53 protein-coding genes and 1 pseudogene (1 of these 54 only partly in view) are annotated in these 57,074 nt (G+C 62.7%); 34 read left to right on the plus strand and 20 right to left on the minus strand.

Annotated features, from left to right (window positions below; genetic code table 11):
- Positions 1-67: 67 nt before the first annotated feature.
- Both ACSFC5_RS07755 and ACSFC5_RS07760 read left to right on the plus strand, forming a co-directional pair.
- Positions 68-421: a HalOD1 output domain-containing protein gene (locus ACSFC5_RS07755; RefSeq protein WP_440764642.1), complete on the plus strand. Its 354-nt coding sequence runs from the start codon at positions 68-70 to the stop codon at positions 419-421.
- A gap of 201 nt (positions 422-622) precedes the next feature.
- Positions 623-937 (plus strand): MTH1187 family thiamine-binding protein, encoded by a 315-nt coding sequence (locus tag ACSFC5_RS07760; protein WP_440764643.1) that lies wholly within the window; start codon positions 623-625, stop codon positions 935-937.
- Between the two features lie 92 nt (positions 938-1,029).
- On the opposite strand, the gene ACSFC5_RS07765 is transcribed toward ACSFC5_RS07760, so the two are convergent.
- Both ACSFC5_RS07765 and ACSFC5_RS07770 read right to left on the minus strand, forming a co-directional pair.
- Entirely contained in the window at positions 1,030-1,473 is a 444-nt protein-coding gene (locus tag ACSFC5_RS07765; protein ID WP_440764644.1) for a universal stress protein, read from the minus strand.
- A gap of 417 nt (positions 1,474-1,890) precedes the next feature.
- On the minus strand, positions 1,891-2,313 hold the full coding sequence (locus ACSFC5_RS07770) for a universal stress protein (RefSeq protein ID WP_440764645.1): 423 nt from the start codon (positions 2,311-2,313) through the stop codon (positions 1,891-1,893).
- 248 nt (positions 2,314-2,561) lie between these two features.
- On the opposite strand from ACSFC5_RS07770, the gene ACSFC5_RS07775 reads away from it, so the two are divergent.
- The 6 genes from ACSFC5_RS07775 (at position 2,562) to ACSFC5_RS07800 (ending at position 6,073) form a co-directional block, all read left to right on the plus strand.
- Complete coding sequence (locus ACSFC5_RS07775) at positions 2,562-2,702, plus strand: hypothetical protein (RefSeq protein ID WP_440764646.1); 141 nt, start codon at positions 2,562-2,564, stop codon at positions 2,700-2,702.
- Positions 2,703-2,826: 124 nt separating this feature from the next.
- Positions 2,827-3,036 (plus strand): heavy-metal-associated domain-containing protein, encoded by a 210-nt coding sequence (locus tag ACSFC5_RS07780; RefSeq protein WP_440764647.1) that lies wholly within the window; start codon positions 2,827-2,829, stop codon positions 3,034-3,036.
- Between the two features lie 308 nt (positions 3,037-3,344).
- Positions 3,345-4,277 carry a methenyltetrahydromethanopterin cyclohydrolase gene (gene mch / locus ACSFC5_RS07785; RefSeq protein ID WP_440764648.1) on the plus strand — a complete coding sequence of 311 codons (933 nt, stop codon included), beginning with the start codon at positions 3,345-3,347 and terminating at the stop codon, positions 4,275-4,277.
- 2 nt (positions 4,278-4,279) lie between these two features.
- Positions 4,280-4,813 (plus strand): double winged helix-containing putative transcriptional regulator, encoded by a 534-nt coding sequence (locus ACSFC5_RS07790; protein ID WP_440764649.1) that lies wholly within the window; start codon positions 4,280-4,282, stop codon positions 4,811-4,813.
- A 62-nt stretch (positions 4,814-4,875) separates the two neighbouring features.
- Positions 4,876-5,574 (plus strand): HAD family hydrolase, encoded by a 699-nt coding sequence (locus ACSFC5_RS07795; RefSeq protein WP_440764650.1) that lies wholly within the window; start codon positions 4,876-4,878, stop codon positions 5,572-5,574.
- 103 nt (positions 5,575-5,677) lie between these two features.
- Positions 5,678-6,073, plus strand: a complete 396-nt coding sequence (locus ACSFC5_RS07800; protein WP_440764651.1) for a hypothetical protein — start codon at positions 5,678-5,680, stop codon at positions 6,071-6,073.
- 19 nt (positions 6,074-6,092) lie between these two features.
- Here the strand turns inward: ACSFC5_RS07800 and ACSFC5_RS07805 are convergent, their stop codons facing one another.
- Entirely contained in the window at positions 6,093-7,697 is a 1,605-nt protein-coding gene (locus ACSFC5_RS07805) for a GTPBP1 family GTP-binding protein (protein WP_440764652.1), read from the minus strand.
- A gap of 150 nt (positions 7,698-7,847) precedes the next feature.
- The gene (locus tag ACSFC5_RS07810; RefSeq protein WP_440764653.1) at positions 7,848-8,336 is read right to left on the minus strand and encodes a cupredoxin domain-containing protein; all 489 of its coding nucleotides are present in this window, start codon (positions 8,334-8,336) and stop codon (positions 7,848-7,850) included.
- A gap of 138 nt (positions 8,337-8,474) precedes the next feature.
- On the opposite strand from ACSFC5_RS07810, the gene ACSFC5_RS07815 reads away from it, so the two are divergent.
- Together ACSFC5_RS07815 and ACSFC5_RS07820 are read left to right on the plus strand one after the other, a co-directional pair.
- Entirely contained in the window at positions 8,475-8,654 is a 180-nt protein-coding gene (locus tag ACSFC5_RS07815) for a hypothetical protein (protein WP_440764654.1), read from the plus strand.
- Positions 8,655-8,660: 6 nt separating this feature from the next.
- Positions 8,661-8,927, plus strand: coding sequence for a hypothetical protein (locus ACSFC5_RS07820; protein ID WP_440764655.1), 267 nt, complete (start codon positions 8,661-8,663; stop codon positions 8,925-8,927).
- Positions 8,928-9,123: 196 nt separating this feature from the next.
- Here ACSFC5_RS07820 and ACSFC5_RS07825 read toward each other — a convergent pair whose 3' ends face one another.
- A complete protein-coding gene (locus ACSFC5_RS07825) occupies positions 9,124-10,203 on the minus strand; it encodes a hypothetical protein (protein ID WP_440764656.1) in 1,080 nt (359 codons plus the stop codon).
- A gap of 435 nt (positions 10,204-10,638) precedes the next feature.
- On the opposite strand from ACSFC5_RS07825, the gene ACSFC5_RS07830 reads away from it, so the two are divergent.
- On the plus strand, positions 10,639-11,043 hold the full coding sequence (locus ACSFC5_RS07830; protein WP_440764657.1) for a hypothetical protein: 405 nt from the start codon (positions 10,639-10,641) through the stop codon (positions 11,041-11,043).
- Between the two features lie 133 nt (positions 11,044-11,176).
- On the opposite strand, the gene pyrF is transcribed toward ACSFC5_RS07830, so the two are convergent.
- Positions 11,177-11,974: an orotidine-5'-phosphate decarboxylase gene (gene pyrF, locus ACSFC5_RS07835; protein WP_440764658.1), complete on the minus strand. Its 798-nt coding sequence runs from the start codon at positions 11,972-11,974 to the stop codon at positions 11,177-11,179.
- 249 nt (positions 11,975-12,223) lie between these two features.
- Here pyrF and ACSFC5_RS07840 point away from each other — a divergent pair, with 249 nt between their 5' ends.
- The gene (locus ACSFC5_RS07840) at positions 12,224-12,508 is read left to right on the plus strand and encodes a hypothetical protein (protein ID WP_440764659.1); all 285 of its coding nucleotides are present in this window, start codon (positions 12,224-12,226) and stop codon (positions 12,506-12,508) included.
- 83 nt (positions 12,509-12,591) lie between these two features.
- Here the strand turns inward: ACSFC5_RS07840 and ACSFC5_RS07845 are convergent, their stop codons facing one another.
- Together ACSFC5_RS07845 and ACSFC5_RS07850 are read right to left on the minus strand one after the other, a co-directional pair.
- The gene (locus ACSFC5_RS07845) at positions 12,592-13,011 is read right to left on the minus strand and encodes a VOC family protein (protein WP_440764660.1); all 420 of its coding nucleotides are present in this window, start codon (positions 13,009-13,011) and stop codon (positions 12,592-12,594) included.
- Between the two features lie 76 nt (positions 13,012-13,087).
- The gene (locus tag ACSFC5_RS07850; protein ID WP_440765032.1) at positions 13,088-14,953 is read right to left on the minus strand and encodes a polysaccharide deacetylase family protein; all 1,866 of its coding nucleotides are present in this window, start codon (positions 14,951-14,953) and stop codon (positions 13,088-13,090) included.
- Between the two features lie 275 nt (positions 14,954-15,228).
- Between ACSFC5_RS07850 and ACSFC5_RS07855 the strand changes: the two genes are divergently transcribed.
- On the plus strand, positions 15,229-16,881 hold the full coding sequence (locus ACSFC5_RS07855; RefSeq protein ID WP_440764661.1) for an alkaline phosphatase family protein: 1,653 nt from the start codon (positions 15,229-15,231) through the stop codon (positions 16,879-16,881).
- Positions 16,882-17,008: 127 nt separating this feature from the next.
- On the plus strand, positions 17,009-18,742 hold the full coding sequence (locus ACSFC5_RS07860) for a carbamoyltransferase family protein (RefSeq protein WP_440764662.1): 1,734 nt from the start codon (positions 17,009-17,011) through the stop codon (positions 18,740-18,742).
- A gap of 436 nt (positions 18,743-19,178) precedes the next feature.
- Here the strand turns inward: ACSFC5_RS07860 and ACSFC5_RS07865 are convergent.
- A pseudogene (locus ACSFC5_RS07865) lies at positions 19,179-20,228 on the minus strand (RNA-guided endonuclease TnpB family protein).
- A 169-nt stretch (positions 20,229-20,397) separates the two neighbouring features.
- On the opposite strand from ACSFC5_RS07865, the gene ACSFC5_RS07870 reads away from it, so the two are divergent.
- Positions 20,398-20,766, plus strand: a complete 369-nt coding sequence (locus ACSFC5_RS07870; protein WP_440764663.1) for a methylglyoxal synthase — start codon at positions 20,398-20,400, stop codon at positions 20,764-20,766.
- 86 nt (positions 20,767-20,852) lie between these two features.
- Here the strand turns inward: ACSFC5_RS07870 and ACSFC5_RS07875 are convergent, their stop codons facing one another.
- Positions 20,853-21,347 (minus strand): universal stress protein, encoded by a 495-nt coding sequence (locus tag ACSFC5_RS07875; protein ID WP_440764664.1) that lies wholly within the window; start codon positions 21,345-21,347, stop codon positions 20,853-20,855.
- Positions 21,348-21,574: 227 nt separating this feature from the next.
- On the opposite strand from ACSFC5_RS07875, the gene ACSFC5_RS07880 reads away from it, so the two are divergent.
- From ACSFC5_RS07880 to ACSFC5_RS07900, 5 genes are all read left to right on the plus strand, one after another.
- The gene (locus ACSFC5_RS07880; protein ID WP_440764665.1) at positions 21,575-23,311 is read left to right on the plus strand and encodes a cation:proton antiporter; all 1,737 of its coding nucleotides are present in this window, start codon (positions 21,575-21,577) and stop codon (positions 23,309-23,311) included.
- The gene (locus tag ACSFC5_RS07885) at positions 23,304-24,977 is read left to right on the plus strand and encodes a cation:proton antiporter domain-containing protein (RefSeq protein WP_440764666.1); all 1,674 of its coding nucleotides are present in this window, start codon (positions 23,304-23,306) and stop codon (positions 24,975-24,977) included. The genes ACSFC5_RS07880 and ACSFC5_RS07885 overlap by 8 nt, the downstream gene beginning before the upstream one ends.
- A 90-nt stretch (positions 24,978-25,067) precedes the next feature.
- Positions 25,068-25,562 carry a cation:proton antiporter regulatory subunit gene (locus ACSFC5_RS07890; protein WP_440764667.1) on the plus strand — a complete coding sequence of 165 codons (495 nt, stop codon included), beginning with the start codon at positions 25,068-25,070 and terminating at the stop codon, positions 25,560-25,562.
- Between the two features lie 35 nt (positions 25,563-25,597).
- Complete coding sequence (locus ACSFC5_RS07895; RefSeq protein ID WP_440764668.1) at positions 25,598-26,878, plus strand: cation:proton antiporter; 1,281 nt, start codon at positions 25,598-25,600, stop codon at positions 26,876-26,878.
- A gap of 87 nt (positions 26,879-26,965) precedes the next feature.
- Positions 26,966-27,637, plus strand: a complete 672-nt coding sequence (locus ACSFC5_RS07900; RefSeq protein ID WP_440764669.1) for an HAD family hydrolase — start codon at positions 26,966-26,968, stop codon at positions 27,635-27,637.
- A 105-nt stretch (positions 27,638-27,742) separates the two neighbouring features.
- Here ACSFC5_RS07900 and ACSFC5_RS07905 read toward each other — a convergent pair whose 3' ends face one another.
- The gene (locus tag ACSFC5_RS07905) at positions 27,743-29,233 is read right to left on the minus strand and encodes an oligosaccharide flippase family protein (protein WP_440764670.1); all 1,491 of its coding nucleotides are present in this window, start codon (positions 29,231-29,233) and stop codon (positions 27,743-27,745) included.
- Positions 29,234-29,619: 386 nt separating this feature from the next.
- Between ACSFC5_RS07905 and ACSFC5_RS07910 the strand changes: the two genes are divergently transcribed.
- From ACSFC5_RS07910 to ACSFC5_RS07920, 3 genes are all read left to right on the plus strand, one after another.
- Positions 29,620-31,026, plus strand: a complete 1,407-nt coding sequence (locus ACSFC5_RS07910; RefSeq protein WP_440764671.1) for a sulfatase-like hydrolase/transferase — start codon at positions 29,620-29,622, stop codon at positions 31,024-31,026.
- A gap of 250 nt (positions 31,027-31,276) precedes the next feature.
- Positions 31,277-32,254, plus strand: a complete 978-nt coding sequence (locus tag ACSFC5_RS07915) for an alkaline phosphatase family protein (protein ID WP_440764672.1) — start codon at positions 31,277-31,279, stop codon at positions 32,252-32,254.
- Between the two features lie 198 nt (positions 32,255-32,452).
- Positions 32,453-34,846: a hypothetical protein gene (locus ACSFC5_RS07920; protein ID WP_440764673.1), complete on the plus strand. Its 2,394-nt coding sequence runs from the start codon at positions 32,453-32,455 to the stop codon at positions 34,844-34,846.
- Between the two features lie 154 nt (positions 34,847-35,000).
- On the opposite strand, the gene ACSFC5_RS07925 is transcribed toward ACSFC5_RS07920, so the two are convergent.
- From ACSFC5_RS07925 to ACSFC5_RS07935, 3 genes are all read right to left on the minus strand, one after another.
- Positions 35,001-35,378 carry a DUF7993 family protein gene (locus tag ACSFC5_RS07925; protein ID WP_440764674.1) on the minus strand — a complete coding sequence of 126 codons (378 nt, stop codon included), beginning with the start codon at positions 35,376-35,378 and terminating at the stop codon, positions 35,001-35,003.
- Between the two features lie 149 nt (positions 35,379-35,527).
- On the minus strand, positions 35,528-35,998 hold the full coding sequence (locus ACSFC5_RS07930; protein WP_440764675.1) for a DUF2240 family protein: 471 nt from the start codon (positions 35,996-35,998) through the stop codon (positions 35,528-35,530).
- 151 nt (positions 35,999-36,149) lie between these two features.
- Positions 36,150-36,785 (minus strand): ribonuclease H family protein, encoded by a 636-nt coding sequence (locus ACSFC5_RS07935; RefSeq protein ID WP_440764676.1) that lies wholly within the window; start codon positions 36,783-36,785, stop codon positions 36,150-36,152.
- 179 nt (positions 36,786-36,964) lie between these two features.
- Between ACSFC5_RS07935 and ACSFC5_RS07940 the strand changes: the two genes are divergently transcribed.
- The 7 genes from ACSFC5_RS07940 to ACSFC5_RS07970 all read left to right on the plus strand — a co-directional run bounded on the left by ACSFC5_RS07940 (position 36,965) and on the right by ACSFC5_RS07970 (position 44,869).
- Complete coding sequence (locus ACSFC5_RS07940; protein ID WP_440764677.1) at positions 36,965-38,572, plus strand: ABC transporter substrate-binding protein; 1,608 nt, start codon at positions 36,965-36,967, stop codon at positions 38,570-38,572.
- Positions 38,573-38,659: 87 nt separating this feature from the next.
- On the plus strand, positions 38,660-39,649 hold the full coding sequence (locus ACSFC5_RS07945; RefSeq protein WP_440764678.1) for an ABC transporter permease: 990 nt from the start codon (positions 38,660-38,662) through the stop codon (positions 39,647-39,649).
- On the plus strand, positions 39,646-40,641 hold the full coding sequence (locus ACSFC5_RS07950) for an ABC transporter permease (RefSeq protein ID WP_440764679.1): 996 nt from the start codon (positions 39,646-39,648) through the stop codon (positions 40,639-40,641). The genes ACSFC5_RS07945 and ACSFC5_RS07950 overlap by 4 nt, the downstream gene beginning before the upstream one ends.
- Positions 40,638-41,915, plus strand: a complete 1,278-nt coding sequence (locus ACSFC5_RS07955) for an ABC transporter ATP-binding protein (protein ID WP_440764680.1) — start codon at positions 40,638-40,640, stop codon at positions 41,913-41,915. The genes ACSFC5_RS07950 and ACSFC5_RS07955 overlap by 4 nt, the downstream gene beginning before the upstream one ends.
- The gene (locus ACSFC5_RS07960) at positions 41,912-43,228 is read left to right on the plus strand and encodes an ABC transporter ATP-binding protein (protein WP_440764681.1); all 1,317 of its coding nucleotides are present in this window, start codon (positions 41,912-41,914) and stop codon (positions 43,226-43,228) included. Before ACSFC5_RS07955 ends, ACSFC5_RS07960 begins: the two co-directional genes overlap by 4 nt.
- Positions 43,229-43,406: 178 nt before the next feature.
- Positions 43,407-43,772: a DUF7344 domain-containing protein gene (locus tag ACSFC5_RS07965; protein WP_440764682.1), complete on the plus strand. Its 366-nt coding sequence runs from the start codon at positions 43,407-43,409 to the stop codon at positions 43,770-43,772.
- A gap of 170 nt (positions 43,773-43,942) precedes the next feature.
- Positions 43,943-44,869, plus strand: a complete 927-nt coding sequence (locus tag ACSFC5_RS07970) for a DMT family transporter (protein WP_440764683.1) — start codon at positions 43,943-43,945, stop codon at positions 44,867-44,869.
- 40 nt (positions 44,870-44,909) lie between these two features.
- Here ACSFC5_RS07970 and ACSFC5_RS07975 read toward each other — a convergent pair whose 3' ends face one another.
- Positions 44,910-45,251: a DUF8028 family protein gene (locus ACSFC5_RS07975; RefSeq protein ID WP_440764684.1), complete on the minus strand. Its 342-nt coding sequence runs from the start codon at positions 45,249-45,251 to the stop codon at positions 44,910-44,912.
- 344 nt (positions 45,252-45,595) lie between these two features.
- Complete coding sequence (locus ACSFC5_RS07980; protein ID WP_440764685.1) at positions 45,596-47,827, minus strand: CDC48 family AAA ATPase; 2,232 nt, start codon at positions 47,825-47,827, stop codon at positions 45,596-45,598.
- Positions 47,828-48,061: 234 nt separating this feature from the next.
- Between ACSFC5_RS07980 and larC the strand changes: the two genes are divergently transcribed.
- Both larC and ACSFC5_RS07990 read left to right on the plus strand, forming a co-directional pair.
- Positions 48,062-49,495 (plus strand): nickel pincer cofactor biosynthesis protein LarC, encoded by a 1,434-nt coding sequence (gene larC / locus ACSFC5_RS07985; RefSeq protein WP_440764686.1) that lies wholly within the window; start codon positions 48,062-48,064, stop codon positions 49,493-49,495.
- A gap of 248 nt (positions 49,496-49,743) precedes the next feature.
- On the plus strand, positions 49,744-50,094 hold the full coding sequence (locus tag ACSFC5_RS07990; RefSeq protein WP_440764687.1) for a hypothetical protein: 351 nt from the start codon (positions 49,744-49,746) through the stop codon (positions 50,092-50,094).
- Between the two features lie 218 nt (positions 50,095-50,312).
- Here the strand turns inward: ACSFC5_RS07990 and ACSFC5_RS07995 are convergent, their stop codons facing one another.
- From ACSFC5_RS07995 to ACSFC5_RS08010, 4 genes are all read right to left on the minus strand, one after another.
- Positions 50,313-50,807, minus strand: a complete 495-nt coding sequence (locus tag ACSFC5_RS07995; protein ID WP_440764688.1) for a hypothetical protein — start codon at positions 50,805-50,807, stop codon at positions 50,313-50,315.
- A gap of 621 nt (positions 50,808-51,428) precedes the next feature.
- The gene (locus ACSFC5_RS08000) at positions 51,429-51,908 is read right to left on the minus strand and encodes a hypothetical protein (RefSeq protein WP_440764689.1); all 480 of its coding nucleotides are present in this window, start codon (positions 51,906-51,908) and stop codon (positions 51,429-51,431) included.
- 978 nt (positions 51,909-52,886) lie between these two features.
- Positions 52,887-53,318, minus strand: a complete 432-nt coding sequence (locus ACSFC5_RS08005; RefSeq protein ID WP_440764690.1) for a hypothetical protein — start codon at positions 53,316-53,318, stop codon at positions 52,887-52,889.
- Between the two features lie 1,528 nt (positions 53,319-54,846).
- Positions 54,847-55,257, minus strand: a complete 411-nt coding sequence (locus tag ACSFC5_RS08010; protein ID WP_440764691.1) for a hypothetical protein — start codon at positions 55,255-55,257, stop codon at positions 54,847-54,849.
- 733 nt (positions 55,258-55,990) lie between these two features.
- Here ACSFC5_RS08010 and ACSFC5_RS08015 point away from each other — a divergent pair.
- Together ACSFC5_RS08015 and ACSFC5_RS08020 are read left to right on the plus strand one after the other, a co-directional pair.
- Positions 55,991-56,494 carry a hypothetical protein gene (locus ACSFC5_RS08015; protein ID WP_440764692.1) on the plus strand — a complete coding sequence of 168 codons (504 nt, stop codon included), beginning with the start codon at positions 55,991-55,993 and terminating at the stop codon, positions 56,492-56,494.
- A 370-nt stretch (positions 56,495-56,864) separates the two neighbouring features.
- A protein-coding gene (locus ACSFC5_RS08020) for a DUF4330 family protein (RefSeq protein WP_440764693.1) crosses the window boundary here: on the plus strand, positions 56,865-57,074 show its beginning. It continues 618 nt past the right edge of the window; only the first 210 of its 828 coding nucleotides appear in the window; the start codon lies at positions 56,865-56,867; the stop codon falls past the right edge of the window.

Here is a 57,074-nt window from a genome sequence, read left to right on the forward strand (position 1 = left end):
GCCTGCGATTGGCTTTTATACCGTGGCTTGCTACGGGGCAATAGACAATTGAACTCGTGATTTAGCAATGCAAACTGAACTCCCTACCGCCGACGACGCGAACGACCTCCAGTACGACCCGACCAACGACCGCTACGTCTTCCACCACGACTTCGACAGCACCGCGACGATCACCACGACGATTGTCCACGCCATCGCACAGATCGCGGACACCGACGTCTCCCAGGGCGAGTTCTCTCTCTACGACAGTGTCGATCCGGACGCGCTCGATCGCATCTTCAGCAAGAAGGCCGACGGCACCGAACGCTCCGGCGGCCACATCGCCTTCACCGCGCTCGAGCACGAGGTGTACGTCTACGCGAACGGCGACGTCATCGTCTACCCGCCGACGGAGACGAGCCGTCCCGGCCAGTCCAACTGAACCCGGCTCCTGTCCGTCCCCGCCGCTCTCTACTCCCCGTTTTTCGACGCTCGAGAGCCGTCGCTTCGGCGCTCCGCGAGCTATCGAACCGCCAGAGTCGGTAGCGCCTGAGAGCGCCGGAGCTGAAATTCGTCGCAGAGGTCGACGACTCGAAATCCGCATGGAACGGGTTTAGGAGCCTTCGCGTCGTCAGCAAACTCGATGACGGTAATCGCACTCCTGAGCGTCGCACCGGTGGTCGAAGACAGCATGTCCAGCGAGATCGCAAAGGCCGTCGACGCGCTCGAGGCGTACGACGTCGAGTACGAGACGAATCCGATGGGGACGGTGATCGAGACTGACGACATCGGCGAACTCTTCGCGGCCGCACAGGCGGCCCACGAAGCGGTCGACCACGATCGCGTCAGCACCGTGTTGAAGATCGACGACAAACGGAACCGAGACACGAACGCGGCGGCGAAAGTCGAGGCCGTCGAGGAGCATCTCGGCCGAGCAGCGAGAAACAAAGACGAGTAGGGGAGTACGCGTGGGAGGGATCTCGCGTTTGAGCGCGGCGACAAACGCTCAATTCAGGCGGCGAGCAGCGCCGTGGAGACGAGTGACCGACTTCAGGCAGGGACGACTTTTACCGGCCGATCGGTGTCGAGGATGACGGATTGGGCGACGCTGCCGAACAGGACTTTCCCGACCGGCGACTGTCGGCGGGCACCGACGACGAGTTCGTCGACGTCTAACTGGTTGGCGACGTCGACGATGGCCGCGGCGGGGTTGCCAGTTGCCGTGTGAATGGTGGTGTCGACATCGGCTTCAGCTAGTTCGTCGACGGCTAGCGAGAGCGTCTCGATCAGATCGTCGAGTTCCTCGACCGAGAGATCGGAGCGAATCTTCCCGATCTCCACGTCCTCGTCGCTGTCGGCGAACTCGAGTTCCTTCCTGACGTGCAGCAGTTCGACGGCGACGTCGTCGGCTGCGTTCGGGAGATCGAGAACGGCCTCGATCTGCGCGCTCACTCGATCTGGTTGTTCGTCGACCGGGACGAGTACTGTGTACATGATCGAAAGAACAGTCCAATCACATATCAAACCACCCATTAAAACACGTGCGTTGGAAAACCGGGACACGTCGGGTCCGCCGTCGCTCGTAACGATCCAGTCTGTGCCGCCGTCGAATTGATCTGCGAACGAACGGTCGAGAACGGAGTCGATCGGCTCGAGTCCGGGCACTCGAGGCTCCGCGGACGCTATTCGTTCAGATGCTCGACGACGTGCTCGTAGGTTGCGTCGGTGTGACACTCGAGGGTCGCGTCGAGATCGTCGGTCCGGAGTGCCGTGTGGATAACTTCCGTACCGGCGCTTTCGAATCTGCGACCAAAATAGTTGCTTCCTCGAGAGCGGCCGCTGTAGTGGATGTGGTGAGCACTCCTCGAGCCGGTTCGCGGGGGTCTGAGAACGCCGGAAACCAACCGATGCTCACCGAATGACGGTCACGGGGACGGGCGACCGCCTGACGACGGTTTCGGCGATGCTCCCGAGCAGGATTCGGGTCGCACCGGATCGTCCGTGGCTCCCCATGACGACGTGATCGACGCCGTGTTCGTCGACGTAGTCGTTGATCGCCCTCGCCGGGACGCCTTCCACCAGCGCCGTTTCGATTTCGACGCCGTGTTCACGGCTCGTCTGACGGGCGCGCTCGAGTAACTCCTCACCTCGCGCTTCCACCTGTTCCAGGAGTTCCGGCGTGTATGCGTACCCCTCGTCGTACAGGTGATACTGACGGAGGTTGAGCACGTGGACGACGGTCAGTTGCTCCTCGGGATATTCGCGGAGCGCGTACTCGAGAGCCAACGTCGACGGGGGCGAGTCGTCGAACGGGACGAGGATGTGACGAGTCATGATAGCAATACGCACTGGGCGAGCAAATCGTCGTCGGTCGAGTTGTGGTGCGCACCGCATGTCGCGGCGACGAAGAGCGCCAACGAGTGCTCGAGCGCGTGACGGACGATCGAACGCTCGGGAGGCGGTCGGGCCGAACGCCTGATAAACGACCGGGCGAGTCACCGGCGAATCACCGCCGACGACGCCGCTCGATCGGCCAAATCGCGTGAAAAAGTGGTATGTGTTATCGTGACGTAGTTCGAGACATGAACTCCGAATGCCCCGATTGCGGGTGGTTCGGCGACGCGAACGAACTGAATTGGATGATCGTCGACGGAAACGCCAGTGTCGGTGGCGAACGCGTCTGTCCCGACTGCCGGAGTTCGAGCGTGCTTCTGTTGGCGTGAGCGACGACGAGTTTCGACGGAAGCGCACGACGATCGATACCGGACTGGTGAGCACGGCACGACCGCCCGTGGTGGTGAGAGTCAGGAGCGGAACGCTCAACAGACCCGCGGAAGTAGCAGTCGTATGGAGCGTACGACCCTGACGGTCGACGGAATGGCCTGCGACGGCTGCGAAGCAACCGTGACGGAAGCCCTCGAGTCGCTCAAGGGCGTCGTTTCCGCGACGGCCGATCACGAAACGGCAGCGGTACGGATCGAGTACGACGAGGGAGCGGTCGACGAAGCGACGTTCGGATCGACGATCGAAAACGCCGGCTACGCGGTCCCGTCCTGAACGGGTTTCGTCCGAATCTGCTTCAATCGGGTCGATTTTGCCTGCAGTTCGAACGCTCTCCGTAGCACAGCACGCTACAATTGCCGCTGTTCGTAGCGAGAAGACACCGTCGACGAGTCGAGCGCCGACTAGCACGTTGACCTCGAGAAAGGCCAACAACGTGCCGTAGAGCGCGAAGAACGCCCCACGAAGGACGAAGACTGGCACTCGGTTGAGATCGAACTGGGAGTTCACTCAGATGGTCGCGAGCGCCCGATCGTCGCGTGCGAAACTGCAAGAGGTTTCAGGACGGACGCAGAAGCAGTTCTATGGAAAGTCTCAACCGGATGGCGATCGAGTTGGTCGACGAGGCCCTCGAGTACGCCGAGGAGCTGAATATCGGCGGCTACGACCTCGAGAACGAAGCGAGCGTCCTCGACTTCGGTCTCGAGTTCGACGGCGGGATCGAGGCCGGACTGTTGCTAACGGAGATCCAGACGGCGGGGATGGCGACGCCGAGTCACCGACTCGGCGAGCTCGGTGGGGCACCGATCCCGTTCGTCGAACTCTCAACCGATCAGCCGGCCCTGTCGCTGCTCTGCTCGCAGAAGGCGGGTTGGGAAGTGATGACCGAGGACTTCGAGGGGCTTGGAAGCGGCCCCGCTCGAGCGCTCGTCGCCGAGGAGGAGGAGTTCCACCGCGTCGGCTACACGGACGCCTTCGATCTGACGGCGCTGGCCGTCGAAACCGACCAGGATCCGACCGAATCCGCGGCCGAACACGTCGCGGACCTCGCCGAGGTCGAGACCAGCGGCGTCTTCCTGCTGGCCTATCCGACCGCGAGCCTGGTCGGGAGCGTCACGAACGCCGCCCGAACGGCCGAACTGGCGACCTTCCGCCTCTCCGAACTGGGCTACGATCCGCTGGATATCGTCTCGGCGACGGGCCGAGCGCCGGTCGCCCCCGTCGCCGCGGACGAACGAACGGCGATCGCTCGCACGAACGACGCCATCGCCTACGGCGGGACGGCCCACCTCACGGTTCGTGAAGATGCCGACGTCTTCGAGGACGTGCCGTCGACGGCTGCCGAGGGTCACGGTCGACCGTTCGGCGAAATCTTCGACGACCTCGAGTGGGAGTTCTCGGAGGTCCCATCGGATCTCTTCGCGCCCGCGAAAGTAACTATTGACGTACTCGGCGGGCCGACGTACGTTCACGGCGAGACGGATGAAGCGTTACTCGTCGAGTCGTTCGGTCTGTAGCCGTGCAGTTCAAACCGGTTCCCGAACCGCCGAGTGATATCGAGGCTATCGGGCCGATTTTCGAGGCCGTTCCCCCGGAAGCCGGCGCCGTCGACGACTGTTGTCAGCATCTCGTCGCGGAGACGCACCTCGAGAGCCGAAGCGAGGCCGAGACCTGGCTCGTCTTCCTGCGGGCGCTCGAACTCGTGACCGAGGAGTCGGCAGGCTATCGTCGGCGTTCGGACGCGGAGGGCGTGACTGACGGCGCGTCGCCGGAGTCGAAACGACTCCAGCGGGCGTTTCGCGACCGCGTCTACGGGGTGGATTCGGTGCTCGAGATTCTCGAGCAGGCCGATGATCCGCTCACCGACGGCGAGACGTTCACCGCTGTTCGTGGCGATCTCACCGCGTCCGGTCGCGACGGCGATGCCGGTCGACTCGAGTCGCGCCGGGCCGAGCGGATTCGACGGCTTCTCGAGTGGGGCGTTCTGTTCGGGCTGATCGAGCGCGCTGGCGCTGATCGGTATCGATCGTCGACCGAACGGGAGGCTCAGTAGCTCCGGGTCGACCGAACCACGAGCCGGGTGATTTTTCGTATCAACAGCCGTATCCGACAGCCATGGCCGAACGCGACTCCGGGCGTGTCGAAATCGAGGCGGTCTGTTTCGATCTTGACGATACCCTCTGTCGGTACAACCAGCGCGGAGTGGACGTCCTCGACCAGGCGTTCCAGAAGGCGGGTCTCAGCCCGCTTTGGACGGTCGAGGACTACTACGGACGCTACCGAGACTATCTCGAGGCCAGTACGGACGCCGACGATCTCCGCCGCCGGTGTTTCGCCGACCTCGCTCTCGACGCTGGCCACGGTCGGGAGGCGGGCCACGCCGTCGCCGAGACGTTCAGCGAGGTTCGCGATCAGGAAGCCGTCGAACTCCTGCCGGGAGCCCGCGACGTTCTCGACGCGCTGGCCGCGGAGTACCGCCTCGGACTGATCACCAACGGTGCTCCCGGAATGCAGCGGACAAAACTCGAGGCGACCGGGCTCGACGATCGGTTCGAAACGGTCGTCTATGCCGGCTACGACACCGCCCCAAAGCCGGCTGCCGAGCCGTTCGAACGGGCGCTCGAGGACCTCGGCTCGAGCACCGACCGAACAGTGTACGTCGGGAACTCGCTCTCTTCGGACGTGGCCGGTGCTCGAGCGGCGGGCCTCGTCTCGGTGTGGATCCCGGCCACTGATGCCGTCACGGAACCGGCGGAGCCAGCACCGACGTACCGTCTCGAGGCGCTGCGAGAGCTTTCGACGCCGCCGTGGTGAGTGGGGCTAGACGGTGATCGCGGGGCGAAGCGAACCGTTCGCGCCACCGAGTGCGTTCGGCGTCGATCGGCCGACTTTAGGTCGCTCGTTTCGACGTGGGACCATGACCGACCGCGCGCTCAACTTTCGGGAGATCGTGGCGTCGATACGCAACGACGAGGAATCGGCTACCGAATCGACCATGATCGTCAACGCGACCGGAACCGATCCGGTCGACGTCTGTCAGGCGGTGTATCGCCGCCTCGAGGAGCACACCGACCACGCCGACTGCGAGTTCTACATGAGCCTCAACACGCGCCGCGAGATGGAACGCGGGCTCGTAAAACGCGGTCCCGAGGCCGCGTCGCTCGAGTTCCTCGAGCGACAGATCCGAACCGACGTCTCGATGCCCGACGAGACGGTGCTGTTCATGGAACCCGACGCAGTCACACTCGGCGGCACGATCACCGGCTCGTCGCCGATCGGGGTGGGAACGATCTCGAGCGCCGAATCGGCGTGAAAACGGGAGCGCGGAACTCTCAGTCCATCGGGTGGACTTCGGTCACCGTCCCGACGCCCTTGCTCCGCCCCTCGCGGAAGACGAATTTCTGACCCTCTTCGACGAGGTATGGGCGGAACTTAAATCGAACCGTGGTTTCGCCGGTGTCGCCCGGCAAGAGGCGGCCGTCGTCGGGGTGGAACGCGGCGGCTTCGCCGATCGTCTCGAGGTGGACGACGGGTTCGTAGCCGTCGCCGATCCGGGTGGGATGGTTGAGCACCATCACTTCGGCTTCGAACTCCCGAACCGGTTTCGGATCGGCGTCGCGGGGCAGAAGAACCATTCCACGTTCGATGGCGCTCTCCTTGACGCCTTTCAGCGCGATGCCGACGATGCGGCCGGCTTGCGCCTTGTCGACGCGGTGGTAGTGCATCTCGATCGAGCGGACCTCGACCTCCTGGAATCGGCCGTCGGGCATCGGTCCCAGCAGGAGTTCGTCGCCGGCCTCGACCTCGCCGGACATCACCGTCCCCGAGGCGACCGCGCCGACGCCGGTCACCGAGTAGCTCCGATCGACGTACATTCGGAACTCGCCGGTATCCTGGGAGGTCTTCGGTAACCGATCGAAGAGTTCGTCCAGCGTCTCGAGCCCCTCCATCGTGACCGCGCTCGTTTCGACGATCGGGACGACGCGGTCGCTGATCTCGTCGATTGCGGCGTCGACGCCGTGGCGAGCGACCCGCAGCGGCGACTTCTCGACTTCCCGCAGGAGTCGCTCGACCTCGCGTTCGACCTCCTCGACGCGCTCGTCGTCGACGGCGTCGGTCTTGGTGATCGCGACGATGGTCGGTAGTTCCGTCGCGAGTAAAACGCCGAGATGTTCGCGCGTGGTCCGAGTCGGGCCGTCGTCCGCGGCGACGACCAGCAGGCCGTAGTCGAGTTTCTGCCCGACGAGCCCCCGGATCGTCGTTCGGAGCCACGGCTCGTGACCGACGGTGTCGACGAAGGAGACGAGTCGGTCGGCCTCTTCGACGACTGCTGCTCGGTCCGCCTTGCGGTTCGGGTTACCCACTCGTACCGGGCCACCGTCGTCGTCGAAGCCGTAGACGGCGTAAGAGAGGTCCGCGGAGAGTCCGCGCTCGACCTCGTGGGGCTGGACGTCGAGATAGGCGCGCGTGGCACCGTCGCCGTCATCCGGTTTCCCGGTCACGAGCGAGCCGACCAGCGTGCTCTTCCCGTGGTCGACGTGGCCCGCCGTGCCGACGACAACGTGTTCGTCGTCCGTCTCGAGGACGCCGCCTTCGCGAATCATTGCGATCCCCACGAGTCCGCCATTCATACCCCACGTCTGGACGTCATCGATGTGTGCGTCGGCCTCCTCGGCCAGCAAGGAGAGGACGTCCATCGTCTCGGAGAAGGTGTCGGGATCGATGCCCGCGAGTCCGCCGTCGTCCGTCACGCCGACGACGTACGTCGCTTCGCCGTCTCCGGAGAGAATTCGGTGCCGGAGTTGCGCGGCCAAACTCTCTCGGCGTCCACCCTCGAGGTGAACGTCACGTGACAGTCGTTCCTTGAACTCGACGTTGCCACCGTCCTGTTCACCACGGTCCAGGGCTCGCTCGAGGAGAGCCCGGTCACGGCTCATGTAGACCGGTAGCTGCTCACATGGCAAAAACCTTCCCGTGGGTTGTTAACATAGTTCATGGCAGTTCCGAATAGCAAAATTCCTGCAGAACGTCGAACGGTCCCTGATCCTTCCGCAGAAGGCGCAAAATTCCGACCTCCCCGTCGGATCTCACTCCTCGACGTGAATGTAGCCGAGCATTCGGCGCGGGTGCGGTTCGCAGAGATATTCGTGCATGTTGGTGTTCGCCTCGAACTCAAGCGTCGCCGTGTCGCCGCGAGTGCGCACGTCGGACGTCCGGAGACCGCTGACGACCCGGTTGTTCTCGTTTCTGATCGCGAGGTTGTGGTTGACGCCGTCGCCGTTCTCCCACGTCAACTCATACTCGTTGCCGTCGAACAGGAGCAGCGTCGGGTTTCGAATGCCCTCGATGAGATTCGGTTCGACACCTTCCCAGCCGCCGGTATACCCCGTCAGCCGAATCTCGTCGACGGACTCCCAGTTGTCCGGATCGAGGGGCTGTTGCCACTTGTTGTCATCGTCGTCGCCATCGTCGCCACCGTCGTCGCTGCTGCCGGTACAGCCCGCGATACCTGCCGTGAGTGCGACGCCGGAAACGGCGAGCGCTCGACGGCGACTTATAGAGGTGCGATCGATCATACGCGTGCAGTGGGACGTGACCATGATAAATCCCGGCGTGAATGCACCGGTCGTTGCCGTCGCCGGACGGATTGCCGCCATCGCGGTACTGGATCGTTCCAGCCCCGGTTTCAAGTCGATCCGGACCGTACGATCGGTATGAGCGCCAGTGGTCTCTGTCAGATCTGTGAGTCGCGGCCGGCCCAGGAGCGGTGTGCGAACTGCGGCACACTCGCGTGCGACGTTCACTTCGAGGACCCGCAGGAACTGTGCGTCGAGTGTGCCACACAGGCGGATCCGAGCCGCCAGTCGGACGACGTCGACATCCACCGGTTCTGATTCACCGTGACGTCTTTCCGCGATTTACTCGGCGAGTCATTGGCCGTTGGCGAACAGTTCTGTCTCCGTCTCGAGGAACGAGACGGAACGCTCGTCGCCGACCATCCGAACGACTCGAGTCCGATGGATATCGCCGTCGTCGAGGGGCTGCATCGGCTCGAGGAACGAACCCCAGCGGAGCCCGTGACAGTCAAAGTCCTCGGGCGCGTCGTTGACGGCCGGATCGCAGCGCAGATCATCGACGTGGAAGGCGAGGCTAAGTCGTCCTCATGACAGCGACTATTGGTCGGAGAAAACGATCGCTCCCAACTCCGCCGTCTATCGCGTGCGTCTTCGTCGCATGAAGAAGTTCGCAAGCGTTCGGCGTTGCTTTCGAGTCTATGATTTAACTGAATGAACGAAATCGGCTGATCAACTCCGAGACTGACTTCAGTAACCCAAGAATGGGAGTTGGGAGAACGGACGCGGATTACTGATACCTCTTCGACCGACTCGTTCCACGTCCGGGGGTATCACTGCGTCCTGGGACCTCACGGTAGCGCTCGCTGTACGGGTCGTCCATTTCTGCTTCGCTCTTTTCGGTCACTTCGAACTCGTCCATTGAAAGTGGAGACTTCGTGACGAGATAGTCTACGGAAACCTCGCTATCAGCGCTCTGCGCTGTAACCGGTGCATCGCGGACATCCTTGATTCCGTACTCTTTCCACACTTCATCTGATAATTCTTCCGGGTGTGCTGTCGCCGCCGAACTAGTTGAGAACTCCGGCTCATCACCGGTACTGAAGAAATCCACCGTACCCTCTAATTCACGCCATAGGGTTGCACCCGCGCTATCGTGGTGAGAGAACCCCATTTCGATATCAACACTCGGGCTATAATAGCTACTTTCGAGCTCTACTCTATGGAAAAAGCCGCATTGACCCCACGGCCGCGGGGACGTTAAGCTGGTAGCCATGTCTCCGTATTCGAATCCCCCTGCGAAGAGGTCGAAACCGTCAGGACGGTGTCCCATCGATTCCCTGAGCGCCTCATCGACTGCCAGAAACCACGAGGCGCCTACATGAATCGTCCCGATCGCGGCTTCCATTAGTGGCTGTGCCCAGCTCGGAATGAACTCGTCCTCGTCATCACATGGGTACTGTCCATGCCTGTTTCCCTGTGTAGAGGGCTGAAGGTCACCCTGAGACGTCTCGAGTCGGTAGCGTTGTCCGTAAATTTCGCCGCCGAGCCAAGTGGTAGTCGAACCCGCACCCCCGGAGACCGAAAATATGTGAACGTACGCTCCTTTGTCCGAGGACCAGTACGATTGTTTCCAGTGAACAGAAACTGATCCGTCCCGTTCATAATCGGCCCCGTCGGGGAGATTCACGTCCTCGGTAACTATTTCCTCCTGGGGGCAGTTAGACGTACAGTTCCAACTGCTAGCCGTGCTCAAATCAGCAGTTGCCATACCCGGAACGGTGACTGAACTAGCCCCGAGCGAGGCCATTACTTTCCGTCGACTAGCTAGTAACGAATTCGAACTTCTACTGTTATCCTTTTCAGACATTGTATTTATCCTATATACTACACTATAGTTAAATCTTTCCAAAGATAAATTATTTTATATATCAATGCTGAATATGACTATCAAGTTAACTTATATAACGATCCCCTCTCGCGAATTTCCCGCCCATTCTAATAGGATACTGAGAGTTTTAGTAACCCAATATGATGCTTCTCAGCATAATAGATATCCAAAACCGACGAGAGTCGATTCACAGGTTCGATGTCTTCCGCTGTCTCGAGGGTTCCCGAACCACCATGCGTTAGCTACCCTTCGGTGACATTCAAAGCGCTCAACACAGGTCGGGAGTAGAACGAGTTTGTTTGCCCCCTTCAGAATTTGTTGATTGAATAGCGAATTGGGCGAGGTTCCGAATGGGGAAATCCGAACATGGGCCAAAACCCAGACTTTTTTATCCTGTTTCTCGTAGTGATTACTATGACCTTCACTCGGCGGCGATTTGCTGCTGGCAGCACTATCCTTCTGCTTGGCATCGCCGGTTGTAACGGTTCCACCGACGGTGACCCGCTCCAAGAGCTACAGCTCGAGTTGTCGAATCTAACGGATACGTCTCACACGTTCCATTTCGTGCTTGAATCGGACGACGGTCTCGGCCGGTGGCACGATTTCGAACTCGATGTCGATGCTCACCGCGAGGTCGTTATCGAGCCCGAATCGGACCGCGAATGGGTAGGATATCAGGCAGTTGCGAGCGATAAACGGGCGTCCGGATCGCTACTCGGACAGGGAGACGAACAGACGTGCCTGCAACTCAACTGCCGGATCACAGACGACGAGATTTCGTCGACGATGTCGACGGATCGACCGCTGTGCGAGTCGTAATCGGGCCGGTTCCGAGTACTTGTATTATCACCAACTGTACACGTCGTGCGACAGAGTGACGCCGAACCTCTGGTATCAGTCTGATCGTCGGGGACCGACCGAGTCCTCGCCTCCTTTCTCCGGGTCGGGATTGCTACCGGTACCGATTCAGCCGCTTTTGCAGCCGCTTTGCGGCCTGACCGCTCGCGTTCGCGAATTGCTCGCCGTCGGCTTCTCCCGCGAAAATGATCCCCCGCGAGGAGTTGACCAGCCCGACGCCGTTCGCGAGGCCGTACTCGACGGCCGCCTCGGCGTCGCCGCCTTGCGCCCCGATGCCGGGGACGAGGAAGGGGAGGTCGGGTACCTGTTCGCGCAACTCCTCGAGTTCTTCGGGCTTCGTCGCGCCGACGACGAGCCCCACGTTGTCGTTCTCGTTCCAGAGGTCGGCCAGCGCGGCCACGCGCTCGTAGAGCGGTTCGCCGGTCTCGAGTTCGAGGTCCTGTAGGTCCGCGCCGCCGGGGTTCGAGGTCCGACAGAGGATGAATACGCCGGACTCCTCGTCCGCCAGGAACGGTTGCAGGGAGTCCCGTCCCATGTAGGGGTTGACCGTGATCGCGTCCGCGGTGTCGAGCAGCTGGGCGTACTGGCGGGTGGTGTTGCCGATATCGGCCCGCTTTGCGTCCAGCAGGACGGGGACATTCTTCCCGTGCGCGTACGCGATCGTCTCTCTGAGGGCGCGCCAGCCGTCGGGATCCTCGTAGAACGCGGCGTTGGGCTTGTAGACCGCCGCGTGTTCGTGGGTCGCGTCGATGATTCGCCGGTTGAACGCCCAGCGGGGAAGGTCGTGCTCCTGTAAGTGGTCCGGAATCCGCGATGGATCGGGATCGAGACCGACGCTGACGACGCTGTCGACCGTCCGAATGCGGTCGTGCAGCCGATCGAAGAAGTTCATACCTCCGAGTGGTTCTGCGGCGGTCGAAAAGGTTGCTATCCGCATTGGTGGTTTTTAACGGATACTTTCGGCAAGACACACCTGCTAACGGACCTCATATGGGTCCCCTGATACCGTCCAACTGGGCGGGTTGCGGTGGTACTCGCGTGAAAACGGCGCGCGTCGTTCGCAGTTTTGCGAGTCGGTTCCGACCGACCTCCAAATACTTTAGACATCAGGTACTTCGGTACTATAATCGTCGGCTACAGTATGGCTATTCGAACCAACGAGAAATCTAACTCGCGTCTCGGGCGACTTCGAGATCGGATCCGTTCGACGCTGTTTGCCGGAGAGAACGCGACGGCGGACGACGCCGTCGATCACGGGTCGGCAGCTGAACAGCGGCCGACGAACCCGGACGCCCCCGGCAACCTCTTTCACTGCTCGACCTGTGGAAACGTCTACATCGACTCCGAGAAGAACAGCTGTACGAGCTGTGACGAGGCCGTCGAGCAGGTATCCTCGACGGTCGAGTCCTCGACCCTCCGTCCGTAGCGTCGGACGCGACCGACGACCGCCCGTTCCGTTCGGACCGCGATTTTCTCGATTCGATCCCGCCCTCGAGCGTGGCGGCCGGATCAGGCTTCGAGTACTTCGATCAGATTCCCCTCCGGATCGCGGAGGAAGACGATCGACGTCCCGCTGGCCGTCGTCCGCGGCTCGCTGATCGTCGTCACGTCGTCGGGAAGGCCAGCGTAGAACGAGTCGAGATCGGCGACGGAGAGCCCGACGTGTGTCGCACCGGGCTGGTTGAGCCCCGACGCCGGCGAGTCGCTCGCTTCGGGCTCGTACTCGATCAGTTCGATTCGGATGCCGTCCGCCTCGAGGTGGGCGAACTCGCCGCGGGCGTCGTCGACGCCGACGGCGTCCGAGAACGCCTCGCCCTCGACGCTGAACCGATCGGCGACGTCGAGACCGAGCACGTCGCGATAGAACGGCAGCGTTTCTTCGAGGTCGCTAACGGTGATACCGACGTGATGTGCGCTGAGAGTCGTCATTAGCTGGACCGTACCGGCCCGCAGGAAAAACGGTTCCGGCTGGCCGATCGCTTCGCTCACCGCTCGAAACTGCTGCTCACGGGTTGCCGATGTCGAGCGTCCAGTTGCCATCGGCCTCGACGTCGATCCAGGAAACGCCGCTCGCGCCGGCCGATCTCGAGGCGTCGAACTCGCCCCGCTGGTTGACGAGCTGTTCCCAGCTGCCGTCGGCGCCGTAGCCGTCGACGACGAACGCTCCGTCGCCGTCGTGAGTCACGGAGAGAGCGAGACCGTCGTCGGCCCACAGCGGACCGACGAATCCGGATCCCGATCCGGACGCCTCGATCGGCGGCTCCTCGAGGTCGTCGCCGTGAACGGCGGGCTGCTCCAGGTCGATCGACCACGGGCCGTCCGCGTCGACGACGAGCCGGTACGTTCCGCCGCCGACGGGGGCCATCGAGTCGCCGTCCGTGACTCCAGCCGTGGTGCTGAGCCGTTCGTTGGGGAGATCGCCATCGACCGGCGTCAGCTCCACGGCGAACGTGCCGTCGCCGTCGTGAGTGAACTGTGCCGTGACGATTCCCTCGTCGAGCGCGAACGCGTCGGATTCGTCCGTTCCGTCTCCCTCGAACGAGTGGGATCTCCCTGCCTCGAGGATCGTCCCGTCCGGTTTTCCGCCGCTTTCGTCTCCAGTCCCGCGGTCAATATCGTCCATCCCGTCGACGATATCGGAGGGCGTGATCACGTCGAGATCGCGATTCTCGAGGTGATCGAGCAGGTGTTCGAAGTCCTCGATCGACATACTGTTGCTGCCACCGTCCCCTTCGACGATCCGGGGGATCCGAATCACGGTGAGTTGCCGGTACTGATCGCAGAGGTTGATGTGGCGCCGGACGCCGTTGTGAAGCGCGGGCCCCCAGATCACCGGGGTCATATGGATCCCGGTCGGCGGCGCGCCGGTCGTACAGCTTCCGAACAGGAAGCCGGACTCGTGGTACTCTCGGACGATCTCGTGGGTTTCCGGCGTCATGCGACGCCAGTCCGGGGCGAAGAAGTGCCGCGAGCCGTCCTCGAAGCCGCGGTCCGCGAGCGAATCACGGGTGCTCTCCACGACCGTTCGCTGCCGCTCCGCGGGCTGTTCGGTGAGGTCGCTCTCTCCCCGCGGGTACGAACAGACGTCCCAGCCGCGGTCCCGAAGCTCGTGTAACTCGTCGATCCCCATCCGCCCCTGTCCGCCGATGCGCCCGGGATCGACCGGGACCGCGGCGGCCCAGCCCCGTTCCTCGAGCAGTTCGGCTGCGATATCGTAGTGCGAATCGTGTCCGCCGTAGCACGCGAGGATCGCCTTGCCGTTGTCGACCGCCTCGGTTCGTCGGAGGTCGTCGACCAGCATCCGGGTCGGGCCGTCGTCGGGTCCGACCGCGATCACGTTCAATCGGGTGACGGTCGACAGATCCGGCTCGCCTTCCGGCTTGTGTTCGTAGCCGCAGTCGAGTCGGAACCAGCCGTCGTAGCCGTTGGGAACCGCTCGAACGGTGTTCAGCCGTTCGTCGCGATTCGGGGCGTAAAACTCCACGACGATCTGGGTCGCGGATTCCGGTTTGACGGCGATCGAGGTGTCCCACCCCTCGAGGTCGAGTTCGTCGGAGAGGCCGATGGTTATCCCGGCCGTCCGCTCGTCGCTCTCGACGACGGCCGCCTGGGAGCCGGTTCGCGCTTCGTCCGGAGCGGCCTCGAGCCGACCGTTCCGGACGCCCCACCGATCGAGATCCTCGAAATCGTCGATGACCTCGCCGGAGTCGATCGCGGGCCACGTCGACCCGGTTCCGTTCGTTTCGCCGCCGCCGTCCTCGGATTCGTCGTCGGTTCCGTCGCCGGAGAGGAAGTCGAGACAGCCGGCGAGCGCGGTCGACCCTGCAGCGAACGTCGCCAGTGCGTGACGTCGTGAGAGATCGTGGTCCATGGTCACCGTTGCTACGAGCGGTCACCCTTTGGTGATGGAGCCGTTAAGCGAGGTTTCGTCGAGCGGGATTTTCCGGGGCCGCGTTCGCACCGCTGTGAGGGCGTTTATAGAGGTGTTAAACGCTCTCTCGGCCGGTGAACGGTCGCCGTACCGTCGGGAGAACGGCGCTCGCTCGCGTCCCTCGGTATTGGTGTGAAACCGAACGTCCGACGGTGGGCTGCTAATTTTACTCGATATTAATAATCACCCCCCGACGATGATGCTCGCGTATCTTGATGGAACGGAACACGGGGACCACGGGAACGGATCGCAATCGGATGGACGCACTACTCATCGGAATCGACGCCGGCTGTCCCTCGGTGTTTGACCGGCTGGCGGACGAAGACGTGATTCCGAACCTACAGTCGCTGCTCGATGCGGGCACCAGCGGACCGCTCGAGTCCCAGATTCCGCCGTGGACGCCGAGCGCGTGGCCGTCGCTATTCACCGGCGTCAACCCCGGGAAACACGGCGTCTTCGGCTTCACCGGGTTCGACGGCTACGATTTCCACGTCGTGAAAGGGAGCGACGTTCGCGCACACCGGCTTTGGACGCTACTCGACCGACACGACCGCTCGAGCGTGGTCGTCAACGTCCCGGTCACCCACCCGCCGGACGAAATCGACGGCGCGATCGTCCCCGGATTCATCGGCCCGGAGGAACCGCCGTGTCACCCCGAGGGGATCCTCGACGACATTCGCGAGGAGATCGGGGCGTACCGCGTCTATCCCAGCTACTCGAGGGGCGACGAATCGCTATCGGACGCCGAGAAGATGGACGAGTACTGCAGGCTCGTCGAGATGCGCGGCGAGGCGTTCCAGTACTTGAGCGGGCGCTTCGAACCCGACTTCGGCTTCCTCCAGTTTCAGAAGACGGACACCGTCTTCCACGAGTTCGACGGCGATTGGGAGAAGGTCAAACAGGTCTACGCCGCGGCCGACGAACAGATCGGGGCGGTTCTCGAGGCGTGCAACCCCCGCCAGGTGTTCGTCGCGAGTGATCACGGCATGGGGCGCTACGAGAAGCCCGAGTTCCGGGTCAACGCTTTCCTCGAGGACGCCGGCTACCTCGAGACGACTCTCGGTGGAAAGGGGATGCCCACGTGGAACGTGATGCGAGACGACCTGCGGGACGGCGAACAGGCAGACGAGTGGGAGCCGAACGCCGTGGAGCGACTCGCCGCGGCGATGGCGAGCGTCGGACTGACGGCGCACCGAATCGGTCGCGTGCTGGACCGACTCGGCCTCGCGGAGTTTGCGAAAGCGCACGCTCCGGACGGCGTCGTCCGAACCGGAAACGAGCAGGTCGACTTCCCGAACTCGAAAGCGTACGTCCGCGCGCGGACCGAACTCGGCGTTCGACTGAACGTCGAGGGTCGCGAGCCGAACGGGCAGGTGTCGGAGGAGGAGTACGACGAGGTCAGAGCGGCGCTCATCCGGGATCTCGAGTCGGTGACCGCCCCCGACGGCGAGCCCGTGTTCCAGACGGTCGCCCCTCGAGAGGAGTTCTTCGAGGGGCCGTACACCGATCGAGCGGTCGATATCGTCACGATCCCCGCCGACTTCCAGCACTTCCTCTCGGCGCAACCGGCCGACGAGTACTTCGCCGGGACGACGGAACCCTGGAACCACAAACTCGACGGAATCTTCGTCGCCAGCGGGGAGGGGATCGACGCCTCGCAGGCGGTCGAGGACGCCCACCTGTTCGACGTCGCCCCGACGATTCTCTCCGCGCTCGACGTCCCCTACAGCGACCGAATGGACGGTCGCGTGCTCCCCGTTGTCGAGCCGACCGAGTCCACGAGCTATCCGGAGTACACGGCGTCGAAGCGAACGACAGTGGATTCCGCGGTCGAGGGCCGACTCGAGGACCTCGGCTACGTCGAGTAACGACCATGATACCCGAAACAGTCTCTCACCCCACGACACCGAAAGTAGTCTCCCGCCGTTCGACCCTCCCGATGAGTCACCACTCACACAGTCGACCACACTGCCGATCACGCGGACGAACCAACACATGAGCTACACCCTGTCATTCAAGCCGGCGATCGACCTCTACGGCCAGCACGATCCGAGCGCGGCGCTGTTCAAGGACGGTGAGCTCCGGTTTGCGGTCGAGGAAGAGCGCCTGACGCGGGACAAACACGCGGTCGACACCTTCCCCGAGCGGGCGATCCGCGCCTGTCTCGAGCACGAGGGGATCGACCTCGCCGACCTCGAGAAGGTCGTCCTTCCCTACGATCCGACGCTCCGGCGGAAAATCCTCCCTCACTACCTGAAAAACACCGCCCAGCTCGACGGGACGCTTCGGAAAGTCACGCACCTCCGGAACGTCGCCAGAGACCAGTTCGTGGCGCAGTTCGCGCCGACCCGAATCGTCGAATCCCGACTGCAGCAGATCGGGACATCGGTGCCGCCGATCGAGTGTCGCTCCCACCACGAGTGTCACGCCGTAAGCGCGTTTCACCCGTCGACGTTCGACGAAGCGCTGGTCGTGACCATCGACGCGAAAGGGGAGTACGATTCGACCGTGGTCTGGCGCGCCACACCCGACGGACTCACGCGCGTGCGCACGTACGAACACCCAAATAGCTGGGGGCTGTTCTACGCCGCGATCACGAACTACCTCGGCTATCGGATGTTCAACGGCGAGGGGAAGGTGATGGGGCTCGCCCCCTACGGCGAGGACAACCCCGAGATCGAGCGTCGGCTGCGGGAGACGATCGACACCGGCGTCGACTACGACGTGACGGCGCTCACTGGTCGCTGGGGGACGGAACACGGCGTGGCCGCCCTCGAGGAGCTGTTCGGTCGGCCGCGGTCGACCGACACCGACGAGTTCGACCAGTTCGAGAAGGACCTCGCACACACCGCACAGAAACTGCTCGAGGAGTCCGTCATGGAGATCGTCGGGGCGTACGTCGACCGCGTCGGGACCGGGAACGTCGGACTGGCCGGCGGCGTCGCCCTCAACTGTAAACTGAACAAGGCGGTCAGGGAGCACCCGGCCGTCGACGAGGTATTCGTCCAGCCCGTTGCTCACGACGCCGGGCTCGCACTCGGCGGCGGCTGGATCGATCGTCGTCCGGCCGACGTCGATCCGATGACGACCGTCTACTCGGGCCGCGAGTACGCAACCGACGAGATTCGGGCGCTCCTCGAGACGAACAAGATCGAGTACGCCGAACCGGACAACCTCGAGCGGCGGGTCGCCGAACGCATCGCGGACGGTGCGCTCGTCGGCTGGTTTCAGGGGCGATCCGAGCTCGGCCCGCGAGCGCTCGGCAACCGAAGCATTCTCGCGGATCCGCGGACCGAGGCGTCCCGCGACCGGGTAAATCGGTTCGTCAAACACCGCGAGGAGTGGCGGCCGTTCGCGCCGTCGATGATCGAATCGGCCGCCGAGGAGTTCCTGGAGAACTCGACGACCAGCCCGTTCATGATCGACACGTTCGACGTGCGCTCGGATCGCCGAGATGACCTCCGAGCGGTGGTTCACCCGGCGGACGACACGACGCGAGCACAGACCGTTCGCAAGGACCAGAACCCGCGGTACTACCGGCTGCTCCGCGAGTTCGAGGACGTGACGGGCGTGCCGATCCTCCTCAACACCTCGTTCAACGACCACGGCGAACCGATCGTCGACACGCCGACCGAGGCGCTGAAGGACTTTTTCGGGATGGGGCTCGACGTGCTCGTCCTGGAAGACTGTGTCGTGGAGAAAGCCGGCTCGAGTGACGCGCCGCCGTGACGAGGCTCGACTCCGCGCGACGTCGCGTCAGAACGGTACGTCGTCCCACCGCCGTCGCGACCCATCGTCTCACGGCGACCCGTTTGTGGATTGATATCCTCCCGCGCCTAAAGACGTCCCCAGAACGTTCCACGTTCTGGTGTGCGAACGAGACGCGTCGCGTCTCGTTAACGCGGGAATCCACGAAGTGGATATTCAGGTTGCGCGTTTCCTCGGGGCTCAAGTACGCTTTCGCGTGACCCTTCGACGGTCGCAGTCCAGTTGTGACCAAGGACGTGCTTTCCAGCGCGTGTAGCTCTGTCAATGGGGCCTTCCTCCCCGCATACAGCGAGCGTCAACAGCGTGGGACAACGTCCCACGAGCAATCGGGCAGAGCCCGATGACGACGGCTGGCTATTCAACCAGCGAGGTAGCACGGTTCGCGTCAGCCGAACTGCTACGCCGTGCATGATTCACCCTCTCGTTGTGCAATATTCTCCGAAGCGTTCAGGTCAGCGTGCCGTCCACGACCACACTCCGAACACAAAAAGTGGTCGCCATCACGGGTTCCCAACGAACCGCACGCCGAACACTCCTGACTGGTGTGGTACGGATCGACCTTTTCAACGCGGATACCAGTGCGTTTGGCCTTGTACGTGATGAACTGTTGGAGTTGGTGGAAATGCCACGAGTGGACGCCCGACCACGAACTGTTTTCGCGGATACCTTCGAGTTCTTCCATCCGAATGACGGGGTTCTTGAACTGTTCCGCGAACGTGATAAGGCGATGGGAGAGTTTGTGGTTTAAGTCCTTAATCCGGCGCTGTTCTTTGTCACCCACACGGTTGCGTGCGCGAAGCGCACCCGCTTCCGAAAGCGAATCGCGTAGGGAACGATATTTGCGTCGAACGTATTTCGCCTCATCACCCGACACCAGCATCGACTCGTCCTCTCCATAGGCCGTTGCAGCAAGGATCTGTCGTTCACCAATATCGACACCGATGGGTGTCTCACCCGATGTGTCGGCGTCGTACTCAATGTTAAACGTACAGAACCAATCGTCACCGCGACGATAGACCTATAGGCGGGTCTTCTTTGCGTCTCCCTTGACCAGTCGGTCTACAGGGTCGGCAATATCGTCGTACACTTCTATCGGAGTGTACCACCATCGGGAGACGCACGGAAAGCCGATGACGACCGTGCCATTGTTGGTCGTGTCGATTTCCCAATTCTGGTTGTTGACGGCGAACGGCTGACTCTCTCGGTACCGAACCTCTCCATCCTTGTTGTGGTCGGATTTCGCCTCTCGGATGGCTTGGTTCTGGATGGCCGAGTAGAGGTCGTTATCGATGCTGGCTGTGGTCACGGACTTGCCGAAGTCGCCGTTCTCCCACCCGTCGATGCAGAACTGCTTGGTGTCACGGTAGAGTCTAGTGGCCTGTTGCCACTCTTTCCGCCGTGAGAGGGATGGATTGTGGAACTTCGCGGTGACTGTCACCGTGACCATTACAAATGTAATTAGATATAATTTATTAAGTATTTGTTGAAATACCAGGCTATGCTATCGACGGTAGTTTACGTCATTAAGTGACGGCGCGTATCCACAGCCTAAAGACCGTGGCATTGCGCCTGCTCAACCTGTAACGTTATCCCGTCGCCGGGTGACCATTCGCCGTATGACCCGCGTCGCGCTCATCGCTCACGACGAAATGAAACCGGAACTGATCGAATTCGCGCAGGCTCACGAAACCCAGTTGCGAGAATACGACCTGATCGCGACCGGAACGACCGGCAAGCGACTGATGGAGGCGACCGACCTCGAGATCGAGCGCAAGGAGTCGGGACCGCTCGGGGGCGATCTGATGATCGGCTCGGAGGTCGCCGAAGGACTCCTCGACGGGATCGTCTTCCTCCGGGATCCGCTGCGCGCCCAGCCCCACGAGCCCGACATCTCGGCGCTGTTGCGGATCTGTGACGTGCACGACACGGCGCTGGCGACCAACCTCGCCTCGGCGGAGTTCCTGATCGAAGGGCTCGCGGACTGATACGGTTTGCTGTACCGATGTACCGGTGGGACCGCGATCCGTCCTGCGGTCCCACCGGAAATGACTCACAGCAGACAGTATGACGCCTACTCACCCGCGTCGCACAGGAGGATGTCCGGCCGAACGACGACGACGTCCGCGGGCGCTTCGTTGAGTATGTACTTCGACACCGTGCCGAGGAGTGTCTCCGAGACGTCGGAAGCGCCGGTCGACCCGATGACGATCAGGCCGATATCGTGGTCGTCGTCGTACTCCTCGATCGTCGTCCGCGGCACGCCCGACGTAACCGTCTCCTCGGCCTCGACGCCGACCTCGGTCGCTCGATCGACGAGCGATTCGAGGATGTCCTCGCCCGTCTGCAACGCTTCCGTGATCGTTTCCTCGAACCCCTTCTGTGTCGGTTCGTCTCGCGTCCGCTCCCCGACGTAGAGGACGTGTACCGCAGCGCCGACGTCACGAAGACCCGTCCCGTCGTCGCGATGATTCGGCTCACCTCGGTCGGCGCGAAGGGCTCGAGGTTCGCCGAACCGATCATCGTCTCTTCGCCCATCGTCATCGCCTCGGTGAAGCCGAGGTTTCAATCGATTTCCCCGTTCTCGCCGCTCACGACTGATCGCTCCGGGTCGATTGTCGACGGGTCACCGGACCGTCACCCCCATTATGGAACAAATTACGCGTTTGATCCGAAAAGTTGCCGACCTTACAACAGAAATGCTAGAAAAAGTGGCCATCACTTCGAACGACGGCGGACACAGAAGACAACGTATAAGAACGGGATACGCAAAGGACCAGTTGAACTGACTCCCCGATGAGTGAAATCGCACTCGCGACCGACTTCGCTATTATCATCGTCGTCGCGACGATCGTCGGCATCGTCGCCCGCCAGACGGGCCAGCCGACGATCATCGCCTACATCCTGACGGGGCTGATCCTCGGGCCGGTGATGTTCGACATCGTCACCGAAGACGGCCTCGTCGAGAGCATGGCCGAACTCGGCCTCGGCTTCCTCCTGTTCTTGCTCGGGATGAAGATGCGCTTCGACGACATTCGGGAAATTCTGCGGCCGATTATCAACATCGCGGTCTGGCAGACGATTCTCCAGACGGCGCTCGCCCTCGCCGTCGCGTGGGCGCTCGGCTTCGAACCCACCGAGATCGTCATCATCGCGCTCGCGACCGTCTTCGGCGCGACGCCGATTATCGTCAAGATCCTCACCGACAAGGACGAGATCACCTCGCTCCCGGGTAAGATCGACGTCGGCGTGCTCATCGTCCAGGACATCTACCTCGTCGTCGTCCTCGCGCTGCTCGGCGCCGACGAACTCGGCAGCGCGAGCGAGATCGCGACCACCCTCGGCGTTATCGCCGTGATGATGACGTTCATCGCGCTGTTCTCGATTCTCTCCTCGCGCTACCTGCTCCCGAAGCTGTTCCGGGAGATCGCTGACAACAAGGACGTCTTCCTCGTCGTCGCCATCGCGTGGGCGTTCCTCTTTATCGCCGTCTCCGAACAGTTCGACCTCTCGCTGGAAGTCGGCGCCTTCCTCGCCGGTATCAGTCTCGCCCAGTTGCCCTACAGCAAGGAACTCGAGGATCGCATCACGCCGATTACGGACTTTTTCATCCTCGTCTTCTTCGCCAGCATCGGCCTGCGACTCGCGGCCGACGACCTGCTCGCCTACTGGTGGGAGGCGATCGTCGCCTCGGTCGTCCTGATGGTCGGCAACTTCTGGATCATGTTCTACCTGATCGACCGGGAGGACTTCAGCGTCGAAACCTCCTTCCTCGGCGCGATCAACATGGTGCAGGTCAGCGAGTTCTCGCTGGTCGTCGGCGCGCTGGCGGTCCAGCAGGGCCACATCGGGACGGACGTGCTCGGCTATCTCAGCCTGATGGCGCTGCTGACGATGAGCGTCTCGACGTACATCATCAACTACAACCACACGATCTACGGGCAGGCCCGACCGTGGTTCAGCCGCTTCGAGTCCGCGGCGAAGAAGGATATCGACCTGGCGGAGTACACCGACCACGCCATCGCCATCGGTTACGACGAGATCACCGAGCGAGTACTGCCGATACTCGAGGAGGAGTACGACGACGTGGTCATCATCGACCGGCAGACGGATCACATCGACGCGCTCGAGGCGGAAGGCCGGTACGATTACATCTACGGCGACTTCCGCCACGGCGAGATCCGGAAGGCGGCGAACTTGAAGGGAGCGTCGTTCGTCCTGAGTTCGACCGTCCAGCCGGACGTGAACAGGGCGTTGCTCGAGGAGGTCGACGACGACGCGACGGTGTTCGTCGAGGCCGAACGGATCGACGACGCTCGCGAACTCTACGATCGCGGCGCAGCCTACGTCATCATGAGCACGTACCTGACCGCCGAGAAACTGAGCGAGTATCTCGAGCAGTACATCACCGACCCCGAGGCGTTCCGAGAGTTGATCGAACGCGATATCGATCGGATCGAGGACCGCGATATCGGCGCTCCGACCGACCGCCAGCGTCGGCAGGCCGAAACCGGGGGTGACGACGATGACTGAACTCATCACGGCCCTCGCGGTCGTCTTCATCACCGCCGGGGTGTTCCTGCTGATCGCGAACCACCTCTCGCTCTCGTCGATTCCGTTCTACCTGCTCGCGGGGCTTGTCGCCGGACAGATCGTCGATGAGCCGGCACTGATCGAACTCGCCCAGTGGGGGATCGCGTTTCTCGTCTTCACCTTCGGCTTCCGGACGGACTTTAGCTCCGTCGAGTCGGTGATCAGGGACGCGGAGACGGCCGCCGTCACGCAGATACTCGTCGTCGGTCCGATCGCGTTCGGCGTCGCTTCACTGGTGTTCGGTTTCGGCCTCGAGAACGCGGTCTACTTCGCGATCGCGGCGACGCTGAGTTCGACGATCGTCGGCGCGCGCGAACTCGAGCAGGAAATCCGGAGCAACCTCGTCCACGGTCGTCTCGCCTCGTCGGTCCACTTCTTCGACGATCTGCTCGCGATCGGACTGATCGTCGTCCTCTCGGCCGAGCAGTACACGTCGACGCTCGTTACGTCCAAAATCGGCTACGGCGTGATCCTCCTGCTCATCGCGTTTCTGGTCTACCGGCACGGTTTCCCGCTCCTCGTCCGGCTGTCGGGTGACTCGGACGAACTCGTGATGATGGGAAGCATCTCGATCCTCATCGCGTTCCTCGCGGGGGCGGAACTCGCGGGCGTCTCAATCGTCGTCGGCGCGTTCGCCGCGGGCATCGCGATCCGCGGGGACGACGTCTCCTCGCTCGGCGTGCGAAACGGGATCGCCTCTATTCGTGACTTCTTCGTCGCGATCTTCTTCGTCACGCTCGGCGCGCTCGTCGCCGTCCCCAGCCCCGGCGTCCTGGTCGTCGCGGCCACGCTCGCCGCGCTCGTCCTCTTCGTCAACCCGCTCGTGCTCATGCTCTCGTTCGTCTACGAGGGGTACGACGCCCGAACCGCGTTCCTCTCGAGTACCAGTCTCAATCAGGTGAGCGAACTCTCGCTCGTCATCGCGATCCAGGCGTATTTGCTCGGCAACATCTCCGAGACGCTGTTCGATGCGATCATCCTCTCAGCGGCGGCGACGATGATCCTGACGTCCGTCGCCCGACGCTACGAAGAGCCCGTCTACCGCTCGATCGTGGAACGGCTCGTCGCCGGCCGACAGACGCGAAAGATCGACGAGCGGAGCTCGGTCGCGGACGACCTCCGGAATCACGTCGTCATCGTGGGCTACGGCCGACAGGGCCGACGGCTCGTCGAGACCTGCGAGCGACTCGACCGGGGGTACGTCGTGATGGAGAACGACCCCGTCCTCTGGGACGACATGCGCGCGGAGTGTCGCGACTACGTCTTCGGCGACGCCATGTCGTCGTCTCCCTGGGAGAAAGCCCGCGTCGCGGAGGCCGAACTCGTCATCTCGACGGTCGACCACCACCCCGTTTCGGAGGCGATCCTCGAGGTCGACACCGACGCGGACGTGATCCTCCGGTCGGAGACGTCGGAAGACGCTCGAGTGCTGCTCGAGGCGGGGGCGACCTACGTCGCCGTTCCGAACATATTAGCGGGCGAACACCTCGAGGAACTCGTCGACGGGACACGGACGGGAGAGACGGACCTGCATGCTCTCCAAGAGAAGCACGCAGACCACCTCGATACCCTCGAGCGATACGGGTTCGGAACGCGCGTCGAATGACGACTGTCACTTCGTTCTGCCGGCAACTGTCACTTCGCTCAGCCGAGGTGTGTCACGTCATTTATTATCGCCGCCTCCACTGTTTCGAGTATGACCATCTACGAGAGCGATCTTCCCGGCGTCGGGAAGAAGTACGAAGTCGAACTCGAGAACGGGGAGCGACTCGTCATCGTGACCCACAACACGGGCAAACGGGAAGTCTACACGAAGGCGAACGAGAACGCCGACAGCGAGAAGGCGTTCGAGGCATCCGATCGGCTCGCCCGAAAGATCGGCACCATCCTCGAGGGTGCGTACTTCCAGCCGGTCCAGACCGACCGGGTGGAGACGATGCTCTCCGATAACACGTTCATCGAGTGGTACAGCGTCACGAAAGATGCCGAAATTGCCGGCCAGAGTATCGGCGATGCCCGAATTCGAGAACGGGTCGGCGTCTCGATTATCGCGATCCAGCGCGACGACGAACTCATCACGCCGCCCACGCCGGACACCGTTATCGAACCCGGTGACACGCTCGTCGTCGTCGGCGACCGCGAGGACTGCATCGAGTTCGAGAAACTGCTCGGCGACGATAGTGAAGCCTAACCGATCGATGCTGGCGACGTTAGAGGTGAGCGAAAGTGGCAGCTGAATCGACCGCATTGATCGACATCGGTATCCTCTTTGCTGCCGTCGCCCTCGCCGGACTCCTCGCGAACCGGATCAACCAGTCGGTGATCCCGTTTTACATCGTCATCGGGATGGGACTAAGTCCCTACGTCCTCGGCCGAATCGATTTCCCGGGCCTGCTCGGAAACGGAGCGATTCCACACGGTTCCGAACTCGCGCTCGTCGAGACCGACTTCATCTACCTCGGGGCCGAACTCGGGATCGTCCTCCTGCTGTTCTTCCTCGGCCTCGAGTTCAACCTCGAGCGACTGATCGCGGCCAAAGAGAAGATCGGGAAGGCGGGAACCGTCGACCTCGCCATCAACTTCGGGATCGGGCTGGTTTTAGGGTGGATCCTCTTCGGATCGTTCCTTCCGGCCTTCCTCACCGCGGGGATCGTCTACATCTCCTCGAGTGCGATCATCACGAAGTCGCTGATCGATCTGGGCTGGATCGCGAACGACGAGTCCGATCCGATGCTCGGGACGCTAGTCTACGAGGACCTCTTTATCGCGGTCTATCTGGCCATCGCTTCCGCGCTCGTTCTCGGCGGCGGCGACGTCGGCGAGGCGCTGGGCCAGATCGGGATCGCGGTCGGCTTCATCCTCGTCTTGCTCCTGTTGGTTTACTTCGGCACCGCGTGGTTCCAGCGCAGTCTCGAGACCGACTCCCACGAGTTCGTCGTGTTGCGTTCGCTCGGTATTATGGTACTCATCTCGGGCGCTGCGCTCTCGCTGGGCGTCAGCGAGGCCGTCGCCGCGTTCTTCGTCGGGATGGCGTTCTCCTCGACGGGCCACGTCCACGACCTCGAGAACCTGCTCGAACCGATCCGCGACACCTTCGCCGCGGTGTTTTTCTTCTGGATCGGCCTGATCACCGATCCGTTGCTGTTCTTCGACGTCCTCTGGATCATCGCAGCGGCCGTGTTGTTGACGACGCCGACGAAACTGGTCAGCGGCTACCTCGGCGGGCGAATCTACGGTCTCGACGAGCGCCGATCGATCCGGGTCGGACTCGGGATGACCACCCGCGGCGAGTTCTCGCTCATCATCGCGAGCATCGCGCTCGCCGGTGCGGGGACCGGTCTCGCGACCGGCGTCGCGAACGATATCTACGCCTTCGCCGTCGGCTACGTCCTGTTCATGAGCATTCTCGGCACGACGCTCATGGGGTACTCCGGAAAGATCGAGTCCGTCGTCGTTCCGCGACTCGAGTCCCGTTCCGAACCGACGCCACAACCGAGCGACGACTGATCGTTAACTCGGTTTCCGGTACCCTTTCCGCTTCATTTGCCGAGCAGAAGGGATAGCTTCAACCTCCTCGAGCGCCCCGTGACATCCATGCCACGGGCGGTCGTCTTCGACCTCGATTACACGCTCGCCGTGCCCACGCAGGACCGAACGACCATCCTCCAGCGGGCCGCCGCCGAAGCCGGCGCGCCGGCGCTGACTCGCGAGGCCTATCTCGAGGCTCACCGGCGGAACCTCACCCGCGAGACGCGCGAACCCATCTTCGCGGACCTGCTCGAGGGTCGGGAGACCGACGCGGACCCGGCCGCCGTCGCCGACGCCTACCGCGAGACGATCGCGGCGTCGCTCGAGGCGCTGCCGGGCGTCGAAGCGATGCTCGAGGAACTTCGCGCGGAGTATCGCGTCGGCCTCCTCACCAACGGCCCGGTTCGCGCCCAGCGGGACAAGATCACGACACTCGGCTGGGAGCGCGCCTTCGACGCGGCGCTCGTGACGGGCGAGCTCGAGGCCGGAAAACCAGACCGGCGGGCGTTCGAGGCGATCGCCGCCGAACTCGATGTCGACCCCGCCGACGTCGTCTACGTCGGCGACGAGGTCGAAGCCGACGTCTACGGGGCGACGAACGCCGGGATGGACGTCGTGCAGGTGCTGCTCGAGGACGGTCCCGACCGCGATCCGCGGGCGACGGCGCACGTCGACCAGTCGGCGATCGCCGCGGAGCTCCCGCCGATTCTCGACGCGTTCGACGCTCCGGCCGAGTGAGCGGGCCCGCGCGTTAGTACCGTCCCAAGCGTCGACTGATAGGTCGAACCGCACCGCCCAACCGGGTCCGACCTAACAGTTCAGGCTTGGACCGCCACTAGCCGGTCAGGGAACCAGTCCGAGGTACTCGTCGGCGATCTCCCGGTCCTCGTCGTCGATGCCGAGGAGGTACAACGTCCCGAGGAAGGCGACGGTCCCGACCGCACCGCCGACGATGGCGACGACCAGCCCGTCGAGGTACAGCTGCAGGCCGTACATCGTCGCGCTGGCGACCCCGGCCGCGACGAACGGTTTCCAGATCTCGAGCGAGTAGGCGAACAGCCCCTCGAGATACCATACCTGAACGACGCGAACGGCGTTCAGCGTCGCCAGGATCGCGGCCGTCGCGATCGCGGCGCCGATGAGCCCGAACTCGAGGATGAAGACGTAGTTGAGTCCGACGTTGAGGACGCCGAAGACGAAGTGATTCCCCATCACGACGTACTGGTGATCGGTCATCGTCAGCAGGTCGTTGGCCGGTCCGGCCGCGGCGTTGAATAGCTGGGCGGCGATGAACAGCGCGATGACGGCCGTTCCGGCGACGAACTCCGGCCCGAACAGCGCGAGCACTTCGGCTCGGTAGATGAACAGCGGCAGCGCGACGAGGATCGAGGCGGTGATCGACCACCGGGTCACGGTCGCGTAGATCGACTCGAGCGTCTCGTGTTCGTCGTTCGAGTAGAGTCGCGACGCGACCGGCGGGAAGAACTGGTTGAAGCCGGCGAGCGGCATCGCGATCACGCCGGCCAGCAAGACGGCGATGTTGTAGATCCCGACGTCGGCCGACGCGAGGAAGATACCGACCATGAAGAGGTCGACGCGCTTGAACAGGAACGAGGCGGCCTGCGAGAGCGTCAGCGGGGCCGAGAAGTTGTAGAACTCGGCGGCTTCGCCCTTCGAAAAGCCGCCCGTCGGCCGGAGATCCGCTCGCGACAGCGAGTAGGTAATCGCGAACAGCGCGGACATGACGGCGGCGACGGCGAACGCCGCGGCGATGCCGAGCAGCGAGTAGCCGACCGCGACGGCGCCCCCGATGGCGAGCAGTTGGAACGTCGGGCCGGCGACCATGATCACGGTCTTTTCCTTCGGTTTCTCGAGTCCGCGCATCGTGCTCGCGGCGACCTGGCCCAGTCCCTGGAACGGTAACGCAATTGCGAACACCTGCATCGCCGCCGTGAACAGCGGTTCCTCGAGAGTGTAGGCGTTGATGGTCGGCGCGGCGACGAAGAGGGTCGCAGCGACGATACCGCTGATACTGATCGTCGTCAGGTAGGCCAGTCCGAGCATCCGGCGCTGGTAGCCGGTATCGTCCCGGTTCGCCGAGAGGTATCTCGTGATCGAGACGTCGCTCCCGAGGTTGGCGAACGGCAACACCGCGGCGAGGATCATCGTCCCGTACGCGTAGATGCCGTAGACGCTGGCGCCGAGCATGCGGGTCAACACGAGGTTCAACAGGAATCCGACGAGGTTGACGACGACGGTGCCGAGATAGTGTAACGAGGCGCCGTCGGCAACCGATCGAAGATCCGAGAGTCCAGTTCCGGAGTCGTTCGCCATCGGTGATGCGTTCCGGGACGACCCGTATAGTAGTGGGCCGATTACCCGGGTTCGGACGCGGTTATCGGGGCTTCGAGTGACGGCCGAAACCGAGTGAGATCGGTCCGGTGGGCGAGTCGACGGCATCTCGCGGTGAGCGGATCGACGGCTACCGAACGGATCGGTGCCGGTGCAGTCAGATTCCCCATCGATCAAGTCGTCCATCAGACCGATGTACATCCGTTCGACTGCCGTCTCCATCGCGTTTCGTTCGAGCTAACCGACCTCCGCGGCGAGACCGGGCCGGCGCGGGCGACCCACGGACGCGCCGACAACGGGCCCGATACCGCGTTGCTTCGGTCGGTAACAGGTCCGTAACAATGAGTGTTCGAGGAGATCGAACGGGCATGCGAAACGTCGTTTTGCTCTGTCTCGACTCGGTTCGGAAGGAGACGTTCGACGCCTACGCCGACCGGCTCGCCGACCGATCCGCGCTCACGTTCGAGCAGTGTCGCGCCGCGAGTTCGTGGAGCGCGCCGAGTTACGCCAGTATGGCGACGGGCGACCTCCCCCACGAACACGGCGTTCACACCCACGATACGCACGTCACCGGTATCGATCGATCGGAGACGCTCTTCGGGGAGTTCGAGTCACACCGGACGCTCGGCGTTAGCACGAACGTCTTCGCCGGCTCGGCGTACGGCTTCGATTCGTTCTTCGACGAGTTCGTCGACGTCACCGAAGCCCACCGGTTCCCCGAGGGACTCGACCCCGTCGCGGTTCGCTCGGAGAGCGACCGGACCGGACCGGGCGTCTACCTCGAGTTCCTCCGAGCCGCGCTCGGCAGCGACCACCCGCTGTCCACGCTGGCAAACGGCGGCGTCGGCGTTCTCGATTCGGCCTCCGAGAACGCGCCGATTCCGAAGCTGTTCGACGACGGCGCGCGGGCCGTCACCCGGACGTCCCGGACCCTGATCGACGACACCGAGGAGCCGTTCGTCCTGTTCGGCTCGTTCATGGAGGCTCACACGCCGCTACGACACCTCCGCGGGTTCGATCGGTCGCTGCATTCGGCGTCGAACACGTTCACGACGGCCGATCGAACCGTCTGGGAGCTGATGGAGTCTCCCGAGGAACACCGCGAGTTCCTCGAGACGCGCCGGGAGGTGTACGGCGCGTCCGTCGACTACCTCGATCGAGTCATCGCCAAGTTCGTCGACTGGGTGCAGGCCAACACGGCCCGCGAGACGACGGTCGTCGTCACCGCGGATCACGGCGAGAACCAGGGGTACGCGTTCGAGGACGGACTCGTTCGCCACAAGAGCAGCCTCTCGGAGGGACTGTTGCACGTGCCGCTGGTCGTCGTCAACCCGCCCGAGGGCTACCCCGAAACCGAAGACCGGTACGTCTCCCACCTCGAGTTGCGCTCGCTGCTGGCGGGGATGGCCCGTGACGAGGTCATCGACCCGACGAGCGACCGGATCGTCGCCGAACACGTCGGGATGAGCGCCGGTCCGGAGCCGCCCGGGCGCACGGAACACTGGGATCGGCTGATGCGTGCGGCCTACGACGGGACGACGAAGTACGTCTGGGACTCCCAGGGCGCACGAATCGAGTACGAGCTCGATCCCGACCGCCCGTGCTGGCAACGCCGCGTCGACGACGCGACGCTTCCCGAGTGGGCGACGGACCGGTTCGACGCCGAGGCGTACGCGTACAAACGACGGGCCCTCGCCGAGCAGACGGCCTCGAGTTCGGCTGACGGCGTCGACGAGGGCGTCCAGGATCGACTCGAGAAACTCGGGTACGTCTGATCTCGTCGCGTCGACCGGTCGATCGGCAGGTGGTCGCGGCGATCCGCGTGCTGATAGGGTGGTCGCGACGATCCGCGTGCCGATAGGGTGGTCGCGACGATCCGCGTGCCGACAGCCGATCCGTTCGGACCGTCGCTCCGGAGCGATTCTCGAGAACGTAACGAACACTATAGAGTCACGACAGGTAATAGGTACGTACCGAGCGTTCTTTCGCCGACTAACAAAACGGATCGGTCAGCTACTCGGAGCCATGGCTGTTGCATCCCTCCTTCCGGACCGATACTCGCTCGAGAACGTCCGCAAGGTCGTGCGGAATCCGCGACTCGTCCGCAAGGAACTGTTCACGCTCGGACTGCGGGTCAACTCGCGGGTGAGCCGAGTTCGAAACGACCTCGTCGGCGAGGCCGACGGCATCGACATGATGGCGGCCGACTGGGACAATCTCCTCATTCTCGACGGCTGCCGGTACGACATGTTCGATCTGCAGTCCGATCTCGAGGGCTCTCTTTCCGAAAAGCGGTCGCCGGGCGCCGACAGTTGGGAGTTCATGGAGACGAACTTCGAGGGTCAGGAACTCCACGACACGGTCTACGTCACGGCGAACCCGCACGTCTACGAACTCGAGGACAACGTCTTCCACGACGTGGTCGACCTCCTCGACCGGGCCTGGGACGAGGAGTCACGGACGGTCCGACCGGAAGACGTCGTTCGGGAAGCGGTCGCCGCCCACGAACGCTACCCCGACAAACGGCTCATCGTTCACTTCATGCAGCCCCACTTCCCGTTCATCGGCCCCACCGGGCAGCAGTTCTCTCACATGGGACTCGAGCACCATCTGGACGACGACGACCGCTCGAGCGCGCCGAACCCCTGGTTCGCGCTGATCCACGACCAGGATATCGACATCGAGACGGTCGTGGCCGCCTACCGGGAGAACCTCGACCTCGTCCTGCCACACGTCGAGACGCTTCTCGAGTCGCTCGGCGGGAAAAGCGTCGTGACGGCGGATCACGGCAACCTGATCGGCGAACGCGGGTTTCCCGTGCCGATCCGGTTGTACGGTCATCCCCGCGGGCTCCACATAGAAGAGTTGCTCACCGTCCCGTGGCTCGAGGTCGAGGGTACCGAGCGCCGGCGAGTCACCGCGGAGCCGCCGGTCGATTCGGGAGCGGTCGACAACACCGACGACGTGGTCGAGGACCGACTGAACGCGCTCGGCTACGTCTGAGGGTCGCCGAAACGCTCACTCCGACGGGAATGGGAGAGGGAAGAGCGCCCCCATCGAGGAACTGACTCGAATATATAAAAGATAGTGAATTATATTCAATCAAAATTTTATATTTAGTCACGATACTATGATATTCTGTTTATTTTATTCATTTTTAAGGGGAAAGCTTATATAGGAAACAGAGAATTACAGGATCGTATGGCACGCGATCTTGCAGAACGTGATGACGGCGAAAATGGCGGTAAGAGGCTTTTTAACGCCGATAAAGCAGATAATAACACTTTACTTGACCGTCGTTCGTACCTGAAGTTAGCCGGTGCGACGACGGTCGCTGCGGCCGCGACGGCTGGCACTGCGAGTGCGAGCGGTACCTACGAAACGATCAGGGCGCGGGGGCAGACGATTCGGATCGGTCGTGGCCAGACGTACGAGAACAAACTGTTCGACCTCACGACGGGTGACACCGTTCTGTTGGTAGTCGATGGGCCGAACTCGACGATCCGAAACATCGGGTTCAAAGGACTCCACCGCGGCGACGGGTTCATGATCTCGATCAACGCCAACCCCGGCAACGTCCTCATCGAGAACGTCTATCTCGGCGACGGCTCGACGAAGGAGGGGGCCGATTTCGTCCACGGGCCGGGTGCGTGTTTCATGCACCGAAACAACCGGGCAGACGTCACGTTCCGTCACTGTAACGTCCAGGGCTGGCCGAACAACGCCTTCTACTGCTCTAACACCGCTCACGGCGGTAGCGTCCGATTCGAGCACTGTTTCGGGAAGAACAACGGCGTCACGACGTTCCGCTGTGCGAGCGGCAACGACGCGATCATCGGCTGCGTCGCCTACAACGACAACACCGACTACGGACCCGGCTACGGGGGCTACGGCGAGACGAACGGTCGTCCGGTCTGGATCTGGAACGGCGGCACGGTGACGGTCCGCGACTCACACTTCGCCGACGGTCCGTACCCGCACGCGTTCGTCGCCGGAGCGAACAACTCTCCCGGCCGCGCGAACTTCCAGAGCGGCGGCATCCGCGGCAACATCCACCGCGGAAGCGGCTCGAGGGTCAACGTCGGGAGCGCGGTCTCGAACAACCCCGACCTCTCGATTCCTGACGGCGTTCCGACGACGGCCGAGGAGGCCGCGTCGGGCGGCGAGCGTCGATCGCGCGGCGACTACGACGATCTCCAGCACACCTACGAGTTCATCGCCGAGGGCGAGTCGGAGCCGACCGACTACTACTTCGAGATCGAGGACGGCCCGATCGAGCCCTCCACGTACAACGACGCGACGATCGAAGACGACTACATGTGGGTCAGCGACGACGGAACCCGCGCCGCGGGTCGCGTCGTCGACGGTCGCCACGCCTGGGAGTTCGACACGAACATCATCGACGCCACCGTCGAAGGACCCGCCCACGCGGTCGTCAACGATGTCGGCTCGAACCTCGATCGCTACCCGCTGTCGGGCGCGACCGGCGACGACTGGAAGGGCGACATGCCGTGGCACGACGAAGAGGGGGCGCGCGACGAACCCGAAGACGGCGACGAGGGTGACGAGGACGACGAGGAGGTACGCGAGTTCGAACACACCTACGAGTTCGTCGCCGAAGGCGAGTCGGAGCCGACCGACTACTACTTCGAGATCGAGGACGGTCCGATCGAGCCCTCGACGTACAACGGGGCGACCATCGAGGACGACCACATGTGGATCAGCGACGACGGAACCCGCGCCGCGGGCCGCGTCGTCGACGGGCGCCACGCCTGGGAGTTCGACACCCTGCTCGTCGACGTCACCGTCGAAGGGCCGGCTGAACCCATCGTCAACGATCAGGAGTCCCACCTCAGTCGTTACCCGCTGTCGGGCGCGACCGGCGACGACTGGAAGGGCGACATGCCGTGGCACAACTCCGGGGAGCACACCTACGAGTTCGTCGCCGAGGGCGAGGACGAACCGACGGACTACTACTTCGAGATCGAAGACGGCAGCACCGTTGTCCCGTCGACGTACAACGGGGCGACCATCGAGGACGACCGCATGTGGGTCAGCGACGACGGCACGCGAGCCGCGGGCCGCGTCGTCGACGGGCGCCACGCCTGGGAGTTCGACACCCTGCTCGTCGACGTCACCGTCGAGGGACCAGCGGAACCCATCGTCAACGATCAGGAGTCCCACCTCAGTCGGTATCCCCTTCCCGGTGCGACGGGTGACGACTGGAAGGAAGACATGCCGTGGCACGTCACTGGGGAACACACCTACGAGTTCGTCGCCGAGGGCGAGTCGGAGCCGACCGACTACTACTTCGAGATCGAAGACGGTAGCACCATCGAGCCCTCGATGTACAACGGGGCGACCATCGAAGACGACTACATGTGGGTCAGCGACGACGGAACCCGCGCCGCGGGCCGCGTCGTCGACGGGCGCCACGCCTGGGAGTTCGACACCCTGCTCGTCGACGTCACCGTCGAGGGGCCCGCCGAACCCATCGTCAACGATCAGCAGTCGTACCTCAGTCGCTATCCCCTCCCCGGTGCGACCGGCGACGACTGGAAAGGCGACATGCCGTGGCACGACTCCGATGCGTAATTCGATCACGGCCGGTTGATCGGTCGGCTGGACTCGCGTCTCGCCGACGGCTACTGAACGGCTACGCTCGTTTTTTCGGACGACGACGGTGACGCGCCGACGTAGCGGCGGTGGAGACGCTTCACGAACGGACGGTCGTCGGCCCGTCGCGAGACTACAGCGACCGGCTCACGGTTTGCACCACGTCCGTCGCCCGCTTCACCGCCGCACCGTTCTCAACGAACACGAGCGTCCGCGGCGGCTCCGTCGCCTTCGGCCGCACGCGCAACTCGAGTTCTGCGGCCGTCTCGGCGGCGACGTCCTGTCCGGCCTCGAACTCGAGGCGCGCCCGATCCTCGTGGACGAACAGCCGAGCGATTCGCTCGTCCGAAAACTCGACATCGTACGCTCGCGCGCCGTCCGCCGTCGGTTCGACGTCCTGGTCGGCGTTCGTGACCCGCGTCGACTCGAGCGTGCCGTCCTCGCGGCCGTCGAGTTCGGAGGCGAGCAGTTCGGCGATCCGGCGGCCGTCGGTGATCCGCTCTTCGACCATATCGGTCGTCGGTCGGCCGGGGATTAACGCGCTTCGGCTTCCGATTCGGTACCGACTCGTCGTCGCTACGTCCGGACGGCTATAGTAGCCACTGACAGTCGATGCACACCCGATCGCACGGCTGCGTTGCGATCGGTGTGTAACTCGTTTCAGTTGTTACTATACGACGACCCGCCGTCGTTCAGCGCCGCTCGCGCGACGGGGACCAGTTCGGTCACGTCGATCCCCTCGCGACGAGCGTAGACGACGGCGGCGGTTTCGATCGTCACGCCGAGATCCTGTTGCAGCGTGTTGATCGCGCCGACGGCCTCGTGTTTCTCTACTCCCTCAGCGACGAGCGTATCGAGGACGCGCTCGAACGCGGAGCGTTCCCGAAGGAGGTCCTCGTCGGGGACGAATTCGTCGAGAACCGTTACGTCGGCGGGGTCGAACGTGACCTCGAGACCGTCGTCGGTCGGCTCGAGCAGTCCCTCGCGCGTCGCGACGTCGATCAGCCGTTTGGACTGGTCGGGGGAGAACCAGTCGCGGTCGAGCGAGAGTGCGACGACGAGTTCGTTTTCCGGAAGCTGTCGGCTCCCGTTCTGGATGAACGGGGCCGCGATCGCGACGCGAAGGCTCATGCACTGTGTTGGCCCGAACGGCGAGATAACGGTGGCGGTTCCGACCGCTGGACGGATCGATTCGATCCCCGCTCGAGGGGCCCGTTTGGTCCCCGCTCGAGGGAGTCGGGTCGGTCCTCGAGCGACGAAGCGATCGGTCGGGGGTTCGCCGTCAGTCGGAGGCGCGACCGCTGCCGTTGCGGTTGGCTCGAGACGGCGGCGGGAACTCGGTCGCGGTCGGTTCGGGCGTCTCCGGGAGGACACAGCGGTCCGGTTCGCGATTGACGTGTCGGTACTGATTGGGGGCGTTCGCGAGCGGGTGGGCAGGGTTCTGGTTGCTGTCGATGCGCGCGGCCCGGACCTCGCCGAAGCCGTTGAGCCGCGCCTGGATGCCCCGCCAGTGATACCGGGTCGCGGACGGGACAGAGATCGGACGCGGTGCTTTCCCGTCCGGGTGGTTCGTCGCGAGAATGGCGCTGTTGACGTTACTGGCGAGCGCATCGTGGTCGATGAGAACGCCGACGCGGGCGTCTCGAGGCGCGCGCGCTGCCAGGACGTCGAGTCCGAGATGCAGCGCTCGATACTCGGCGACGTTGTTGTCCGGCGGCGTGTCCGTGGTCGCGACGCGTGCGACACGGGTGCCGTCGCGCGTTTCGATGACGGCGCCCAGTCCACCGCCCGCCTTCCGGAAGGACCCATCGGTAGCGACGTAGAAGTCACGATGATGGGTCCGCGGCGGGTGAGCGATGTGGGGTGTGGGCGACTCGTCAAACAGGTCCCGCAGGGCGGACCGGCCGTGAGCGGCCATACTCGTAGTACGAGTCGAAGGATTCTTAAAGTTATCCCAGATATCTCCCCGTGAGACGGAGCGGGGGAACGTTTATACTCTCCATTCGCTGCATAAAATTATATATCGGCGTACATATAGCCACATATCGTCTGGCAGATACCAATATCTATAAATAATGATCCGGTTTCCTATGGCGTATGCAGGGTGCCAATTATTCACTTGACCGTCGAACCCTTCTTCGGCGTACCGGGGCAGCAACCAGTATCGCGGGTCTTGCAGCCATCGCTGGCTGTCTTGACGATCCCACCGGCGGTGACGACGAGATCGACGACCTGACGATCACGCTGTCGCAGTTTCCGGATACCATCGACCCGCTCGACCACATTACCGGAGACTATTTCGACGTCTTCGACCACATCTACGAACCGCTGTTCGACTTCGAACCCGGTGAGGGGATTTTCCCACGCGTCGTCGAAGAGTGGGAGATTCAGGAAGGTGAGGGCGTCACCGAACTCTCCGTTCGCGATGACGTAGTGTTCCACAACGGCGACGATCTGACCGCAGAGGATATCGCCTGGACGATCAACCGGACCGTCGATCCGAGTATTGGCGTCGTTAGCGATATCGGTGCGTTCGGACTCGGCTCGATCGAGGGTGCGGAAGCCCTCGACGACACCACGGTCGCCGTCGAGTACGGTGCCGCACCGGGGCTCGCGGAATTCGAGTTCGGTAACTACGCTCGCGCGCTCAACATGGAGTGGGCGATCGAGAACTACAACGCGGACGAAGAGGGCGAAGCAATCTCGGGTGCCGACCCCGAAGATTTCAACGGGACGGGCCCTTACCAGGTCACCGACTTCACGTCAGGCGAAGAGATCGTCCTCGAGCGCTTCGACGACTACTGGGGCGACGAGCCGCCGTTCGAGACGGTGACGTTCAACGCCGACGGCGAGTCCAGCGGCCGAGCGAACTCACTCCGAACGGACGAAACGGACCTCACGATCAACATCCTCCCGGAGGACGTCGGAACCGTCGATGACGCCGACGACATCGAGATCCGACGGGTGACAAGCTTCCGGAACATCTTCTGTCCGATGAAGAACACCGTCGAGCCGTTCGACAGCCAAGAGTTCCGACAGGCGATGAACTACGCCGTCGACAACGAGGCAATCGTCAGTTCGGTGCTCAGCGGCTACGGTGAGGCGCGGGGACAGCCGGTCGCGCCCGGGATCAACGGCTTCAACGACGAGATCGAGCCCTACGAGCAGGACGTTGGCATGGCCGAAAGCCTCGTCGAGGAGAGCGGTTACGGCGACGTGGAGATCGAACTCACCGTCCCGCAGGGCAGATACTTGAACGACGCCGAGGTCGGCGAGACGGTCGCCGACCAGATCGACCAGCTCGACAACGTCAACTGCGAGGCGAACCTCGTGGAGTTCGGTGTCGTCTCCGACGCCAACTCGGCCGGTGTCGATCCCGACGTTATCGAGGTTCCGTTCTACCTCATCGGCTGGGGGACCATCACCGGCGACACCGACTACGGTGTTCAGGGCTTCTTCACGATCCCTGATAACGAATCGCGGACGTTCGACGACGAGGAACTCAGCGACGCGATCCTCGAGAGCCAGCAGATCGAAGATCCGGACGAGCGACGCGGGCAACTCGAGGAAGTCAACCAACTGGCCCACGAGAAGGCCCCGTTCCTGTTCCTCCACACCCAGGAGAGCATCTACGGCGTCAGAGAGGAGATTACGTGGGACCCGCGTGAGGACGAAACCATCTACATCTGGGAGATGGACGCGTAAGTACCGACCGTCGGCCAAAACGAAAGCGTAATCACCGGTTCCTCGATTCATTCGATACGTTTCAATGACTGCAGGTAATACATTCATATGACGATTGGGAAGTTCCTCGTACGGCGGATACTACAGGGTGTATTCGTCATCTGGGGCGTCGTTACCATCATGTTCGGCCTCCGGGCGGTGTCACCCGGCGATCCGGCGACGCTGATGCTCGGCGAAGGGGCTACACAGGAACTCATCGAGCGCGTCCGCGAACAGGAAGGGCTGAACGAACCGATCTATGTCCAGTACTTCGACTACCTCCAGAGGATGGTCGTCGGCGATTTCGGTTACTCCTGGCGCTCGAACCGGGAAGTCGAAGCGATGGTGATCGAGCGTGTCCCGGCCACGATCGAACTCGCGGTGGCCGCAACGATCGTCGCGATCGTCATCGCCATTCCGCTGGGCGTTGTCTCGGCGACGCGCCGGAACGAGCCCTCCGACTACGGGGCGACGATGTTCTCGCTGCTTGGCATCTCAACGCCCAACTTCTGGCTCGGGCTCATGCTGATCTTGCTGTTGAGCGTGTCGCTCGGCGTTTTCCCGACCGGCCGACGGCCGGTCGGGTTCGGCCAGGCCGTCATAACGCTGATCCAGTACGGCTCGGTCTACGATCTACTGGTCTGGTTGCAACACATCACGCTTCCGGCGCTCACGCTGGGCACGTACTTCACGGCGCTCATCACTCGCCTCACCCGAAGCGGCATGGTTGACGAGCTCGGCAAACCTTACGTCACGGCGAGCCGAGCTAAGGGGTTACCGTCGGTGCTCGTGCGATACAAACACGTGCTTCGAAACACGATGATTCCGATCATCACCGTCCTCGGCCTCCAACTGGGCACGCTGCTCGGCGGCGCGGTCATCACGGAAACCGTGTTCAATTGGCCGGGTCTCGGACTTCGACTCATCGACGCACTCGGCGCTCGAGACTGGCCACTCATGCAGGGGATTATCGTGTTCATCGCCATCGCGTACGTGACGATCAACATCGTCGTCGACTCGCTGTACAACTATCTCAACCCACAGGTGAGAGACGAATGATCTCGGAGAGAGTCAGGACGAATCTCGAACAGACGTTTTCACAGAGTCTGCTCCCGAAGATCGGGCTCGGAATACTGTTACTGCTCGTCTTAATGGCCGTATTCGCGCCCGTTCTGGCGACGCACGATCCGACGCGGACCGGACACTACGACGAGAACGGCGCGCAGTACCCGCCGCTCGGCACCGACTACACGGCGTCCGTCGCACAGGACGGCGAGCGCGTCGATATCACCGTCGAATCCACCAGTGAGCACATCCTTGGGACGAACAACGTCGGACAGGACGTCTACTCGCGGTTCCTCTACGGCGCCCGGATCTCGCTTCTCGTCGGCTTCCTCGGCACGGGGATAGCGCTGCTGATCGGGGTCCCGATCGGCCTCGTTGCCGGCTACTACGGCGGCCGCGTCGACGACGGACTGATGCGGGTCGCGGACACGATGCTCGCGTTCCCGGCGCTCGTCCTCGCACTGGCGTTACTCGGGGTGTTCGGGCAGTCCCCGGTATACGTCCCCGACCCGATCGTGCGACTCGGACTGGCAAGCGGGATGCCCGAATCGATACCCATCCCGGGAACCGTCACGATCGTCGTAGCACTCGTCACCTGGGTCTGGTTCGCGCGCGTCGCCCGCGGCGAGGCGCTGTCGGTCCGCAACGAGGAGTACGTCAAGGCGGCGAAGAGCTTTGGAACGAGCGACAGAACGATCCTGCGCCAGCACGTGCTGCCAAACAGTCTCACGCCGATCATCGTCCTCGCGACGATTCAGGTGGCGGCGGTAATCCTGCTCGAGGCCTCACTCGCGTATCTCGGCTTCTCCGGGACGACGCTCTCGTGGGGGTACGAGATCGAGCGCGGACAGGACATTCTGCCGAGTCGGCCGTGGGTTTCGATCTTCCCCGGTATCGGCATCGTACTGGCAGTGATCAGCGTCAATCTACTCGGCGACTGGCTTCGCGACGCACTGGATCCGAACATCGAAGGAGAAGGACGATGACAGAAGAGATACTTCGCGTAACGAATCTATCGACGCGGTTTTTCACGCAGGATGGACAGGTAAACGCGGTTTCGAACCTCGACTTGCGGATCGAACGTGGCGAGGTCTTCGGGATCGTCGGCGAGAGCGGCAGCGGGAAGAGCGTCACCGCCCGTTCGATCATGAATCTGATCGAGTCGCCAGGCGAGATCACCGGCGGGTCGATCGAGTACCGAAACGCCGAGTTCGCCAAGGCGGTCGCCGACGACTATCCCGAGGCGGTCGATGGCGAGTTCGTGGATCTGCTCGAGGTCCCCCCGCGGATCAGGGAGTCGCTCCGGGGCACGTCGTTCAGCATGATCTTTCAGGATCCCGAGAGCAGCTTCAACCCGACGTTGACGGTCGGCGAACAGCTCGCCGAAGCGGTCGAGGTCCAGCAACGGGCCAGCGCCCAGCCGCGATCGACCCGCGCCCGCTCCGAGGAGTACTCGCTCGGCAACTACCTGCTCTCGACGGTCCTTCCTTCCAGGCGATACGTCTCGGACGAGAGCCGCAAACGGGCCGTCGAACTGCTCAAACTCGTGGGCATCCCCGACCCGGTCGAACGGGCCGACGAGTACCCACACGAGTACTCCGGCGGGATGCTTCAGCGAGCGATGATCGCGCAAGCACTCGCGGGCGAACCAGACGTGCTCGTCGCCGACGAGCCGACGACGGCCCTCGACGTAACGATCCAGGCGCAGGTACTGGATCTGCTCGACGATCTTCAGGAACAGACAGGGATGACGATCCTGTTGATCACGCATAATCTCGGGGTCATCGCGCGCATGTGCGACCGTGTCGGTGTGATGTACGCCGGCGAAATCGTCGAACGCGGGGGCTTAGCAGACGTGTTCGACGAGTACGTCCATCCCTACACGGAGGGACTGCTCGGCTCGGTACCCACTCTCGAGGGTGCCTCCGGGAGACTGCAGCCGATTCCGGGGAACGTCCCGAGCCTGCTCGATGACGATATGGGGGATCGATGTTACTTCGCTGACCGTTGTCCGAACGCGATGGAAGACTGCCTCGACCATCCACCGGAGTATCCGGCTCGAGGAAGTGATGATCACGCGGCTCGGTGTGTCCTCGCCGAGACGGAGTACGACGAGTCAAAGGCGCTTCCGGAGGACTATTTCGACGAGACGGAACGGCCCGCCGGTGACAAACACGTCAGCCCAGAGGACAGCGATGAAGAGCCGCTTGAAGAGCACACTGCACCCCACGCCGAGACCACCGGTGGTGAGCACCAATGAGTGTCGACGAGCCGCTCGTGCGAGTCACTGATCTCCAGAAATACTTCTGGGAGAACGATTCGCTTCTCGACCGTCTGTTCGGAGATAAACCGGTACCCGTCCGTGCCGTCGATGGCGTAAGCTTCGATATCCATGAAGGGGAGACCCTGGGTCTCGTCGGCGAGTCCGGGTGTGGAAAGTCGACGACGGGCGAAACCCTACTCCGATTGCAAGAACCGACTGACGGTCGCGTCGAGTTCGACGGCGCCAACGTCTACGACATGGCCGGCAACAATCTCACCGACTTCCGGCGCGAGGCACAGGTCATCTTCCAGGACCCGTTCTCGAGTCTCGATCCACGGATGACGGTTGGCGAGACCGTACAGCAACCGCTCAACGTCCACGGTATCGGTACCGAGGACGAGCGACGCGAGCGAGTTCGCGACTTGGTAGAACGCGTCGGCCTCTCGGCCGACCAACTCGACCGCTACCCCCACGAGTTCTCCGGCGGCCAGCGCCAGCGAATCGGGATCGCTCGTGCGCTGGCCCTGGAGCCCGACTTCCTGGTGCTCGACGAGCCGACGTCGGCGCTCGACGTCTCGGTGCAGGCGCAGGTGTTGAACCTGCTCGACGACCTCCAGGACGAGTTCGACCTGACCTACCTGCTGATCAGCCACGATCTCTCCGTGATTCGCCACGTCTGTGACCGCGTGGCCGTGATGTACCTCGGCGAAATCGTCGAGGTCGGTCCCGTCGACGAGCTGTTCGAGGACCCGAGACACCCCTACACGCAGGCCTTGCTCGAGAGCGTTCCGCGCGCGTCGACCGCGGAACGCGACCGCGAGCGGGAGACGCTCGCCGGTGACGTGCCCTCGCCGCGCGATCCACCCTCCGGCTGTCGGTTCCGGACGCGGTGTCCGATGGTGATTCCACCCGCGGACCTCGAGATCGAGCGGGAGACCTACCGGCAGATCATGACCGTCCGCCAGCGGATCGAAAGCCGCGACGTCTCGCTCGAGTCCGTCGGCGACGACGGCCGGTTCGAGCGCGGCGAGGACGGCATACCCGCCGCGGACGTTCCCGGGTTCGTCGCGGCACTGAAGGAGCGATTGCTCGACGAGACCCTTCCGCCGCGTCACGACGAAATTCTCGACGAAGCGCTTGCGGAACTGGCAGACGAGAACTGGGACGCCGCCGCCGATCGACTGCGGGCGTCCTACGAGAGCGTCTGCGAACGGGACTCCCCCGAACTCGAAACCGAGGACCATCCGGTCGCCTGCCACCTCCATGGCGAGGCCAGCGAGCGAACTACCGAACCGGATTCGTGGACCTGACGGAACGTGTGAATACCGGGTCGGGGAATGGTGAGCTTACAGAATCGATGAATCGGTGGCATGACCGTTGAAACAGCCGAGAGTAGCGTAACCGGTGCAACATAGCGTCGACCGTTCGGATCGGGGAGCCAATCTGTGTTGGCAGCAGGTGTAATATGGCCCGGGCTCTTGTGCAGGTATGAACGACGCGAGCGCCAGTCGAATGGAAGCTGCCTGTTCCCTCCTCGCCGAGTCCGAGCGTCGGTTCCTGCTGTACCAGTTGGTGGAACACCGAGACGCGAACCTCGAGGATGTCGTCACCGGAATCGCGGCCTGGAAGCTCGACGTCCGTCCGGCGGAGATCGACAAGGAGACCAGACAACGGGTCTACGTCTCGCTGGTGCACAACCACCTGCCGCGACTCGCCGATTACGACATCATCGAGTACGACCTGCGAAGCGGCGATATCGTGCTCACCGACGGCTTCGAGGAGATCAAGCCGCTGTTAGAGCAGTTCAAGCAGACCGAAGCGGAGCCCGAGATCCGCGAGCTACCCCCGCTCTGAACCGGCGTCTTCGTTCGACAGGGAGTTTCGCGTCGCCGCCGTTTTCGACGGATTCCGACGCTCGAGGTGCGTTCGATTTGTGCTTCTCACCAACCGATAGCCGCGATTCCGCCTCGGCGTCGTTCGTTTCGAACCGAAACACGTAGGAGCGTACTGGCGAGACGTTCCGTGTGAGCCGATACCGAAACCTCGGGCTCTTTCTGGCCCTCGCAGCGATCTGGGGGAGCGCGTTCGTCGCGATCAGTGCGGGGCTCGATCACTTCCCGCCGGTGTTGTTCGCGGCGCTGCGATACGACATCGCGGGCGTACTCATGCTCACGTACGCAGCCTCCGCTGTCGACGACTGGTATCCGCGGGGGCGTAGCGAGTGGCTACTGGTCGCCGCCGGCGCCGTGTTGTTGATCGCGGCCTATCACGCGTTTCTGTTCGTCGGCCAGCAGCACACGACCGCGGCCGCGGCGGCAATCGTCGTCAGTCTCTCGCCCGTGCTGACCACCGGGTTCGCCCGCGTGTTCGCGCCGTCGGACGCGCTCTCGACGGTCGGCGTCGCCGGCCTGCTCGTCGGACTGGTCGGCGTCGCCATCATCGCTCGCCCGGATCCGTCGAACCTGCTGACGGCGGACGTCGTCGCGACGCTGCTCGTCTTCTGTGCGGCGGCCGCGTTCGCGCTGGGAAGCGTCCTCACGCGCACCATCGAGGCCGAACTGCCGATCGAGACGATGGAAGCGTGGTCGATGATCGGCGGCGCACTCCTGATGCACCTCGTCAGTCTCGGACTCGGCGAACCGCTCGAGCCCACGGCGTGGACCCACCCGGAAGCGCTCGGCGCGCTCGGCTACCTCGCGGTCGTCGCGAGCGCGGTCGGGTTCTTGCTCTACTTCGATCTGCTCGAGCGATTGGGGGCCGTCGAGATCAACATGGTCTCCTACGTCGCCCCGATCTTCGCCGCCGTCGTCGGCTGGATCTATCTGGGCGAAGTCATCGACGCGACGACCGTCGTCGGCTTCGGTCTCATCGCGGTCGGCTTCGTCCTCGTCAAACGGCAGGCGCTGCGCGAGGAGTTCGGGCACGTCGTTCGGTGGCGCTCGAGCGAGTGAGGACGGACGGTCGGCAGCAACCGAGTTATCCACCGCGCGACTACCGACGGCGATGCGCGTGCCCGACGTACAACGCGGCGAGGTTCACCGAGAGGAGCACGAGAAAGAGCAGGGCCTGAAACGGCGTCGACAGCCCGACGGCGAGCAACGGAAGGTAGCACACTGGCAGGAGGATCGCACCCCAGAAACCAGCGACGCGAATCGGTTTCGCGACTGAGGGGGCGACGTCCTCGAGCGATCGGTCGACGGTCGCCGTTTCGCGATTCGATTCGCGGTTGGGATCGTCCCGTTCGCCGGAGGGCCCGCGCTCGTCGCGATGCTGGTCGTCGGTTGGCTCGAGGGAGGTATCGGCTGAATCACCAGCAGTGGAGGATTTCGACATCGGTCTAGACGGATACGTATCACAGGTCCGACGGCTAGTACATATACCGGGGCGAACGTTTGCCGAGTCGATGGCGGATTCACCGTTGCTAGGTGGTACCTGAACGAACATCTTCGGTTTCGCTTCGGAGAGCGGGTAATCGGCGGTTATCTGATCCGCGTCCGTCCCGGACTGCAATCGTCTACTACCGTCCCTAAGAGCGGGTTACAGCTCGACTCACCTCATTACTGTATATCTGTTTCTAATTAGTTGTCGTCGAGAGATCGGAATCGATCGACGACGCGGAAGCTCTTCGAAGACGGATCGCTGTGAAAAAACCGACGTCGATTCGCGAGTGCGTCAGCTCACTGGAAGCCGATGCGGCTGCCGCGTCGGCCCGACGGCCCGGGTCCGCTCGAGCCACCGCCCTGGAACTCCTCTTCGATCTGCTCGTAGTACTCGAGGATGTCGTCCGTAATCGTCGGTCGGACGTTCTCCATCGCCTGTCGGAAGTGACGCATCTCGACGATGTCTGCCTCGTGGTCCTCGCGCAGGGCCTCGATGGCCGACTCGCGAGCGATCGACTCGAGGTCGCTGCCGACGTAACCGTCCGTGATCTCCGCGATTTCGCGGAGGGTCACGTCGGCCGCCAGCGGCGTATCCTCGGTGTGGATGTCGAGAATCCGTTCGCGCCCGTCGACGTCGGGTTGGCCGATCATGACGAGCCGGTCGAACCGACCCGAACGCAAGAGCGCGGGGTCGATCATGTCCGGGCGGTTCGTCGCGCCGATGACCATCACGTTCTCCATCTCCTCGAGTCCGTCGAGTTCGGTCAGCAGCTGGTTGACGACCCGCTCGGAGACGTTCGAGCCGACCTCGCCGCCCCGGCCCGGCGCGAGCGCGTCGAGCTCGTCGAAGAAGATCACCGTCGGGGAGACCTGCCGCGCCTTGCGGAAGGTCTGTCGGATGGCCTTCTCCGATTCGCCGACCCACTTGCTGAGCAGCTGCGGGCCGCGCACCGAGATGAAGTTCGCATTCGTCTCGTTGGCGACGGCCTTCGCCATCAGCGTCTTCCCGGTCCCGGGCGGACCGTAGAGCAAGACGCCGGCCGGCGGATCGACGCCCAGCCGCTCGAACCGCTCGGGGTTGTTCAGCGGCCACTCGACGGACTCCTGGACCTGTTCTTTGGCGTCGTGAAGCCCGCCGACGTCGTCCCAGGAGATCTTCGGTAACTCGACGAGCACCTCGCGCATCGCGGAGGGTTCGACCTCGTTTAACGCGCCGCGGAAGTCCTGACGCTTGACGATCATCCGGTCGATCAGGCTCGGCGGGATATCCTCCTCGTCGAGATCGATCTCCGGCAGGTATCGACGCAGCGCCTTCATCGCGGCCTCCTTCGTCAGCGATTCGATGTCGGCACCGACGAAGCCGTGAGTCTCGTCGGCCAGGTGGCCGAGTTTGACGTCGTCGGAGAGGGGCATGCCGCGGGTGTGGATCTGCAGGATCTCCTCGCGACCCACTTCGTCCGGCACGCCGATCTCGATCTCGCGGTCGAATCGGCCCGGCCGTCGGAGGGCGGGATCGACCGAATCGACGCGGTTGGTCGCCGCGATGACGATGACCTGGCCTCGCGCCTCGAGGCCGTCCATCATCGTCAACAGCTGGGCGACGACGCGGCGTTCGACCTCGCCCGTGACGTCCTCCCGTTTCGGCGCGATGGAGTCGAGTTCGTCGATGAAGATGATCGACGGCGACTCCTCGCTGGCGTCCTCGAAGATTTCCCGGAGCTGTTGTTCGGACTCGCCGTAGTACTTCGAGATGATCTCCGGCCCCGCGATGGAGAAGAAACTCGCGGAGGTTTCGTTGGCGACCGCTTTCGCCAGCAGGGTTTTCCCGGTCCCCGGCGGCCCGTGGAGCAGGACACCCTGTGGCGGCTCGATCCCCAACTTCTTGAAGATCTGCGGGTGTTTCATCGGGAGCTCGACCATCTCCCGCACGCGTTGAATCTCGCTCTGGAGACCGCCGATATCCTCGTAGGTGATCCCGCCTCCGGTCTTCTCGAAGCCGCTGATCGGCTCCTCGCGGAGTTCGACGTCGGTGTCCTCGGTGATCAACACGACACCCTCCGGCTCCGTCTCGACGGCGATGAGCGGAATCGCCTGGCCGGGCGACCGCATGAATGGATGATTCGTCGAGGACATGACCGGGACGATGTCGCGGCCGACGACCGGCCGTTTGAGGATCTGGCGTTTCACCATCCCCGCTGCGTCGGAACCGAACTGCACCGACGCCTCCTCGGGGGGTGCGAGCGTGAGCTTCTCCGCCTTCGTCGCCTCTGCCTTGCGGATCGTCACTCGCTCGCCGATCCCCACGTCGGCGTTCTGGCGGGTGAAGCCGTCGATCCGGACCGTATCCGTGTTCCAGTCCTGCCGGTCGGCGCGCCACACCTTCGCCGCGGTGGTGTCTGCACCTTCGATCTCGATGATGTCGCCCGGACTCAGCTTCAGATGCAACAGCGTGTCCGGGTCGAGTCGGGCGATACCACGACCCGAGTCGTTCGGGTACGCCTTCGCAACCTCCAGTTGAACTTCATTCATGATTCGGGTAGACGGTGATGTCTTTCACTCCGCTTCGTGAGCGGATAGGTTTTTTGCTAGCCTTCACCGCACGGTATGCTAGATGCTACCATATGTAACTGTGGCTGGAACGTACATAGCTGTACCGGCATCGGTTGGTTTTGGTGCTACCGACAGCCGGTGTAGGCACCGAATACGGCACCGACCTTGCGGCGAGCAGATGCCTTTTTGACCGTGCCACCCCGCCACCTACCTATGAGCATCCTCGCGTTCGACGGCCGCATGGGCGCAAGCGGCGACATGATCCTCGCCGCCCTGCTCGATGCCGGGGCTGATCCCGACGTCCTCGAGTCCGTCACCGACGTCCTCGAGGTGGAGTACCGAATCGACGAGACGGTCAAGTGCGGTATCTCCTCGACGACCGTCGACGTCTATCTGACCGATCGTGACGATGGAGGGCCCGACGGCCACGAGCACGGACACGCAGACGAGCACGACGGGCGCAAACACTCCCACGAACACGCCGATCACGCTCACGACCACGCCGACGGGGACGGGCACGGTCACGAGCGCGAGCATGCACACGACCACGCCGACGGGAACGGGCACGGTCACGATCACGAGCATACCCACGATCACGGAGACGACCACGTCCACGCCGAAGGCCACGGCCCCCACCGGAGCTACCTCGAGGTCCGCGAAATCGTCGAGAACATGAGTCTCGAGCCGGCGATCGAGCGCGACGCGCTCGCGATCTTCGAACTGCTCGGCGAGGCCGAGGCGAGCGTCCACGGCGAGCCCCTCGAAGAAATCCACTTCCACGAGGTCGGTGCCGACGACGCCATCGCGGACATCGTCGGGGCCGTGTTGCTGTGTCACGACCTCGGGCCCGACGAAATCGTCACGACGCCGCTCGCGACGGGCGGCGGCAGCGTCTCGATGAGCCACGGCGAGTACCCCGTCCCGACGCCGGCGGTCGTGGAGATCGCCCAGCGCGCGGACTGGTCGCTCCGCGGCGGCCCCGTCGAGACCGAACTGCTGACGCCGACGGGGGCCGCAATCTTGGGCCACCTCGCCGACGGCGTGGCGTCGCTGCCGTCGCTCGACCTCGAAACCTCGGGCTACGGGGCCGGCGGCTACGACCTCGACCCGCACCCGAACGTCCTCCGGGTCCTGGTCGGCGACGGCGGCGGTCGCGGCGAACTGGTGAAAGACGATATCGCCGTCCTCGAGACGAACCTCGACGACGCGACGCCGGAGGTCCTCGGCGGCCTTCATGAGACGCTCTCGGACGCGGGCGCGAGAGACGTCTCGATCCTGCCGGCCACGATGAAGAAGTCCCGGCCCGGCCACCTCGTAAAGGTGATCTGCAAGCCCGCGGACCGAGAGCGAGTGGCTCGAGCGCTGGCCGAGGAGACCGGGACGCTCGGCGTTCGGGACGCGGGGGCGACCCACCGCTGGATCGCGAACCGGGCGTTCGAGACGGTCGAACTCGAGGTCGAGGGTGAGACGTACGAGGTGACGGTGAAGATCGCCAGCGACGTGGACGGCGAGGTGTACGACGTGAGTACCGAGTACGACGACGCGCGGGCCGTCGCCGCCGAAATGGGCGTCTCGATTCGCGAGGTGATTCACCGCGCCGAGACGGCTGCTCGAGCGTCCTTGCCCAACCGTGACTCCCGACGATAGCGCTGAGGCTGCACGGAGCCCAACGTAGGGGTAACGGCGCCCTATCCGGCTCGTATCCTCCTCGTTCCGGCGGCCCGTCGCCGCGTTCGTTTCCAGCCTCGACGGGGCGTCTCTCCGGTAGCCATCGGTCGTACAGCCGCCCGTTTTGGGACCGATTTCTGGATCGAAAGCAGTCGTTCGCGCTGCGAACGGTTCTGTCGATTTATTGTCCGATAGCGGAGAGATATTCGTGCCTTGTGAGGCTACAAATGAAACGGATCACACGACATTACGGAACGGTCGGACGGACGGTGTTCGTCGTCGCGATCGCGATCGGGTTGCTCACGCTAGTCGGCGGCGCGGGAACGGCAGCAGCCCAGACCGAGATCATCGGTGAGGAGGGCGACGATGCGCTGGACGAAACGAGCGTCTCCATCACCGAGGAGGAGACGATCAGTGATGTCAGCGAGCAGGAAACGACCGAGGTCGAAGAGGAGACGGAGGTAGTCACTGACGAAACCGAATCGTCCGAGGACATCTCGGTGGATCCCATCACGCCGGTAACCCCTGAGACGCCACCGGTGCCAGCAATCGATTCGATAGACGCGTTTGACACGTAGTCCGATACCACCGGCGACGAGCTGTTCGGAAACGCGACTGCGTGACTCCCGTCCGATTTTTTGCCGCGTTCAGTGCTCCCGATATCACCGAGGTCAGAACTCCCACAGATTCGGCACGAACTCGGTGAGAGACGGCGCTCGAGAGAGATCGAAAATTAGACGTCTGGCTCGAGCGCTCGCCTGGTGTCCTCGACCGTACTCGACGCCGACGGCCGAATTCAATCGTCGTCGTCTCGATCGTCGATATCGATCGACGTGCCGGACGAAATGGTCGTCGATTGTGCTGTGCTCGTCGTGGAACTGTTGGTGACTACCGAGTTGGTGGTCGAACTCGTCGACGACTGCGTTACGCTTACGGTCGCGTCAGCTGACGACTGCCCTACCGTCGTCGACTCCGAGTACGTCTCACCGTCGGACACTGATTTCACGGAGACGGAGACGTCGGCTTTGGCGTCGGTGATCACCTCGATGTCAGTGGTCCTGGTATCGGCGTCGGCCGTGTGGACCACTACACCCCACGGGAAGGTCGCCGTCTCCGCCTCCGCGTCGGTATCGGCTCCCTCCGCCGGAGGAGGGTCCGCTACGTCGGTGGCCGTCGTCACCGAGAGCGAAATGCTCCCCGCGGACTCGGCGATTATTTCGACGTTCGTGTCGCCCGATTCGGGATCGGTCTGGTGGGTTATCGTTCCCCACGAAAAGTCGGTTGTTGGCATGTCTCTTGCAGGGTTCTCGGGTTGTCTGTTGGCGTGATCCCCGGCGAACGTGGTCGCTTCTGGTGCGGGAGAATCGTTACCCCCTGCACCAGCGACAGCGAGACTTACACCGGATCACGACTGCTGTTCGTTGGACCGTGTCGGGTCGTCTGGCGATCTCTCGCTACCTCATCAGTACAGACGACTCGGTTTGAACCGTCGGGATCGTTTTCCCAGTACTCAGTCGCTACCACGCGGCTCGCGATCCACGACGAACGGGCGTTCGGGTACTCGAACGGCCCTGCAGTCGCCCGGCTCTCGGTCGTCGTCGCAGGAGACGGCCGAAACGACGGCTGATGCTCGAGGCCGTATCGGTGGTAGTCGATTCCGCAGGTCGTCCGGTCCGTGGGAAGTATTGCTGTTCGGAACCCAGGAGCAGCCGTTTGATTCGTGACTCCTCCCCGGATGGTCGCGGAGTCCGCTCCTGGCCGATGGAAACACGTTTGAACGGAGTGGTGGGTTAGCTGGTTCATTCGTTATCCGCACACGTGATACGGCGTATCGCCTCGCCGTTTTCGCTCACACTGATCGCTCTAGAATACGATAAAATAAATAAAATTTGAATGACGTTGTAGCTATCAATTAGGCGAGCAGACCGATGCCGCCATCGAAGTCATCGAAATCGATGTCGACATCGACACCGACACCGGCGTCACCGCCGTCGCCACCATCGCCGCCTTCAGCGGCCGTGGTTGCGTCTGCGTCAATAGCGTTACCCTGCTCGACGTCCTGAGACTGCCCAACAGCAGCGGTGGACTCGGACACAGCCGTGGACTCAGCGCCAGCACCAGCGAAGTCGTCAGCCGTCCCTTTGTCCTTCGGGCCGTCATTGGCAGCCGCCTGACCGTCGCCGTCACTCACTGCGGCCGACGCTGCGACCGACTCTGAGCTAGCCTCTCCGACCTGTTCGTTCACGTTCGTCTGATCGAAGTCCTGCACCGTCTCGGCAGCCGCATCGCCACCGTCGCCAGCGTCGCCACCAGTGATGGCGTCAGTATCGATATTGATGTCCTGTGCTGCAGCGGTTCCTGCGAACCCCATAAACATGAGGCCGCCGACCATTGCTACCGTCAGTGTAACTGCGAGTGCTCGATTCATTTGTGTTAGGTCTGGCACGCATCACAGTGTATCGTAAGCGATCGCGCAGACTGTGACGCGTTGCCCAGTCGGGACGAATCACCGACTTCCACTTATATCCGAAGAACGGTTACGGGAGGAATAGCTGGTTTAACGGATCGAACAGTACCGTTTAGTCACTGTAGGTGAGTATACACGTTTACCGGATCGATACTGTTCATCGGCGCGGACAGGAACGGTTCGTCCTCCGCAATCGTTCTGTTGGGTGCCTGGTCCGCACTCGACGCTCGTCCCACTGATCGAACGAATGAAGCCACCGCTCGTCGGCCGATCGACAGCCCACTTGCTGCCTCGAAGGCGATCGATGTGCATTTCGCGTGGCCAAACCGTTTTTCGGCGGGCGCGCAGCGGTTCCCGAGACGGCGCCAAACCCCAGTCGAGAGACCGAACGGATAGCTATTGCCGCCGACCAGAAGCACAGCAGCCGGGTCTCGACGATCGGACTGCTCGATATCGGATAGCAGCTTCGTCTCGTGTCGATCACAGCGGAGACCCGGCATCGCCTGCGGTTGATGCGAACGGCTGTTTCATTGCCGGCCATTCGTAACGGCGCCCAGGTGAGTCGGGTTCACTGTCGGACAATCGCCTAGCGCCGCCGGACTGCCCGATGTGATCGATCCGTTCGGCGCTCGCCACCCGCTCTCTTCTCCCGCTCGAACGAATCCATCTCCCGCTCGAGTTCGACGGGTTTCGGACGCACAGACCGCACCGACCGGCCTCTTTCTCAACCCACCCTCAGTAGATCACGACGGGCCATCCCGACGAGCGACAGCATCTACTACCTCGAGTGTGGAATCACGGATCGAAAGGCGCTCACTCACTGATTGACGGCGTTCTGGGGCACCGATCGCCGGCGAAAAAAGGAACGATAGGGACGGTGTCGATAATCGCTACGACTACCGATTACAGGAGTCCAGCGAGGAGGAGGTCGAGGTCGATACCGACATCGACACCGGCGTCACCACCATCGCCGCCGTCGCCGCCAATAGCGATCGTGGTCGCGTTCGCTTCTATGGCGTTACCTTGGTTGACGTTCTGATTCTGTGCGACGACAGCTGCGGAACTGCTGCCTGCAGCAGAGTCAGCCCCACTACCGACTGCGTACGACTCCGCAGTCGACGTCGAGTCAGCGGCGCCAACCTGTGCGTTTTGATTCGTCTGATCGAAGTTCTGCACCGTCGCCGCCGCCGCATCGCCGCCGTCGCCACCGTCACCACCAGTGATGGCATCGGTGTTAACATTGATATCCTGTGCCGCGGCGCTTCCTGCGGCCCCGATAAACAAGAGGCCGCCGACCATTGCTACCGTCAGTGTAACTGCGAGTGCTCGGTTCATTGTTTCGTTCTGGAACGCATTACAGCCATACGACACTGGGTTCCGGTACCAATGGTGCTGCGACGCGTTGACCAGTCAAGACATATTACTGACTTCTACTTATACCCGGAGAACGGTTACGAGAGGAATACCCGGTTTAACGGGTTGAACGGTTCTTGCTGTAGTCATTACGCGTGAGAGCGCATCGGTACCTGATCGGCATTCTTCACCTACGCGGACAGATGCGTTTCTATCCGCGGGTGTTCGTCGGTTAGGCACCTGCTTCCGTACTCGAGGCTCGTGCCATTGCTCGGACGGATGGAGTCTCACTGATTGACCATCTCGGATCGCAGCGGTGATTCGCCTCCAGTTACTATCGATACCCACGCGGCTTCCACGACTGCGATCTGTGGCAGTGTGGCCGTTCTCGGAACACACGCGTTCTGAGGTCGAGGGAAATCAGTGGTTTGATGATCAGTAGAGAGCGTTCCTCCCCAGGAGGCCGGACGTGAGTTTCGTTCTCGTACCCATAGCTGAGTCCGGTGTGCTGTCAGCTCCCCGTTTCGCGACTCGGCCACTGCATCGATCTACGGCGAGTCGCCGGTCGATGTTTCTCGAAACACAAAGCAGTACGCTGGCAGCAGGTACCACACGTAGGCCCTTTTGTGATCCACTCTCGCTCGCATCACTCGAACGAATAGGTCTCCACGCTCCAGTGTCTCTGTCAGCAAGTTCGATACGCACAGATCACTACGACCCGTACGCTCTCATCCGCTGTTGGTAGACGATACACCGACTCTGGTTTCGCTACAGCGGTAGGCCCCTTCACGACGCGGTCATCGTCGATAGACTATGGTCGGTTCGTCGTTCGAGACACTGACTGATGGCAGAATCGATCGCGGTTCTGAGCGTGCTTCTCCGTAGAGCACAACTATCGCCGTTCGGTGATGGTTCCGCGTCTAGGCGGTTTTTCTTTGAAAGAAGTGGGGCAAACGAGCCGAGTGAGTCGGCGTTTGGAACGACAGCTACACCGTCGCAGTCATCTTCATCACCTACACTGGTGATGAGGGATGGGTTGCCGTCACCCCGCGAGTGAACCATCACGGTGCCGTTTACGACCGATCTCCTTGATGAGTGCCGAAGCGCATCCCACGTCCGTCGAACGAGCGGTGGAGATATTTCGATTGCTTGGCCGATGATGTAGTTAGGTCGAGTAACCGACCACGGATCGAGTAACCCGCGGAACTCTTGCTGTTTTCTTTAGACCGGGAGCGATCGTCGATGGAAAAGAGTGTGCAGGGGCTGGCAGTAGGTGTCGGTCGTTCTGGCAGCCATGAAAAAGATCAGACGTTCGTACAATACGCGATGGAGCAGATCAGCACCACGAGAACTGAAACAGGCTCCGACACAGATAGCGCGAATGTGGAAGTCTTGGCCGCGGACCGAATGGCTCTCGGCTTGCTGGTGGGTACTACTGGCTCTGGTGCTTCGATCGTCTTCAAAAATGAGGATTGTTAGGGAAAGATTCGATAATCGCTGTGGTTAGCGATTAGGTGTCGTCAGGATCGTCGCCGTTGTCGTCACCGAAATCGAGGTCGACACCGACATCGACACCGGCGTCACCGCCGTCGCCACCATCGCCGCCAAGGGCGATCGTGGTCGCGTCCGCGTCAATGGTGTTCACTTGGTTGACGTTCTGGTCCTGTTCGACAACAGCTGCGGAGCTACTGCTTGCAACAGAGTCAGCCCCAGAACCGGCCGCGTACGAGTCCGCGTACGACGTGGAGTCAGCGACGCCAACCTGTGCGTTTTCGTTAGTCTGATCGAACTCCTGCACTGTCGCCGCAGCCGCATCGCCACCGTCGCCACCGTCACCGGCATCGATGACACCAGTGTTGATATTAATGTCCTGTGCTGCAGCGGTTCCTGCGAACCCCATAAACATGAGGCCGCCGACCATTGCTACCGTCAGTGTAACTGCAAGTGCTCGATTCATTTGTGTTAGGTCTGGCACGCATCACAGCTCCCAGATCGCTGTGGTCGCTGTGGCACGGTGCCCAGTCGGGACGAATTACTGACATGCACTTATATCCGGAGAACGGTTTCAGCGGGAATCGTTGATTTAGCGGATCGAAAACGCACTATTAGTTACGATAGACGAGTCTCTCCCCTACTTATGTGTGATTCTATCACTGCTACATTGACATCTCTGTCTCCGCTACTACTTTCCACCACCGGTCCCGGTTCGCCGCGCCGTCCCCGAAACTGATCGCTGACAACGGTTCCGATGCTATTTCGTACGGACTAACATATCAATTTCCATGATGAAACAGTACTTGTTCGTGGAACGTTCGGGAGACGTGACATCGTCGCCGCCCGTAATTTATCGTGGGTTATCGGTTTCTCGAGAGTCCCATCCGATGGCGGGAGCAGTCTCCGACCGGCACTTGCGTTAGCTCAGCGCAGACGCTTCCCGTCACAGCCGTCGTCGACGTACAGAACGATTCAGCACGCCGAGTTGCCATCTCGAATACCCACCACGTCGTACGTTCGAAAGCCCCATCGAAGCCGTAGTGCCCATTCTCGAGGGCCCGGACGGAACACACGGCTCACGAGGACGAGATTGTCACGATCGTTCGAGAATCGTTTTTCCGTGAAAAAAGTGTTTGGCACTCGATCCTGTATCCGTGGCCATGAACCGACGCGACATCATCAGTCTTGGTGCCGGTGTCTGTGTCAGCGCCATAGCCGGCTGTCTCGGGAGTACCGCGGATTCCGCGGACGGTGGGTCCGACGACGAGTCGCTGTGGGCCGACGACGGAAGCGACGGGGGGAACGCGTCGAACGGGGAGTCGTCGGCAGACGAACCACTCGAGCGGATCGTGATCGGCGACGAGTCGGAGACCGATGCGGCGTACTCGCTGTACATCTGGAACGCGACGGACGACGAGCGGTCGGTCGAGATCCAGATCGATCACGACGGGGCGTCCGTTCTCGATCGAACCGAAGACGTGCCGGCCGAGGAGTACCTCGAGATCGTCCTGATCGATTCGGGGACCTACGAGACGACCGTCGAGTCCGAGTCCAGCCAGAGCACGACGTCGATCACGCCACCGAGTGGCGACTGCGGGGAGTCACGGACGGTCATGACGCTCCAGGAGCGCGGCATCGGCGTCGACACGTCGATAGTATGTTAAGCGACGGCGTTCGCCGACGTATCGATCGAACGGGAGGGGCCGGCGGGCAGGAACTGTTTCGATCGCGTAAGCATTCAGTAATTATGTGGTCCCACGGTGTGGCCGGTGGCATGCATCCGCTCCGACGCTCGATGAGAGATGACACTCCGTCGGGTCGACGACGCGACGGCGGGACGAACAGGGAGGCTGCAACTGGCGAAATGTCTATTTTGGGACGGTGCAACGGAACGGCGAGTGGATTGGGACATTGCAACGGAACAGCGAGTGGACGGTCGGTCGCGGCCGGCGCGCTCGAGTACCGCCACCGGAACGAACTGCTGGCGTCACGGTCGTCTCCGTCTTGCCGCGCCGGCCGCCTCTCGAGTGATCCATGCCGCTGATCGACGACGACGGGAACCTCTTCGGGGCCGTCAACGTCATCGACGCGATCATCGTCGTCGTGCTGCTCGCCGTGGTCGTCGCGGGAATCGCAGTCATCGCGGCCCTGGGCGGGGGCGAATCGGAGACGCGGTATGCGACGATCGAACTCGAGAACCAGCCCGATTACGTCGTCGAGCGAATGGACGAGGGCGACGTCGCG

The sequence above is a fragment of the Natronorubrum marinum genome, assembly GCF_052040125.1.
Taxonomy (GTDB): Archaea; Halobacteriota; Halobacteria; order Halobacteriales; family Natrialbaceae; genus Natronorubrum.

Excerpts from the sequence above, each read along its gene's own strand:
- ACSFC5_RS07980 (WP_440764685.1), bottom strand. The coding sequence starts at position 47,827 with ATGAATGAAGTTCAACTGGAGGTTGCGAAGGCGTACCCGAACGACTCG.
- ACSFC5_RS07850 (WP_440765032.1), bottom strand. The coding sequence starts at position 14,953 with ATGGACCACGATCTCTCACGACGTCACGCACTGGCGACGTTCGCTGCA.
- ACSFC5_RS07935 (WP_440764676.1), bottom strand. The coding sequence starts at position 36,785 with ATGGCCGCTCACGGCCGGTCCGCCCTGCGGGACCTGTTTGACGAGTCG.
- ACSFC5_RS07870 (WP_440764663.1), top strand. The coding sequence starts at position 20,398 with ATGACCCGCGTCGCGCTCATCGCTCACGACGAAATGAAACCGGAACTG.
- ACSFC5_RS07815 (WP_440764654.1), top strand. The coding sequence starts at position 8,475 with ATGAGCGCCAGTGGTCTCTGTCAGATCTGTGAGTCGCGGCCGGCCCAG.
- ACSFC5_RS08000 (WP_440764689.1), bottom strand. The coding sequence starts at position 51,908 with ATGGTCGGCGGCCTCATGTTTATGGGGTTCGCAGGAACCGCTGCAGCA.
- ACSFC5_RS07925 (WP_440764674.1), bottom strand. The coding sequence starts at position 35,378 with ATGGTCGAAGAGCGGATCACCGACGGCCGCCGGATCGCCGAACTGCTC.
- ACSFC5_RS07900 (WP_440764669.1), top strand. The coding sequence starts at position 26,966 with ATGCCACGGGCGGTCGTCTTCGACCTCGATTACACGCTCGCCGTGCCC.
- pyrF (WP_440764658.1), bottom strand. The coding sequence starts at position 11,974 with ATGAACTTCTTCGATCGGCTGCACGACCGCATTCGGACGGTCGACAGC.
- ACSFC5_RS07880 (WP_440764665.1), top strand. The coding sequence starts at position 21,575 with ATGAGTGAAATCGCACTCGCGACCGACTTCGCTATTATCATCGTCGTC.
- ACSFC5_RS07830 (WP_440764657.1), top strand. The coding sequence starts at position 10,639 with ATGACCTTCACTCGGCGGCGATTTGCTGCTGGCAGCACTATCCTTCTG.
- ACSFC5_RS07810 (WP_440764653.1), bottom strand. The coding sequence starts at position 8,336 with ATGATCGATCGCACCTCTATAAGTCGCCGTCGAGCGCTCGCCGTTTCC.
- ACSFC5_RS07910 (WP_440764671.1), top strand. The coding sequence starts at position 29,620 with ATGCGAAACGTCGTTTTGCTCTGTCTCGACTCGGTTCGGAAGGAGACG.
- ACSFC5_RS07890 (WP_440764667.1), top strand. The coding sequence starts at position 25,068 with ATGACCATCTACGAGAGCGATCTTCCCGGCGTCGGGAAGAAGTACGAA.
- ACSFC5_RS07915 (WP_440764672.1), top strand. The coding sequence starts at position 31,277 with ATGGCTGTTGCATCCCTCCTTCCGGACCGATACTCGCTCGAGAACGTC.
- ACSFC5_RS07885 (WP_440764666.1), top strand. The coding sequence starts at position 23,304 with ATGACTGAACTCATCACGGCCCTCGCGGTCGTCTTCATCACCGCCGGG.
- ACSFC5_RS07760 (WP_440764643.1), top strand. The coding sequence starts at position 623 with ATGACGGTAATCGCACTCCTGAGCGTCGCACCGGTGGTCGAAGACAGC.
- ACSFC5_RS07950 (WP_440764679.1), top strand. The coding sequence starts at position 39,646 with ATGATCTCGGAGAGAGTCAGGACGAATCTCGAACAGACGTTTTCACAG.
- ACSFC5_RS07940 (WP_440764677.1), top strand. The coding sequence starts at position 36,965 with ATGCAGGGTGCCAATTATTCACTTGACCGTCGAACCCTTCTTCGGCGT.
- ACSFC5_RS07860 (WP_440764662.1), top strand. The coding sequence starts at position 17,009 with ATGAGCTACACCCTGTCATTCAAGCCGGCGATCGACCTCTACGGCCAG.
- ACSFC5_RS08010 (WP_440764691.1), bottom strand. The coding sequence starts at position 55,257 with ATGGTCGGCGGCCTCATGTTTATGGGGTTCGCAGGAACCGCTGCAGCA.
- ACSFC5_RS07975 (WP_440764684.1), bottom strand. The coding sequence starts at position 45,251 with ATGTCGAAATCCTCCACTGCTGGTGATTCAGCCGATACCTCCCTCGAG.
- ACSFC5_RS07765 (WP_440764644.1), bottom strand. The coding sequence starts at position 1,473 with ATGTACACAGTACTCGTCCCGGTCGACGAACAACCAGATCGAGTGAGC.
- ACSFC5_RS07840 (WP_440764659.1), top strand. The coding sequence starts at position 12,224 with ATGGCTATTCGAACCAACGAGAAATCTAACTCGCGTCTCGGGCGACTT.
- ACSFC5_RS07995 (WP_440764688.1), bottom strand. The coding sequence starts at position 50,807 with ATGCCAACAACCGACTTTTCGTGGGGAACGATAACCCACCAGACCGAT.
- ACSFC5_RS07855 (WP_440764661.1), top strand. The coding sequence starts at position 15,229 with ATGGAACGGAACACGGGGACCACGGGAACGGATCGCAATCGGATGGAC.
- ACSFC5_RS07755 (WP_440764642.1), top strand. The coding sequence starts at position 68 with ATGCAAACTGAACTCCCTACCGCCGACGACGCGAACGACCTCCAGTAC.
- ACSFC5_RS07930 (WP_440764675.1), bottom strand. The coding sequence starts at position 35,998 with ATGAGCCTTCGCGTCGCGATCGCGGCCCCGTTCATCCAGAACGGGAGC.
- ACSFC5_RS07905 (WP_440764670.1), bottom strand. The coding sequence starts at position 29,233 with ATGGCGAACGACTCCGGAACTGGACTCTCGGATCTTCGATCGGTTGCC.
- ACSFC5_RS07845 (WP_440764660.1), bottom strand. The coding sequence starts at position 13,011 with ATGACGACTCTCAGCGCACATCACGTCGGTATCACCGTTAGCGACCTC.
- ACSFC5_RS07965 (WP_440764682.1), top strand. The coding sequence starts at position 43,407 with ATGAACGACGCGAGCGCCAGTCGAATGGAAGCTGCCTGTTCCCTCCTC.
- ACSFC5_RS07805 (WP_440764652.1), bottom strand. The coding sequence starts at position 7,697 with ATGAGCCGTGACCGGGCTCTCCTCGAGCGAGCCCTGGACCGTGGTGAA.
- ACSFC5_RS07960 (WP_440764681.1), top strand. The coding sequence starts at position 41,912 with ATGAGTGTCGACGAGCCGCTCGTGCGAGTCACTGATCTCCAGAAATAC.
- ACSFC5_RS07780 (WP_440764647.1), top strand. The coding sequence starts at position 2,827 with ATGGAGCGTACGACCCTGACGGTCGACGGAATGGCCTGCGACGGCTGC.
- ACSFC5_RS07775 (WP_440764646.1), top strand. The coding sequence starts at position 2,562 with ATGAACTCCGAATGCCCCGATTGCGGGTGGTTCGGCGACGCGAACGAA.
- ACSFC5_RS08015 (WP_440764692.1), top strand. The coding sequence starts at position 55,991 with ATGAACCGACGCGACATCATCAGTCTTGGTGCCGGTGTCTGTGTCAGC.
- ACSFC5_RS08005 (WP_440764690.1), bottom strand. The coding sequence starts at position 53,318 with ATGAACCGAGCACTCGCAGTTACACTGACGGTAGCAATGGTCGGCGGC.
- ACSFC5_RS07770 (WP_440764645.1), bottom strand. The coding sequence starts at position 2,313 with ATGACTCGTCACATCCTCGTCCCGTTCGACGACTCGCCCCCGTCGACG.
- ACSFC5_RS07795 (WP_440764650.1), top strand. The coding sequence starts at position 4,876 with ATGGCCGAACGCGACTCCGGGCGTGTCGAAATCGAGGCGGTCTGTTTC.
- mch (WP_440764648.1), top strand. The coding sequence starts at position 3,345 with ATGGAAAGTCTCAACCGGATGGCGATCGAGTTGGTCGACGAGGCCCTC.
- ACSFC5_RS07825 (WP_440764656.1), bottom strand. The coding sequence starts at position 10,203 with ATGTCTGAAAAGGATAACAGTAGAAGTTCGAATTCGTTACTAGCTAGT.
- ACSFC5_RS07920 (WP_440764673.1), top strand. The coding sequence starts at position 32,453 with ATGGCACGCGATCTTGCAGAACGTGATGACGGCGAAAATGGCGGTAAG.
- larC (WP_440764686.1), top strand. The coding sequence starts at position 48,062 with ATGAGCATCCTCGCGTTCGACGGCCGCATGGGCGCAAGCGGCGACATG.
- ACSFC5_RS07990 (WP_440764687.1), top strand. The coding sequence starts at position 49,744 with ATGAAACGGATCACACGACATTACGGAACGGTCGGACGGACGGTGTTC.
- ACSFC5_RS07945 (WP_440764678.1), top strand. The coding sequence starts at position 38,660 with ATGACGATTGGGAAGTTCCTCGTACGGCGGATACTACAGGGTGTATTC.
- ACSFC5_RS07800 (WP_440764651.1), top strand. The coding sequence starts at position 5,678 with ATGACCGACCGCGCGCTCAACTTTCGGGAGATCGTGGCGTCGATACGC.
- ACSFC5_RS07955 (WP_440764680.1), top strand. The coding sequence starts at position 40,638 with ATGACAGAAGAGATACTTCGCGTAACGAATCTATCGACGCGGTTTTTC.